Consider the following 57,671-nt stretch of genomic DNA (forward strand, 5'->3'; position numbering starts at 1 on the left):
GCACGTTACCGTTCATTGGTTCGTCGAGCCCGCGACGTCGATCTTGACGCGCATCGGCACGGTTACGGCGCCAGTGCAGCTTTCAGTAAATGGCATCGAGACCAAATCGTCGGATGAGCAGTTCGAGGCCCTCATGAGCGGCACGACAGATGCAGCCGTGACAGCCATGGACAATGTCATGGACTGGAACCTGCGGCCCGGCGCAGGGGATTTGCGCATCGTCGCACAGATCGAGCGGACAACTCCCCTTTCTCTTGTCGGCACCGCGGCTACAACCGATGTCCGAAGTTTGAAAGATGGGACAGTCCTCGTCGACGCGTCGGCGAACGGTTCGTTGTGGCCGCCAGGGCTTTGCTCGATGAATGCGGGTTAGATAGCGGATCCTATACGCTCAAGCCTGCCGGCGGCGTGCGCGAGCGCTGCGAGACGCTGCTGGCAGGAGGCGGGGACGCCACCCTGCTCGGCCCGCCATTCGACGGCATGGCCGTTGCGCGGGGTGCGCGGGTGCTGGCGCGCGTGAACGACCATTATCCCGCGTTTCCTGGCCTGGGACTTGTCGTGCGCCAGAGCTCATACGATCGCGTTCGCGCACATGTGGTGGCGTGGCTTGCCGCAATGGAACATGCGCGCGCATGGGCACAGACGAATAAAAACGCTGCGGTTGTGCGTCTTGCAGCAACCGGCATTCCCGCCCTCTAGCCGAAACCTTGATCAGCTTTATCCCGAGTTCGCTCGTACCCGACCGGGACGGCATTGTACTCCTCATTGCCCAGCGCCAGCGCGCGGGTCTACGCGGAGGCAACGTCAACTATTCAGATCTTGTCGATTCCGATCTACTCGAAAGCGTTGCCTCTTCGCTGGAGCCTAACCGATGATCCTCCAAGAATACGGCCTCGCAACTTTCCGCACCGATACCGAAATCCCGCGGGCGGGCTTTGCGATCGGCGAGCGCATTGCGGCACTCGACGATCTCGTCCGTGCCTACCCCTCCCCCAGTTACGAGCGGCTCGCGGGCAAGAGCGTTCTCGATCTTCTCCAGGACTGGGATAGCGCTTTGGAGGCCGTCAACAACTTGCGCGCGGCCATTACGGAAACGGTCATTCAAGATCACTTCCGCGCGTTTTCGGATGTTGCGATTTGTCCTCCGGTCGATCTGCCCCGCCAGGTCTTCTGCACGGGCGCCAACTACCGCAAGCACGTGATCGACCTGACGCTGGATATGGGCGTCGGCCCCGAGGGGCTTGACGCTGCGGGTCTCAGGCGCTGGGCGGAGAACATGATGGACGAGAGGGCGGCGACGGGCGAGCCCTATGCATTCACCAAACCGGTCTCCACGATTGGCGGAGCCTACGACGCGCTGGTTGTGCCTACCATAGAGGAAAAGCCCGATTGGGAGCTTGAGCTCGGCGTCATCATCGGCCGCGGCGGCCGGAACATCTCTCGGGCCGATGCGATGTCTCATGTTGCGGGCTATGCCATCGTCGACGACGTGACCTCGCGCAGTCTGATCGCCCGCACCGACTATAAGCTGTGTTTCGGCATGGAATAAGGCCCCCGTTTTCGGGGTGATCGGCATCCAATCGGGACCCCGGGATAAGGGTCCACAGTGGCTTCCATCGAGTCATGGAAGCCGAGGTTGGGATGCTGGTGGTGGAGACGATTGGTAAGATCCGTCGCGCCTACTTTGTTGATGGTCGTCCGATCAAGGCGATCTGCCGAGAACTTGGCGTATCGCGGAAGGTGGTTCGCAAGGTCATTCGTTCTCAAGCGACGGAGTTCCGGTACGAGCGCGAGACGCAGCCGCTCCCGAAGATGGGTGCCTGGAGTGCCGAGCTTGATCGGTTGCTGGCAGGGAATGAGAGCAAGGCGGCGCGGGAACGGCTGACGCTGATCCGGCTATTCGAGGAGCTTCGCGGCCTGGGTTATGCCGGCGGCTATGATGCGGTTCGTCGATACGCACGACGGTGGAGCAAGGAACGCGGCCCCTCGACAGCGTCGGCTTATGTGCCGCTGAGCTTTGCACCAGGCGAAGCCTACCAGTTCGACTGGAGCCACGAGGTCGTCCTGCTGAGCGGCACCACGGTGATGGTGAAGGCTGCCCATGTCCGGCTCTGTCACAGCCGCATGCTGTTCGTGCGGGCCTATCCGCGGGAGACGCAGGAGATGGTGTTCGACGCCCACGACCGGGCATTCGCCCTGTTCAAAGGCACCTGCACCCGCGGCATCTACGACAACATGAAGACCGCGGTGGAGGCGATCTTTGTCGGTAAAGGCCGTCTCTACAATCGCCGCTTCCTGCAGATGTGCAGCCACTATCTGGTCGATCCGGTCGCCTGTACGCCAGCGTCGGGCTGGGAGAAGGGGCAAGTCGAGAACCAGGTCGGGCTGGTCCGGGAACGCTTCTTCACGCCGCGGCTGCGGTTCAAAAACCTCGACGAGTTAAACGCCTGGCTGCTCGACAAATGCATCGCCTACGCCAAGGCTCATCGCCATCCGGAGCTGACCGATCAGACGATCTGGGACGTGCTCGAAGCCGAACGCCCCAAACTCGTTCCCTATGCCGGCCGCTTCGACGGCTTCCATGCGGTGACGGCATCGGTCTCGAAGACCTGCCTGGTGCGCTTCGACAACAACAAGTACTCGGTCGCAGCCAGCGCAGTCGGACGACCGGTCGAGGTTCAAGCCTATGCCGATCGCATCGTGATCCGTCAGGATGGACGTATCGTTGCCGAGCACCCGCGATCCTTTGGCCGCGGCGATACCGTCTACGACCCCTGGCATTATGTGCCGGTGCTCGCCCGCAAACCCGGCGCCTTGCGCAACGGTGCTCCCTTCAAAGACTGGGTGCTGCCGGCCGCGATCGAGCGGATCCGGCGCAAGCTGGCCAGCACCGACGATGTCGTTCTCAATATCCTGGCCCGTCAACGTGAACCCGCCCCACCGGCCAACATCATGACGCCGGCCGCACTGACGCTCCGTCATGCACCGATCGCCGATTGTGCCCGCTACGACAACCTCCGGAGGACCATCTGATGGAACGAACCCAAATCTTCGACCTCATGGGCGAACTCAAGCTCTACGGCATGAAGGCTGCCTTCGACGAGATCATGGCAACTGCCGTTAAGCGCCAGCACGAACCTCAGCGCATTGTCGGCGATCTGCTCAACGCCGAGATCAACGAGAAGCAAGCCAGGTCGATCAAATACCAGCTCACCATTGCCAAGCTGCCGCTCGCCAAGGACATCGCCGACTTCCAGTTCGACGGCACGCCGATCAATCAGACTCTCGTCAATGATCTCGCTGACGGCGGCTTCATCGCCCAACAACGCAACGTCGTGCTGGTTGGCGGCACCGGTACAGGCAAAACACACCTGGCCATTGCCATCGCCAGAAGTTGCATCCGCGATGGCGCTAGAGGACGCTTCTACAACGTCGTCGACCTCGTCAACCGGCTCGAGACCGAAACCCGCAACGGTCGGCAGGGACGGCTCGCCGAGCATCTGACCCGGATGGACTTCATCGTTCTCGACGAGCTGGGCTATCTGCCGTTCGCGCAATCCGGCGGTCAGCTCCTGTTCCATCTCATCAGTCGGCTCTACGAGCGTACCTCCGTCATTGTCACCACAAATCTTGCGTTCGGCGAATGGCCGAGCGTGTTCGGCGATGCCAAAATGACCACCGCGCTACTCGACCGATTGACCCATCACTGCGACATCGTCGAGACCGGCAACGACAGCTGGCGATTCAAAAGCCGCGACGATGTTCAAACAACCCGCGCTCGCGCCGTCTCCGGTCGAGTCGCCCGGGGGAATTTCACCCCCAGGCGCTCACGAATCCGGACGTGAAGCTCGCGCTTCATCCGGCTTCTATCATCCAGCCGTTGGTCTGATGCCGACTTTCCACAGATACAGCAGGCTTGGCGCTCGTTTTGCGAGACGTCCTAGCCAGGATATGGCCGCAGTTTTCCGGCGCTTGAACCTTTTATATTTCCCCATCACCCACCGGGTGAGCACCATGTTGACGTGACGAAGGACGTTGACGCACTCCGAGCGGTAAAACCGCCCGTAGTAGTTCAGCCATCCTCTCGCGACAGGGTCGATCAGTTTGGCTAGGTCTTCCAGCGTTTGGTTGCTCCTGCTTGTCACCCGCCATTCGCGGATAGCCTGCCGGATTCCCTTGGCTGCCTTGCGGCTGATGGCCGGTGCGAAGCTGACAAACTTCTCACCCTTGCTGTCCCGAGCTTTGCGCGGCCGGAACGTGTAGCCGAGGAAGTCGAACGTGATTTGCTCGTACCCTCCGCTCCGATTGTTGTCCTTGCAGTAGACGATCCGGGTTTTCTCCGGGTGGAGTTCCAGACCGCACTCGGCAAGGCGATTACGGATCGCTCCCAGTACGGCTTTGGCCTCCTCCTCACTCCAGCAATGGACGATCGCATCATCAGCGAATCTTTCGAAGCGCAGGTGTGAGAAGGTCCGTTGCATCCATGCATCGAAACAATAATGCATGAAGAGATTGGAGAGTACGGGCGAGACGACAGAACCCTGAGGGGTTCCTCGTGTTCGCTCGTCGCGGGTCCCGTCTTTCCGCTCCACGGTGGCTTGCAGCCACCGTCTGACGTAGAGACGAACCCAGCCCAATTCCACATGGTGGGCTACAGCTTTTTCCATCAGGTCCCATGGAATCGTATCGAAGAACGACTTGATGTCCAAGTCTATGACCCAATCGAATTTCCAGCAGCGCTCGCGCGCCTTCCCCACCGCATCGAGCGCAGAGCGTCCGGGCCGATAGCCGTAAGAGTCGGGGTGGAAGACTGGCTCCACTTCCTTTTCTATGACCATCTTTGCGACCGTCTGGGCCACTCGGTCTCCGACGGCGGGAATGCCGAGTTTCCTGACACTCTTGCCATCGGATTTGGGGATTTCCACGAGACGAACAGGCGGTGGAAAATACGTCCCCGACGACATGCGATTCCAGACCTTGTAGAGATTCCTCTTCAGGTCCTTTTCGAACGCCGCGACGGAGACGCCATCCACGCCCGCGGCCCCTTGGTTTGCTTTGACCTGTTTCCAAGCCTGCCAAACAAGGTGCTTGGAGATATCATACGGCTTTGCCTCGGACATCAGTTCATCCCCATTGCGGGTTGGCTGTTGTCGTTGGCCAGATGATCGGGTCCCTTCGCTCCACCTGCATTACCAGGCTTCATCACTACTGCGAACCCGTCCGCCCCTGCGCCGTGCATCGGTACTCTCCCCTCAGCGGTGCTGCCGCTTTCAGGTTCTCCCTTGGCATCACGACACAGGTTCCCACGTTCCGTGTAAGAGCCTGCCATCAGGATCGCGCCGCCTCTACACCGGTCGTCACCCATCCAGTAACCAGGCTCCCGATAGGCTTGCTCCCAAGGAAGGGTTGAACCCTTGGTTTCGACAACGTCTGTACTGGTTTTCGATGCTTCATCGGCGGTTCGCTTCCGCTCGCCTTCCTGAGGCTTACCTGACGGGCTTGCGCCCGCCTTTTCCAACAACGCTCACCACCTCGACCGTTGTGTCGAAGCAGCTTGTGGTGGTTTGGACTCTGATCCTGCAATCCGAGCCCGAGGGGCCTACCCTCATCTCTTGCACAGCAAGGCTGCTTGAAGGCTTTAGGTCAATTGATCTACCTCCTTCTTCGCGCCGTCGTGGCGCACCAACCCCGACCAGCTCCGACGACCCGAGCGCTACCAGCAGAGCACAGCCGATCAAAGGGGTCCCTTTTGGAGGCCGATAGGGGGTCCCAGTCAAACGCCGATTGACACTTGTCGGCGTGAAATGAAATTGCACGTTGGGGTGGGCCTTGAGCCAGTGCTCGTTTTTCTTGTGGGTGTTGAGGTTGTCGAGGATGACGTGAAGCTTTCGGCCCGGAAAGGCCGCGATAACGCCGTTCATGAAGTCGAGGAACTTGACGCGGCGACGGCGTTTTGAATGAGCCGCGATGATCTTTCCGGTGGCGACTTCGAGCGCCGCAAACAATGTCGTAGTGCCATGCCGCTTGTAATCGTGGCTCTGGCCGGTCAAGGCGCGGCCATTGGGCAACTTCAGATAACCCTGCGCTCGCTCTAAAGCTTGGATCGAGGGCTTCTCGTCCACGCATAGCACAATGGCCTTCGCGGGCGGGACGACGTAGAGGCCAACAACATCGGCGGCTTTGGCCGTAAAGTTCGGGTCGTTGCTCTTGCACCAGGACTTGCGAGCCGCAAGGTCAATCTTGTGGCTACGCAGGAACCGCCAGACATATTGGACATCAACATCGCCCAGCGCCTCGGCCAGCAGCGGGCCAGTCCAGCGCGCAAACCCCTGCGGTGGCGGCTTATCCAGCAGCTTCAGAATCCGCTTGTCGGTGGCCTTCGTATAGATCGGCTGCTTGCCGGGCCGCGGCTTGTCGTGCAGTCCTTCAAGGCCATGATCGGCATAGCGGTGTCGCCAATCCGCGGCTGGACTCCGACTTCTTTGGCGATCGAGCGGGTGCTGCGCCCGTCCGCCGCCAACAGAACTATCCGCGCCCGCTTCAAATCGCGCTGCAGCGTCACCGGCGAGCGACAGCACGCCTCAAGAACCTTGCGGTCTCTCCGCGAAAGGTGGACTTCTCTTGCTTCGGGGATCATCCATATCTTGAATCACGACTCACGTTCCAAGAAAAGTGGGTACTAGCGTCAGGACCGTCTCGATGGCAAGATCGGAATAGCGGGTCGGCCGCCACGCGTCGTGCGTCGAAGCGACTGCCTGCCGGCCAAGGCTTCTTCCGTCAGCCACAGCGTCAGACTGCCGCGCCGTCGAAGGAAGGCTCGTCAGCTTGTTGTCAGATCGCTCGCTTACCCTGCTAGCAAGTCTTAAGTAGACCGACATTGACTACAGCGCAGATCAGTCGATAGGAGCGAATCGCGTGGTTAGCGGAGTCACTGGTTCATCCAGCCAACCCACAAGCGCAGGCCATGCCGATGAATCGGAGCAGGCAGCAGATAATCAGAGGTTTACGGAATCGCTTGACCGGCACTAGTTCGTCGTCAGCGACACGGCCGTATTCCCTTACCGCTGAACCTTCTATCTACGAGATGGACAGTGAATGAGTTCAGGCAAGAGTTGAGGGACTTCTATGGTGTCGACGTCAGGCACATAGCCAATAATCCTCAGGAGTACTCGGATTTCGTGTCCTCAAAAGCTGAGCGCACCGCAATTGTCGCTAGAGTCGGTGCGACCGTAGATGACGAGGCGGGTTCGAAGTACTTCAGCTATCAGTTGGGCGATAAGAGCGTCGGGCTCCTAAGGATGGACCCAGGATTTCGCATCAAAGGGGAAGAGTGGCAGAAGGAATACTTTCCGGACCGAAAAAACATTTCATCGGTCGTGGCTCTTCGAGTTGCGCATCCGCTCGTTGAGAACGCGGGCGACGTTCTGCTCGAACATCAACTTCGGCTCGACGGCAAGAAGCCTTTGATCATGTCACGTCCTGCTAACGATGCGGCGAAGCCCCGTCTGGAGCAGATGGGCTTTGTTGACGTGGGGGAGAACCAGTTCGTGCTTGACCCTAAACGGTCCGATAAGTGGACGATGAACAACGAGGGTGAATGGCAGCGGGCAGACAAGCCCCGGCTGTATCTTCAAGCCGAGAGCGAGGATCCCGTTGAACGAAGTAGCGACGAAGACGAAGGATGTGTCGAGTCAGAGTCGTCCGACGATGATCTTTCTTGGTACGTGGCGCGGGCGCTCAATTTCCGCGGAGGACCGGCGGAATGAGAGTCTAGATAGACTAAAGGGAATGTGCATGAAGGCTATCATGTTCCGTTTTCCGCGTGCCGGGCGCGAAGGGGATATCCCGGCCGCTCCAATCCGTTAGCTTAACGGTGCCGCCTGAGCTCCTCTGTAGGGGCATTGGTGCAGTGAAATTTCATCAGCATAAAGGAGATTGCTTGTGGGAATTTGTTGTTCAAAGCCTTCAGGAGTAGGCTCGCCTTATGATAGTTCGAGCGCCGACGGCGCCTCGCACTCAACGGCCCGCAGCGACAGCGGCGCCAGCGATCGCCAATGGTCCGCGCTAATTTCGACGGCATCGGGACCGGCTGCGACGGCATCGGAACCGGCCGCGATGGCTCCCCGAGTCGCTCTGGGAACGTCGCCGAACACGTTGCAACAACGACGCGGTGTGGCACTACAGCGACATGAGATGCAGCAACTCGCCTACCTCATTGCGGCCATGATGACTGGCGATCCGGTCAGAAGCCCCGCTCGGATCACCGCGGCCGGTCAGACAGTGCACGACGTTCGCCTGCTCCTCAGGCACGGACGCGGCAACGTTCATGCGGATGGCGAGCCGTCCCACGGGCACAACGTCGTAGGCGCACGTCTGGCCTACCGCGGCCTCGATCGCGACAACCAGATGGCATTGGCGGGCGCGCTGGGCGCAGGCTTTTGCGATCAATTCGCGCGCCTCGCTGCAGTCTCGCACGCGCCGCATTTGCGCGATGGTGAATCGGTCGTGAATGCAGGCGGCGAGGTGGAAATTATGGAATTGAACGCCGATCACACCATCTCGGCCACGCGAACTGGACACGCATGGAACGAGCTACGCCGCGGCAACGGACGCGATGGAGAGACGACCATCGTGCAGGACGGCTGGTCGAACGGCCCGGCGGTGCGGCTGAAAGACAGCGCGTGGGCGAACGTCCAGGTGGAGGGAGAGGACCTGAGTCTCGACAAGGACGGCGCCCTGTGGTTGAAAGATCGGCTCGAACAGCTGATACCTCTCGTCCACCCGGACAAAGACGAACACACAGCAAATTGGCTGGAGCATTTGCGCCGAAATCCGACCCAACAGGATCGCTTTTTAGAAACTCAGGTAGTGTCGGCCGAGTTCGCCGCAAAAGCGAGGGAAGCCCTAGAGCAGATTCCGCGGGAACAGCAGGAGCAGTTGGTCTCGATGGCGGCGCAGGAATTCTATGGGCTGTCTCCCCACGAGGCGGGCGCCCCGCATTTTATTCACTCGGTGCTGGAACAGGTTGGGCTCCTAGACCATCAGGATCGTCCGCCGGTGGTGCCGCCGGAATATTGGTGTGGGCCCGCGTGAGATCTGCGTCTAGTACCCGGAATCAGAGCTGAGTGATACGGCGGCCTTTGAAACGGCGTTGACGGACCTTTTTCTTGGTCCAGACGAAGGGCTCAGCTTTGTCGTTGTAGGCGTTGACGTAGGCATTGATGTGTTCCTGCAGCTGCTTGAGGCTTGTGAAGGAGGTGCCGCTAAGTGACTGCCCCTGCAAGATCGAGAACCAGACCTCAACCTGATTGAGCCAGGACGCGCTTGTCGGCGTGAAATGAAATTGCACGTTGGGGTGGGCCTTGAGCCAGTGCTCGTTTTTCTTGTGGGTGTTGAGGTTGTCGAGGATGACGTGAAGCTTTCGGCCCGGAAAGGCCGCGATAACGCCGTTCATGAAGTCGAGGAACTTGACGCGGCGACGGCGTTTTGAATGAGCCGCGATGATCTTTCCGGTGGCGACTTCGAGCGCCGCAAACAATGTCGTAGTGCCATGCCGCTTGTAATCGTGGCTCTGGCCGGTCAAGGCGCGGCCATTGGGCAACTTCAGATAACCCTGCGCTCGCTCTAAAGCTTGGATCGAGGGCTTCTCGTCCACGCATAGCACAATGGCCTTCGCGGGCGGGACGACGTAGAGGCCAACAACATCGGCGGCTTTGGCCGTAAAGTTCGGGTCGTTGCTCTTGCACCAGGACTTGCGAGCCGCAAGGTCAATCTTGTGGCTACGCAGGAACCGCCAGACATATTGGACATCAACATCGCCCAGCGCCTCGGCCAGCAGCGGGCCAGTCCAGCGCGCAAACCCCTGCGGTGGCGGCTTATCCAGCAGCTTCAGAATCCGCTTGTCGGTGGCCTTCGTATAGATCGGCTGCTTGCCGGGCCGCGGCTTGTCGTGCAGTCCTTCAAGGCCATGATCGGCATAGCGGTGTCGCCAATCCGCGGCTGGACTCCGACTTCTTTGGCGATCGAGCGGGTGCTGCGCCCGTCCGCCGCCAACAGAACTATCCGCGCCCGCTTCAAATCGCGCTGCAGCGTCACCGGCGAGCGACAGCACGCCTCAAGAACCTTGCGGTCTCTCCGCGAAAGGTGGACTTCTCTTGCTTCGGGGATCATCCATATCTTGAATCACGACTCACGTTCCAAGAAAAGTGGGTACTAGGAGCCCGTCCAGATATGTTTTCGTGACGGGCATTTGTTGTAGAGTAGCAGGCTCAGGCTGCGTTTGCGAGGTTGAACAGCTTGAGGAGGTTATGGACGGTGCAGATCATTGTCCACTCGGCGCGCACTTCCTCCGTCGCTTGCCGCAGCACGATCGGTTGCAACACACCATACTGACGGACCGATTCCGCAAGCTCCTCGAGCTTCTGTTCGTCGAAGCTGCGACGGGGCTGGTCCGGATCTTCGTCAATACGGTCGATGGCGACGCAAATCGGTTGCCCGATGGCAGCACCATCTTCCGCGGCGTCGATGAGCGGCTTAAAGCTGAGATCAAGCGCCATGTACCGGCTCGTTCATCTGCGCGACGATCTTGGCGAGAACATCGCGGATTTCCCGACCAGCTTCCTGCGCAGAGCGGCGCTTCAGCTTCCCGACCGGCAGGCGTTCCGCAACGGCCTCAGCGTAGCCGTCCCTGGCAACGATCTGGCCCGGGAACACATATTTGCCAGCCTCACGCAAGAGTTGCTCAAGATGCGCCCTTTGACGAGGCGATTTCGTGTTGAAGTTCGAAGGCAGCAGGCCGAGGAATGTCATTCGGCCTGCAATATTGACCCCCTAAGCCGGGGGATCGGCGTCCAAAATTGACCCGCATTGCCTCATCGAAAATGTTACCGAACAATTCCGCTGATGACTGGGGCGGCGTTACCGAATCAGGTCGGTGGCGCCAATGGCGAGCGGGATCAGCATGGGCGCAAGGCGCGAGGTGTTGGCCGTGGTGGCGAGGCGCTACCGTGCGGCTGGACGAGTTGAGAAGGGACGGATCCTTGACGAGTTGACAGCAACGACGGGTTGGCACCGCAAGCACGCGGTGCGAGCACTGTCGGTTGCCGGAAGGGACAGGCCCAGACCACCACTGGACGAAGGGGCAACGAGCCCAACCGAACCAGCGACAAGTCGGCGACGCAAATACGCCAGCGTGCGCGACGCGCTGATCGCGCTGTGGGAAGCCTCCGATCGCGTCTGCGGTAAGCGCCTCGTATCGATGATCCCAGTGCTGTTGCCCGCACTCGAGCGGCATGGCCGGCTGAAGCCAACGAGCGCAGAGCGTGCGCTGCTGACAACTCTGAGCGCGGCGACGATCGATCGGATGTTGATCGACGTTAAAATTGCGGCTGCTGGGGGGCGCCGGCGGCGAGTCGGATTCTACTCGGCGATTCGACGCGAGGTGCCGATCCGCACTTTCAATGACTGGGCAAACCCGCCGCCAGGCTTTTGCGAGATCGACATGGTCGCGCACGGTGGGACCAGCGTCGCCGGCTCGTTTATCCAGACTTTGACCATGGTGGACATCGCAACAGGATGGACGGAATGCCTGCCCCTGGTGACACGCGATGGCAGCCTCGTCGTGGAAGCGATGACGCGAGCACAGGGCCTGTTCCCGTGGGTGATCTGTGGCGCCGACTTCGATAACGACAGCGCGTTCATGAACGACGTCGTCGTTCCATGGTGCCGAGCACAGAAGATCGAGGTAACGCGGTCACGTGCCTACAAAAAGAACGATCAGGCTTTCGTGGAGCAGAAGAACGGTGCGGTGGTCCGGCGGCTCGTCGGATACGGGCGCTTCGACGGGGTCGAGACGGCCCGCGTGATGGCACGTCTCTACGCGGCGGCGCGCCTGCTGGTGAACTTCTTCCAGCCGTCATTCAAGCTCAAAGAGAAGCGCCGCGAGGGTGCCAAGATCATCAAACGCTATCATCCGCCTGCCACACCATACGAACGTGCACTGGGGCACCCGAAACTCCCATCAGCGGTCAAGCGCCGTCTGCGCCAGACGTATCGGACTCTCGATCCCATACAATTGCTTGCCACGATCCGCACGGCGCAGGAAGAGCTCGGCGAACGGATCGGCAAGCGCGGTCTTGCGAAGGTTCCCACCGTATCGCCGGCTGATCCGCTCTCGTTTGCCCGATCGCTCGGCACGGCGGCAAACACCGCCGAAGTGCGGGCCACGCACCGCCGGCCGAAACGGCGATACAAAAAGCGTATTCGCATGCCCTCGAAGCTCGATCCCCATCTCGCGATCATCGAGAACTGGCTCGCCGTCGAGCCACAGCTCACTGCACTGGCCATCGTGGGCAGGCTCGCCACGATCGATCCTTCGATGTTCAGCGACAAGCAGCATTCGATCGTTCAGCGCCTGCTTCGGTCCCTCCGGCGGAAGGTGGCGGAGACAGCCATCGTATCCATGCCCGTGGATGAAATACGGCCCGAGGCTGTGGACGGCGCTGCGTGTGATGAGCACTCCGCCCCGCCCACAGCCTCTCCACCGAGCTGGCCGCGGCTCGAGACCGGTCTGGGGCAGTTCGTAGACCTTCATCCCGGGTAACATTACTTCCTGAGGCAATACGAGGGGTCAAATTTGCAGGCCGATTGACACCGAGGAACTTCGTGTCCTGGCGGCCATAGCGCCTCTGCACGCCGATCACGGTCTGCATCAGATCTTTGACGCCCTTGATCGAATAGTCCTCAAGATAGATGGGGGCGAGCACATCCGTTGCTCCGCAGCCCCTTCATCACGAGGCTGGAAAAACGGCGTGAGGGCCATTGGAGGGTGTTTTGCCATGACGGTCTCTCTGAACGGCCTTGCGTCGACCCAGCGCAGCAGCTGGGTCAGTGCGGGCATTTTCGATCACACGAAAAAGGCAACGTCTGGGACGGCGCCTCTCCGCCTCACGCCCGCTGCTTGTCTCGCCGGCGAGAATTGATCTGCGCCATCAGAATCGGGCCAAGCGAAAATTCGCCGACCTCGGCTTTTCGCGTCAGACCGCGCAGATAGCCGCCGGCGGAATTGATCGCCGTCCCGCGCTGCAGGATACACGCCACGACGATGGCTGCGGGGACCTCTCCCATAACCTTTTGCGCATCCTCCCAGGCGCTCGGACTGATCCCGAGCATCGATCGTACAACGGCCGCTGTGGCCAGGAAATCGCGCCAGTTCGAAACCCCACCCTTCGCATAATCAACGATGTCTGGACACGCACTCAGGACCATTCCTAACGGATACGCCCCCTCCCCGACTCGCGAGGATTGAGGTTTGGGCTCAGCTCCCGCCGCCCTGCCTTTTCGAAGTACAGGTTCAAGATCAATAGGGGCGTCTGGTTTTGAATTCTGTATGTGGCGCTCAGAATGGGACTCATTGGCGCTCGGATTCTTGGATTTGACGTGTGCTTCCAGAAGATTGAGTACGTCGTCGGCAAGCTGAGACAACTCGTCGGCAATCGGCTCGAGCTGCTGACGCGTGGCCGTGCGCGGAATCTGATCGACTATCGCGCGGAAGGCGGCGTGCACGACCTGCCAATCGGCAGGCCCCTGCCCTCCCCTCCGCGTCGGGACGGCTTCCTCGATGCCAGTTGCAATCATCTTCGCGATGTCGCGCCGGCACAGCGTGATGCGCTCTCGTACGAGCTTGAGTGCGCGGGCCTCGGCTTCGATATCGGCCGCCAGGCTCTCGAACTCCTCTGACCGCACGACCAGCGGCGACAGATCGAAGCCGAAGGCGAGCTCGATTTCGCCGGCGTCGTCCTTCCGCGCATACCGCTTGCCATTGGGACTGTCGCGCCGAACGATCAGCCCGGCGTCGACCAGCACGGCGAGATGACGCCGCAGCGTCGATGCCGGCATGCCGTGCGCTCGCCGAGTGAGTTGATGGTTCGAGGGGAAGACGATCAGATCATCCTCCCCTGTCAGGGCGGTTTCGGGATGGAAGGTCAGCAGCGCGTTTAGGACCGAGAGCGAGCGCTCCGACACGCCTAGGCGCGGCCGTGCCGTGCAGATGGCGTGGAAGATCTTCCACTTGTGCACGATCTTTTCGGGAGGACGTTCGGTTGCGACCATCTGGCTTGCCACATGGGCAAGCGTCAGCGATCGCCGCCCAAAGGGCGTCGTTGGAGAGTGTGACTGCATGTCTTTGCCTCAGTTGGGCAAAGAAAATCCGCTCGCCGAAACGGCGCCAGAACGCTTGACAGTGATTCGCGGAAGTGCGATTCTTTGAATGCCAATACAAAGAAGGGGCTTCCGGAACGGCGACGTGACGGGGGCCTTTTTCTTTTGCCTACGGTTCTCCGATGTAGTTGCGGTGGTCTTGATCCGGTCGGCTCATTCCGACCAGGCAAGTTCGGTTATGCCGGTGGGTCGGCGGCTTTGAACTCGTCGTAAAGGGCTTGCAACCGCTCTCGGACGAAGTCGCCAAACCTCGGAGCGACGCGATCGTCGAATATCAGAGTAAGCTTCTTTCCGGCGCGAGAGACCTTCGCGGCGTGCGTTCCATCCTTGGCGGCCCACGTTTCGGCGCGGGCGCGCGACGTCTTCTCGCGCAGGCCATCTGCGAGCGTCTCGAAGCGCTTGTCGGAGTCCAGTGCTCTGAATGTCGGAATTTTGACTATCTCAAGTGCGCGCACACGATTGTTATCTCGCTCCAAGAGGTCGGTTAGCTCTTGCCAGCGCACGCGGCCGAAGGCTGGCGCGGGCCCGATGGCGTCGATGACCGGGGCCGGGATCCTGGTCGCAATCGCGATGAGGCGCGAGAGCGCAGCCTTGTCCACGTTGAGCGACGCCATGATGATTTCGCGGGAGAATTTCCGATCCTCCAGCCGCGCTGCGAAGCGTGCGCGCTCGATGAAGGTCAGATCGGTGCGGCCGCTGTTCTCTTGGCCCTGCGCGATGACGAGTTGCTCATCAGTGAGGGAGCGAACCACTGCCCTCACCTTTATGCCCAGTTCGCGGGCCGCCCGCAGACGGCGATGGCCGAATGCGACCTCGTAGCGCTCAGCGCCATTCGGCTTCGGGCGAACCAGGATTGGGACGTTCTGCCCGTGCTCACGGATGAGCTCGCGGAAGGCGACATTCTGCTCCTCGGTAGCCTCCATGCGATCGGGTACGAAGGAGTTATCAATCAGCGCGGGGTCGAGTTCGACGATGACCTGACCTTCGATGAGCTTTTGCTCGATTTCTTCCGCGCGCTTGACCTTCTCGGAGATACCGCCCAACGACTGCGATATTGCCCCGAGGGCGCTCGATTGTTTGATCGGGCGTTCAAGTCCGAGAAGAGGTCGCGAGCGCTGCGGGGCTGCTTCGTGCACTTCTGCTCGCTGCGCCGAGGCGTCCGCCGTGGGTGGATCGAAGTTGATCTTGCGCGCCATGATCAGCTCCTAGCCCAGACCTGTTTGATCAGGCCTTCGATTTCCCCGTTCACGAGATCGAGCGCTTCGATGGCGCGATCATAGGTGCCCCGGGTGAACTGTTGCCGCTCAACCTCGTAGAGGGTCTGCTTGGTGAGGCCGGCATCGGCGATCGCGGTGCTCTTTACCATGGGGTGTGTGAACACGCGCGAGCCGAAGATAGAGCGCATCAGGCCGACCATCGTCGTCTGTGGTCCATCGCTAGGCTCGTAGCGAGTGACCAGATAGCGCATCCAATCATATTGAGTGGCGCCGCCGGCGTTCGCGACGACGTCGAGAAGGCTCCCCGTCATGTTGAGGAACTGAGACATCGACATCACATCGAGCATCTGGGGATGCACTGTGATCAGGACTGCCGTCGCTGCGCATAGCGCGGAGAGCGTGAGGAAACCGAGTTGCGGGGGACAATCGATCACCACAACATCGTAGGCATCACTAACTTGGGCCAGAGCTTCGCCGATCCTAGCGAAAAACAGTGAATCGTTGCTCTCTCGTGCTATCAACGCCTTGGGCGTCTCATGTTCGAACTCCATGAGTTCGAGCTGCCCAGGAACGATGTGCAGGTTCGGAATGTAGGTGCCGCGAACGATCTCTGGCATCTCCCGGCGGTCGGCGTCGTAGCGAATGGCGCCATAGATCGTTTCATTCTCGCCTACATCAAGTTCGGGTTGATGCCCGAAGAGAGTCGAGAGGCTAGCTTGCGGATCGAGGTCAATTGCAAGGACCCTGTAGCCGCGGAATGCAAGATACTGGGCGAGATGTGCTGCAGTGGTGGTTTTGCCGCTACCGCCCTTGAAGTTCATTACCGAGATGACCTGCAGCGCCTCGGCGTCGCGTCGGTGCGGGACGTATCGGCGGGCACCTTTACCGGTACTATCGAGGTCTCCGCGCAGCGCGTCGATGTCTTCGATCGAGTAGCTCCGACGGCTGTTGGGTGGCGCGGGGGGTCCCTTCCCTTCCGATACGAGCTGCCGAAGATAGCCCTCGGCGATGCCGATAAAGCGCGCGGCTTCCGCGGGGGAAAAGCGGCGTATGGTCTTCTGAGCGGCGGGCGGAAAGTCGCGAAGCTGTTGCGCACGCAACCGCGTCGATAGCTCCGCCGCATCCGCATTGATCAGCGACCGCAGATCGCGGACATTCTGTTCCAGGGTCATAGGCGAGGTCGGCATTCCTGATCTCTGCATCTGCGAATTTTTGAGCAGTTGGCCTCAAAAAGCGCTGATGGCGAGTAATGCCCGATTCTTTCGACGCCGCAAGGATTATTGAGTTAACGAGAAGTTAACAGCCACGGGTGTTGCGACACTACTCGGCGTCGTCGCATATTAATCAGCCCGAGGAGCATGTAGTTGTACGCTGACAACTTAACGACCGCGGGGCCGTTTCCCGAATCAGCTCGCCGCATACTGAACCGAGTTTGCGTCGGCGGGCAAGCAACCGACTGATTCCGACTCGCCGGATTTCGCAAATGGTCTTCGCCAATGGCATTGGACTGCTGCGTCCAACGGACGCCGAGGCTTCAGAATCGAATTATAAGCGTCCGATTTAAGAACAACCGGCAGGTAGATTTCTCTCCAAGCGACACATTCGATTCGGCCTTCTGCGGATTGCAAGTGCAAACTTCGGACTAGAAACGAAGAGGCATCACGCTGGGAGTTGTATGCTGACAACTCAGCCGCATCGGCTGCTAAACTCCTAAGCGGGCGGCGCGCCTTGACTGCGCTCAGCCTCATTGTAGTAGCTGGCTGCCTGTTGCACCGAGCGATGCTGGGATTGCTGCATCGCCTCGGGAAGAGTCACACCGCGCAGGCGCCGCCTCCGTCAGATACCCGGACCTTAGGCCGTGCGCGGAAAACTCCCTCGCCTCGAGCCCCGCCATCGCGCAGCGGCGCTTCACGATCAGGTTGATGGATTGCGGCGTCAGCGCCCTCTCTTCGATGGCCTCCCACCGGTCGATGGCACGAAACACCGGCCCCTTCTTGATATCGGCCCGTTCCAGCCATTCGCGCAGTGCCTCGACTGGACGCCCGACTAGGAGCACCCTTCCCTCATCGTCCGCATCGTCGGTCTTGGTCCGACCGAGCTGGATCGCAAGACACGGCAGAGCCGGCGACTTCGGATCTCGTGGATGGAGGGGCACGGACGGCTCGTCCGTGAGCTGCTCGACGCGGAGCCGGTCGACCTCACTACGCCGACGTCCGCCGGAGGCAAAGGCGAGTAGAAGTATTGCCAGATCGCGGGTGTCAGCGAGCCGGTCTGAGGAGCAGGTCGCGGTCAGTCGGTCCAGGATGTCCCGCGTCACCGCGCGCTTGCTCTTGCGCCGGCGGGGCCGCGGAGAGGCCCGCACCGCCAGCCGGCGTTTGACGGTGCTCGGCGCATGCGGCCCGTCGCTCCGCAGCAAGCCCTCGGCGCGCATCCATTCCGCGACATCAGCCGGCATGCCGTGCTGCGGGCCGGTCTCGCGCCTGGCCGGGTCCCACAGATGATGCGCCACGAATTTCAACGCCAAACTCTCCGACGCTGGCCACGGCAACGCCGCGCCGGTCGCCACCATCGCCCAGGCTTCGAGATAGGCGAGGTCCGAGGCTAGCGCCCGCAGACTATTCTCGCCCATGCCCTCGCGCGCGAGGTGCTTCAGCGTTTCGACGTCGTCGTCGGTCAGGAGCTCGGCGAGCCGGTCGCGCCGTTCCATCGGCAGGATCGCCGAGAGCGTATCGAGCTGCACCGCCCGCCGGGTTTCGGGGTCGGAGATCAGCGCGCGGGAGGTGATGTCGTCCATCGGCGTCGCTCGGTCAGAAGCCGTAAGTTCGATCCGCCCAGCGCAGCAACACGCGGGCGTCGGGGTCGGGCAGGCGCACGCGCTGCGCCTTCAGGCCTTGCGCAATCGCCAGGCCGACGTCGGGATCGACCCAGTGGCCGTGGGTCATCAGGAAGAACCAGCCGAAGGGCAGGCCGATCTCGCGGTCCACGGCCTCGATCCGGTCCATCAGGATATGAATGGACGCATCCTTTGGCGGCGCTAGGCGCTCGGCCAGCGGCTGCAGCGGCCGGGGGACAAAGCCGACTTCGCGCTCTCCCTTGTGCGTATAATCGCGGACATCGAGCGCCCAATGTTCGAAGACGCGATGCGGCCTGGCGCTCGAGTCCTCCCAGTCCCGAAAGAACCGTAGCTCCCGAGGCACGTAGTCGAACCAGTCCGGGACCGCCTCGAGAAACGGGGTTTCGCGCGTCCCCCAAGGTCCGAGTTCGCGAATGACACGCCCCTCCATCTCGGGCCGCTTGGCTTCGCGTTTCTCGCGTTCGATGCGGCCGCAACGATCGAGAAAACTGCGGACGTGGATCACCGCGCCGCCGGCTCGGCCGAGGAGGCGATAGACCGGACCGGCCAGGCGATCCGACTGAGGTGGCTGATCGGTGCGGGGCCAGCTCGGATCGAGCAGTTCCTCTTGGCCAAACGGGCGGTAGTTCGGATTGACGATCGGGCCGGCTCGCCATTCGATTTCTCGTCCGAGCGCGATCTGAACATAGTCGGCTGCGCCTGGCCCGGTCGGCGCGAAGACAAGCGCGCTGGTGCCGCGCCACTCGGTGATCTGCAGGTCCGTCTCTTTCAGGCGGCGCCAAAGCGCATCGATGGCGCCGCCGTCCTTTGGCGAGCTCCGCCGTCATCCAGGGCCGCAGTTCGCCAATCCGCGTGCCATCCGGTCGAATTACCGAACGGGTGTCGCGCCAGTAGTCATCGTCGATCCGCGCGACGCTGAACTGAAAACCTTCGAAGGCGTGGGCGAGGGCTGGGATGAGGTCGTCGTCAGCCGAGGCCGGGTCGAGGTCTGCGAGGACGGCCTCGATGGAACCAGCGTCAGGGAGACGGAGAGGGGAGGCGTTCATTGACTATTGACCATAAAAGCCACCTCACACGCCGCGACGGCCGCGCGCTTTGGCGGGATTGCCGGCATTTCCGTAGCGTCGATCGATAGGCCGCACCGCGTGGCCCTGAGCAGGGGTCGAATCAGCGGAGCCCAAGACCTTGTTGGCCCTGCCAACTGGTCCTTCCTTCTGTGTATCCGTGGTGATATATACGGATACACGGTACGATCTAGAGGAATACGCATGGCTTTCCACATCAAGAACCCGGAGACCGATGCGCTGGCACGCAAGGTGGCGGCGCTGAAAAAAATCGGCCTCACCGAAGCCGTGCACGCCGCACTCGCCCATGAGCTCGAGCGCGAGCAGGGCAAGCCGTCTTTGGTCGACCTCGGCGTCCAGTTCTGCCGGGATCTGCGCGCCAAGGGCAATCCGGAGCAGGGCCAGCCCGCCGACAAGGCGTTCCGCGACAGCCTGTATGAGGACACCTGATGTTCATCGACGCCTCGGCGCTGACTGCGTTGTTGACCGACGAGGACGAGGCGCGTGAGCTTTTGGCCCGCCTGCAGCAGACCGGAACGCGTCTGACCTCGCCGCTGGCGGTGTGGGAGGCGGCGGTCGCGGTGGCGCGCGTGTTGAAACTTTCGGTCAGCGCCGCCGCGGAGGCGGTCGAAGACTATCTCGCGCTGATGGAGATCGCCGTGGTCGCGGTGCCGCCGGAGACGGCACGGATCGCGCTCGACGCCTTCGACCGGTTCGGCAAGGGCCGGCATCCGGCGAGCCTCAATTTCGGGGACTGCTTTGCCTATGCCTGTGCCCGGCATCTGGGCCAGCCCTTGATGTTCAAGGGCGGCGACTTTCCGCAGACCGACATCGAGGCCGCCTGAGGCAGCCGCCAGGCCGTCCCTGCAACCGGAAGGGCAGGGGACTTTGTCTTCCGGAAGGGCAAAGCGCCTCAGCATGGCGGGCTCGCAGGCCGATCTGGTGCCCAGACGATGCGATGTCCGGGGCTCCCAGAGCTCAGAATCACTGATTTGCACCGTGGTGTCCAACGCTATCGATAAGGGGTGGTTATCGATAGTGACACACGTCGTGTGCCAGACCTCGCTATGACGGAAACCAAAGCTGTGTTAGCTTCCGTTTCGCCGCTTCCTGTTAAGGTTATCAAGACCTTGCCGTCCAGCTACAAAATCCCCGATCCGCTGCCCTGGGCCCAGCTCGCCGGCCCGCTCGCCGGCGCTGAGGATGCTATCGCCCGCCTCGACGAGCGACTGGCCAAAAGCCCAATCCGTGACGGCGCGATCAGTCGGATGCACTTCGCCGACGCTTGCGCCAGTCTGTGGCTCGACGGCGAACTTGTCCACCTCGACGACCTCGTACTCCACGACGCCGGCATGGACGTCCGCGCCCCGACCCATGAGCTGACCCGAGCTCATGCCGTGCTGCGCGCCCGTCGGCGCATCGCCGAGGCGAAGCCCGATTGGGCGCTGTCAGTTGCCGGGCTCGCTGGCCTCCGCGGCCGGAGCGAGCGAGAGGAGGGGACGGGCAACCGGAAGGAAGTTGAGGAAAGTCTTGGGGTCGACGAGGACGCGGAGCGGGAGGAGGTGGGTTTCGAAGGGCCGCTTGGCGCCATCAACACCGATCCCCATCTGGCCGCCGCCTTCGCCGCGGTCGACACCGCGAACGCCAGGGCGGAGCGCAGGCTTGCCGACGAGGCGCGGTCGCGGCCGGAGCGGGATTCCCTCGTCTACGATCCCGACTGGGACGAGGACGGCCGCCTCGACGACTGGCGCGCCGTCGTCGACGAGACCCGCACGCTGCCGCCCACCCTGGCGGCGGCGATCGCCGCGGATGCCTGGGACGCGATCGAACCGCTCGAGCACACGCCTTGGCTCGGCCGCCTGCTCGCAGCTGGCGTGTTGCGCGCGCGCGGCAAGACACGCTGGCATCTGCCGTGCCTACATGCCGGCCTGAAAACTATCTCGCGTGAGCGCCGGCGGCCGCGCGACGCCGCAGCGCGGCTCGCCGTGCAGCTCGAGGCGATGACGGCCGCGGCCGAGGCCGGCCGCAAGGACCACGACCGCTGGCTGATGACCAGAAACCTGCTCGCCCGCAAGCTCGCCGGCCGTCGCGCCACTTCAAAACTGCCGGCGCTCCTCGACTACGTGCTGACCCGGCCGATCGTCTCGGCCGGCATGATCGCGGCGGAGCTCGGGATCACGCCCCGCGCGGCCCAAAACCTCGTCGCCGAGCTCGGCCTGCGCGAGGCGACCGGGCGGGGACGCTATCGGGCGTGGGCCATCCTGTAGACGCCGAGTTAGTGCGGTGCCCCGCCACGAAGCAGATGCCGATAGCCGTGCTCGGTCTCCAGTGGGCGCAGGCGAGATGGGATCTCCAGGCGCGGCGGGCCCGATCAAGCTCTTGGGCCGGATCAAGGTGCAGCACGATCCGCGCAACCTCTTTCCAGTCGGCGCCGTCGGCTTCGGCGTCGAGCAGGCGCAGGTAGGTGACCAGGTGCTCTTCGTCGTAGCCGGTCAGAACGGAGGCGGTCGGTGCTTCGTCGGCGACATCCGGGTCAAGCGGGGGCTTCTGCATGGGGCGACTTTCACGGACGAGACTCCGGCGACCGAGCGTAGGCTAGATGCTGCACCGGCGAATAGATCCCAAATGCGCACCACGTGGTGCATCACCGGCATCCTCGGGCGCCCTGGCTGCTGCTGTGTATCGATAGCGCCGGTGGCGGCTTGACATACAATGCAAATGCATTACATCGAGAGTGTGCAACCCCCGGAGCCGGCCATGGCGAAAACGGCTGAAATTCTCGAAATCCCCGCCACCGTCACTGAGCGTGGCCAGACGACCGTGCCCGCGGCAATCCGGAAAATGCTCGCGCTCGGCAAGCGCGATCAAGTGGTGTTTCGCGGGCTTGCGGATGGCACCGTCGTGATCGCGAAGAAGGTGGCCCAGGTCGAGGATGGCGATCCCGTGATCGGCAAGTTTCTTTCATTTCTCGCGCGCGACATGGCGAAAGAACCGTCGCGGATACGGCCGGTGCCGCGCTCACTCGTGTCCCGCGGCAAGGATCTGGTCAAGGGCGTTAAGGTCGATCTCGACGCGCCGCTTGCGGACGACGAGGCGTGAGCCACGAGACGCTCGAAATCAACGGCTGGACGATCTACGCGCACCCGTTGTTTCTCGACCAGCTTGAGGCGATGGTCGGCGCCGTCGAAAAAGCGCGGAAGAAAGACCCGCAAGGATACAAGAAGAAGCGCGCTACAAAACTGCTCGCGGCCGTTCTCAAGGTCGCGTTCGAAGACATTCCGAGCGACCCGACGCACGACACCTACCGCCAGGGCGGCACGCTCGGTGACGCGTACAAGCATTGGTTCCGGGCAAAATTCCTGCAACAGTTCCGGCTGTTCTTTCGCTACCAGCAGTCCGCGGACGCGAATGTGATAGTGTTGGCCTGGGTCAATGACGACACGACGTTGCGTGCTTATGAGAGCGCAGACGACGCCTACGCGGTGTTTCGCAGGATGCTCAATCGCGGCAATCCGCCCGACAGCTGGCCGGACCTGCTCGCGGAGGTGAGCGCAGATTCGGCGAAGCAACGGCTGGCTCGCGCCGCTCCTAAGACATAGCTCTCGCTCGGCCAGCAACCAAGCGTTCGGTGGGATTCGGGCATCGCGGCGGGTGGTAGCGGAGCAACTCGCCCCGGCGCGGCGCAGGATCTCGTCGCGAAGCTCGGCCTGCGCAGGGCGTTCAGACAGCGACTTATTGCGCGTGGGGACGTTTTGAAATCGTGCCCCCGGCGCGGGATCGATAAAGCTCACTCTCCTCGCTTAGATTAATGTTCGTTATCGTAGTCCAACTACGACTTCGGCCTCGAGTTCAGACTGGTCGGTTGATATCCTCGTAGCAAGGTGACCATTCACGGGAATAAGCTAAATGGGCTCCATAGCCACGGCTGGCGCCCGCAGCGTGGGCGGTTGCTGCACCGGCGAATAGATTCCAATTGCGCACCACATGGTGCCTGACTCGGTATCGCGACCACCTTGCGGGCCTCCCGCCGAAGAAGCCGTCAAAACCAAGCGACGGGCTGATCCCTATGAGGGCCATTGGCTCGGCGGCGACGCGTCGCGTCCTTCGACAAAAAGCTGTGGCGATGCTCGCAAAGCAAGACCAGCGGGCCGACATCTCTCGTCGTGATCGGCTCAGTGGCCGCCGGCCGCTCAGTCCTCGTGCGCGCCTGGTGCGACCGCGAACCGGCAAGCTCGCCGGCCGTCGCGCCACTTCAAAACTGCCGGCTCACCTCGACTACGTGCTGACTCGGCCGATCGTCTCGGCCGGCATGATCGCCGCGGAGCTCGCGATCACGCCCCGTGCGGCCCAAAACCTCGTCGCCGAGCTCGGCTTGCGCGAGGCGACCGGCCGGGGACGCTATCGGGCGTGGGACGTCTTGTAGCGCGCGGAAGTCAGTGCCCGAAGGCAGGGCTGGACTGGGTCAAATAGGGAAGCCCTGAGCACGGCCCTCTGTTAGGACGCCGGCAGACCGGCGAACCGTGGACCGCGACAAATGATGATTTTGAGACCTTGAATGTCAGAAAACTATGTATTATTTTCTGACGTATGAAAGCGCCCTCAGTTCCGGACCGGATCTTGAAGCGCGCCCGCACCGGCGGGCGCGGTAGCGTCTTCACGCCGGCCGACTTTCTGGACATGGCGGGCCGCGCGGCGGTGGATCAGGCGCTCTCTCGGCTGGTTAAGGGCGGCAGACTGCGCCGCCTGGCGCGCGGCCTCTACGATTTCCCGAAGGTGCATCCGAAGCTTGGCCCGCTCTCGCCCGGCCCCGATGATGTCGCGCAGGCGCTTGCCCGGGAGACAGGCTCGCGGGTTCAGATCGCCGGCGCGCGCGCGGCCAACGTCCTTGGCTTGTCCACGCAGGTCCCGGCCAAAAGCACTTATTTGACCGATGGCCCGCCCCGCCGCGTCGTGCTCGGCAAGCGAACCATCGATCTGCGGCACGCTTCGCCCAAGCACTTGATCGCTCCCGGCAGCCCAGCTGGCACCGTCGTTCAAGCTCTGCGTCATCTGGGGCCGATCCGGGCAACCGACGTCGTTCAGGTCGCGATCCGTCAGTTGTCGGCGCGCGACAAGAAGATGCTCGCCGCGAGCGCTGTCCAGGCTCCTGCATGGATGCGGCCAACTCTCGTCTCCATCGCCAACACCATGTCGGGTGCGCGCGATGGATAGAGTCGCTCTCCTCGACGCCTCCGATCGCGCGGCGCTCTTCGGCGAGACCGGAGCGGCACGTGGCGTCGCCAATACCGTCATCGAGAAAGACTTCTGGGTCTGCTGGACCCTGAAGCGCCTTTTCGAGATGCCGAACAAAGACGCGCCCACTCTTATCTTCAAGGGTGGGACGTCCTTGTCAAAGGCGTTCGGCGCGATCCGCCGTTTCTCCGAGGACATTGACCTGTCATTCGATCGCGCCGATCTCGGTTACACCGGGAATCGCGATCCGGAACAGGAAGGGATCAGCAGGAAGCAGGCCGGCAAGCTCATCGAAGATCTCGTCGGTGACGTTGCGAAGCACATTGCCGAGAAGCTGCTGCCCGCCCTTCGTGCAGCGATCGCCAAACATCTCGGTGAGCCGACAAGGGGCGAATGGTCGCTGCAGATCGACGCGAGCGATCCGCAGACCGTGAACTTCCATTATCCAACCGCGCTGAGCAAGGAGGCGTATGAAGGCATGGCCTACATTACTCCGCGGGTGAAGCTGGAGTTTGGCGCACGCGGCGATCCCTGGCCAACAGAAGAGAAGACCATCCGGCCCTATGCGGCGGACGACTTTCCAGGGTTCTTCGAGGAGCCGGATTGTACCGTGACTGTGCTGTCGGCGCGGCGCACGTTCTGGGAAAAAGCCACGGCGCTGCACGCCGAGGCGCACCGGCCGAAGGACTCGCCAACGCCGCAATATTTTTCGCGGCACTACTACGACATCGCGATACTGCTCGACACCGAGGATGGAAAGGCCGCTGCCTCCGACTTCGAGCTGCTCGGGCAGGTCGCGAAGCACAAGGCGATCTTTTTTCGCTCAGCTTGGGCCAGCTACGACACAGCGCGGCCAGGGAAGTTGCAGCTGATGCCGTCGAAGGCGCGTCAGAACGATCTGCGCGCCGACTATCGCGACATGGCCCCGATGATGTTCGACGACAAGCCGCTGGACTTTGACGATATCCTCGCGCGCATCCAGAAACTGCAAGACACGATAAACGCGTCGACTTCAACTTCCCAATAGCCTGCCACGCCCATAGCCGGTGGACCGCCACGCCGCAGGATTTAAGGCGCCGCACATGGTCAGGCGGTCGTCGTTCGGTTACGGATCTTCTCGCGAAGGCGGCCCTCAATCCCGGCTGGGGCGGGACCAGATGAGCTGGAGACCTTCCTGGCCTTCCACCTCGATCAGGGTGGCGTAGATCGGAGCCGGGAAGCTCGGGTCGTCCAGCTTGACCGAGAGGTAATCGCGCTCGGTGTCCCTGGCGGTCTTCTGCCAAGCCGCTCCTAGAGCATTTTCCGATCACGTTGCGTCGTAACCAGCCGCGACGAGATAATTTTGGCATTCCTCGGGTGAGAAGCGCTTGAGAGCGTTGGCGATTGCTTGCCAGAGATCGGGCATGGTGCGCGCTGCGGCGGCCCGCAACAGGGCTTTCAGTTTAGAGAAGGCCATTTCGATCGGGTTGAAGTCTGGACTGTAGGGCGGAAGATAGAGCAGGCTTGCTCCGACCGCCCGGATGGCCTCTCGAACGCCATGGACCTTGTGAGCGGGCAAGTTGTCCATGATAACGGTATCGCCCGGCCGCAGCGATGGGGCGAGCAATTGCTCGACGTAGGCCAGGAAAGCGTCGCCATCCATTGGACCGTCCAGAACAAGCGGCGCGATCAGACCGTCGGAGCGCAATCCAGCGGTGAATGTCGTCGTCTTCCAATGTCCGTGTGGGATAGCTGCACGACATCGCTCGCCGCGTGGCGAGCGGCCGTAAAGCCGCGCCATTTTGGTGTTGGCGCTGGTTTCGTCGATGAAGACGAGACGCTCAGGGTCAAGATCGATTTGCCCTTCGAACCACTCCTCACGCGCGGCATTTATATCGCCGCGCCGTTGCTCGGCGGCGTGCGCTGTCTTTTTTTAAGTGTGATCTTTCTGCGCTGGAAAAAACGCCAGAGCGACGCGATGCCAGTCGATATTCCACGACGTTTCAACAGTTCTCGCAACTCGGCGAGCGTGATATCCGGCTTCGCTGTCACTGCCTCCAGAATCAATTGCGAATGCGCTTCGATGCGCTGCGATTTGCGGTCACCGCCCTGGCGTTTAGGAACGATGTCGCCAACTTCCTTGAGGCGACCGCGCCAGCGGATCGCACTGGCCGCGCTGACACCAAAGCGCTCAGCAGCCTGTCGACAGGACATGCCACCGTCAATCGCGGCTATCACCCTTTGACGAAGATCAACCGAAAGCGCCCTGGCCATACATGCTGGCCTCCCTCGCCAGCATGCAGCTTGAATCTGACTCGCGCCGTTTTGGGAATCCCCACCCGATTCATTCCGGTCGGAAATTGCTCTAGCTCGACATTACCGGCGAAGATGCGGAAGTGTGGTCCCTTGTCGGAGGGGTTCTCGACCCGCACCAGCTTGGCTTTGGCATTGAGGGCGAGGGTGCGAACCGTGCCGGTGAAGCCGTTGCCGGTCGAGGTGAAGGTGCCGATGGTCGCCATTGTCGTGTCCTTTTTCAGTTTCCGGGCCACGCCCATCGCGGCCTCGATGGCTGGCGACAGACCGGAGGCGGTCGACCCGCACCCCGCAGGGGCCGGCACGCAGTAGAGGGCAGCCAGGGCACGACTTTCTTGTTTTGCGCGAGGAATGGACGCGCAGCGGTCCAGGGGAAGAAAGTCGTAACCGGCTGTTGCGGGGATAAGAGCGAGGCGGCGCTTAAGCGACGCCGCCCTTCGGTCAGACATGCCAATCAAGGACGACGTGGGTGTGCCAGAAGAAACGGCCAAGAACACGAACTGCGATCATCGAAACCTTGACCGAGGAAAGAACCCGATCACCGCTCACCGCACATCTGACAATTCCTCAAGCTTGCTGGTCGAGGCCCGAAACCGCTTAACGTGACAAGCATGGTGGAGCAGATGGTGAAACTCGCCGCGAAATTCGACGTTCCTTTCGATCTTCCGCTGGCAACCCTTTGAGTCCCCCGGCAATCTGGTCGAGGAAGCATTCGCGCGCCATCGTGCTGACGTGATGAACTCATCTGGAGGCAAAACACCGCCATTCTGTCGATGTTGATCATTTTCGCGATGCAGGCCTTCTCGGTCCTACCCGAGACGTCGATTCGAGCCCGTCCGCGAAACACAGCCTTACCATTCTTTTGGCCTGGGCACTCCCGATGCTGGCCCAGCAGCGAAATTGAGCTGGGTCCGACATAAGGTCGACTGCTATCGCGTAGCCGCTGAGGTCACCCAGCCCCCTGCGCGATCGCCATCGGCGTCCGCTCGTCCTTCTCCAGGTGTCCATCCACAATGTGCAGCCGTCTATGCATTTGCGTGGCAAGGTTGACGTCATGCGTCACTGCTACGACCGTCTTGCCGTGCTCCGTAACGAGATCGCGCAGCATTTCGAATACTTGCATGGTCGAGATGGAATCGAGGCTGCCGGTCGGCTCGTCCGCAAGGATGACCGGCGAGTCATTCGCGAGCGCGCGAGCCACGGCTACCCTCTGACGCTGGCCGCCGGAGAGCTGATCTGGACGTTTGCGAAGATGATCGCCTAGGAGCTTGTCTGGATAGTCGCTGTTCAAATCTGGTCGGGTCTGATTCAACATTGGGCGATGAGCAAGTATTTTCGGCCTTGGAACATCGATCAGACGCTGCTTCTGCCGCCGAATGTGCAGGACTTCGTGCCGAAAGGCCATGTCTCGCGGTTTATGGTTGATCTGGTGCGGGAGAGCCTCGATCTCAGGGAGATCATGGGCAGCTATGTGAGCGGGCTTGGGCAGCCGCCGTTTGATCCGCGGATGATGGTGGCGCTGCTGCTGCATAGCTATGCGAGTGGGCTGTATTCGTCGCGTCGGATTGCCAAGGCCTGCCGGGAGCGGAACGATTTTGTGATGATCGTGGCGCTGGATGCGCCGGATTTTCGGACGATCAGCGACTTTCGCAAGCGACATTTGAAGGCGCTCGGCGCGCTATTCGTGCAGGTTCTGAAGTTGTGCGAGACGGCCGGGCTGGTCAAGCTCGGTCATGTCGCGCTGGATGGTACGAAGATCAAGGCGAACGCGTCGAAACACAAGGCGATGAGTTATGAGCGCATGAAGAAGCGCGAGGCGGAATTGAAGGCCGAGGTCGCTCGCATGCTGGCGGCCGCCGAGGCGGCGGATGCCTCGGAGGATGAGACTTTCGGCAACAGCGACGAACTGCCGGACTGGACCGTCGACAAGCAGAAACGGCTGGCGAAGATCCAGCAAGCGATGGCGGCGCTGGAAGCGGACGCCAAACTGGCGGCGGAGGAAGAGCGCCGCATCGAGGCCGAAAAGGAACAGCAGCGCCAGGCCGAAGGCCGCAAGAAGCCGGGCAAACCGGCGGCGCTGCCATCGGAGGAACCCAATCCCAAGGCGCAACGCAACTTCACCGATCCGGAAAGCCGCATCATGAAGTCGAAGGATGGCTTCGTTCAGGCCTATAATGCCCAGGCGGCCGTCGATGCACATGCCCAGATCATTGTCGCGCAAGAACTGACCCAGCACGGCAGCGATCAGGGCCAGTTGGTGCCCCTGATCGAGGCCATCGAGAGCAATCTTGGCCGCAAGCCGCGGCAGGCCTCAGCGGATTCCGGCTACTGCAGCGAAGCCAATCTCGAAGCGCTCGACACACGCAGCATCGATGGCTATGTCGCGCCCGGACGCGCCAAGCACCCGACAGTAGCGAACGGAAAAGTCGGCGGCCCGCTGACACAGGCCATGCGAAAGAAGATCGACGATGGCGGCTTCGAAACACCCTACCGATTGCGAAAGCAAGTGGTGGAGCCGGTGTTCGGGCAGATCAAACAGGCAAGAGGCTTCCGCCAGTTCCTGTTGCGGGGCATCGAGAAAGTGCGCGCCGAGTGGACAATGATCTGCACCGTCCATAACCTCCTCAAGCTGTTCAACCTCGCAAACGCAGCCTGAGCCTGCTACTCTACAACAAATGCCCGTCACGAAAACATATCTGGACGGGCTCCTAGGTCCAAGGAGTTGAGCAGTTCCATGGCTCTAGCCGAGATCGCCGCTTGGGAAAGCTTGCCGAGTGCACGCATCGGCAGTGCGACATTTTCCGTAATCGAGAACTCCGGCAGCAGGAAATGAAACTGAAATACGAAGCCGAACTGGGTCAGCCGCATATGGGCGCGTTCCTCCGCGCTCATTGCCGTAGTCGAGCGATTGTTGACCAGGATATCGCCGCTGCTAGGAAGATCCAGCAGACCGAGCATATAGAGCAACGATGACTTGCCCGATCCGGACGGACCTGTGATCGCGATCAGCTCGCGCGCGCCAATCGACAAGTTCAAGTCGCGAACCAGCGTCACCGGGGCGATGCCTGGCAGCACCTTTGTCGCATTCCGTGCTACGATAAGCGCTGCCGTCACGTCGCGCCCCTGATGATGTCGACGGGGTTGACCTCTGCGGCCGCGCGCGCGGGAAAGTATCCGGCGACAAGGCTGGTTGTCAGCGCGACCGAGGTGGCGATCGTGTAATGGGTAACCGAATAGAGCACTGGAAGATGATTGTGGTCCGAAAAAGAATCGTTGAACTCCAGTGAAGCCATTCCCCGCGTCAGGAGATAGCCAAATCCGCAGCCGAGTACCGCGCCGAAAAGCCCAATCGTCATGGCCGCAATCATGAAGATCGCCTTCACGGTGCGTTCCGTGAACCCCAGCGATTTCATGATTGCGATGTCGCGCGTCTTTTCACGTGTGATGGTGGATAAGATGCTGTAGGTGCCCAAGCTTGCGACCAGAAGAATGGCGCCGACGATCGTGTACATCAGGACGTTACGAATGGTGATGGCCGACAGCAGATCCTCCTGGGCTTCCTGCCAGGAGATCGATTTGTAGCCGGTCTGCTCGCCGATACGCTCGCTGATCAGGCGCGCCTCCATTGGCTCGCGCGCACGAACCCGAATCTCGTTCACGATCCCGATCTGATTCTCAAGGGTCTGCGCAGTGCGAAGCAGGACGTAGCCTGTCGTTGCGTCCGTGGCGCGGAAGCCGGAATGGAAGGTGCCCACTACGGTTGCGGTCACGGTGATACCCCTGGCAGAAACCAGCGTGACTTTCGAGTTGACGCGGGTGCCGATTTTGCGCGCAAGGCCATCGCCGAGCAGAATCGCGTTGGAGGCACGGTAGAGCGAGGTGAGGCTGCCCTCGCGTACGTGGGTCGCGAGATTGGACACGCTGCTTTCGGTGTGTGGATCAATTCCGATCACGGAGATCGTAAGATTGCGGCCCGCATAACGCATCATGGCCTTGGATTGCACCGAGGGGGTAAGGGCGGCCGCAACCCAGGTCTGTAGCGAGGCGATGGTCGCCATCGGGTTCTTGATGCCGGGCCGTCGAACCGCGGGCGTGAGACCGTGGATTTCTGCAGCGGTGTAGAGGAGGTCGGCGGGCTGGGGCGTCGGCTCACGCCGTTCGTCTGTGAGGGAGATGTGGGGGAGCGCGTCGAGCAGTGTTGAGATGAAGTCGTTCTGCGATCCTTCCATCAGCGCGGCCATCATAATCGAGAAGCCGACGCCAATTGCGACGCCCGCCACCCCGACCAGCGTCTGGTGGATGCGGTATGTGATGTGCGTCCAAACGATGGCAAGGATCAGCTTCATAGTGAGGACGCATCCGTCGCCCGTACCTTGACATGACCACGTGTTTGGATGTTCGCGGTCGCGGGCGACGCCACCATCTCATTCTCTTCAAGGCCGTCGACGATTTCGACGTGGCCGGCGCCACGAACGCCGATCTCGACTTTGCGCGGTGTCGGGCGGCCGTCCTTGACGACCAGTACCTCGTTGCCAATCACGGCATTGGCAGGAACGACGATCGCATCCTGCTTCTCGCGTGCAACAATGTTAGCTTCCACGCTCATGCCGACGCGAAGTGGGCTGTCGTCGGGCAATCCGATCCGAACCCGGAAGGTTTTCGCGATGGGATCGCCGGCCGGCGTGATTTCCTTGATGAACCCTGAGAGCACCTTTCCTGCAAACGCGTCGGTCCGCAACAACGCTCTTTGTCCGGGTTCGATCGGGGGACGTCTTCCTCGTTGACCTCGGCGACGACCCAGAGCGACTTTGCAAGTGCGAGGCGATAAAGGATCGTGCCAGGATCCACCATGTCGCCGATCTCCCCGTCTTCCCGCAGTACCGTGCCATCCATCGGAGCGACTATTTCGTAGAATCTCAACCGCTGCGTCTGTGCGGCGATCTGGGCTTGGACGCGTGCGAGGTCGCTTGCGGCCCTCTGTTCCATTTGCGCGGTCGTCGCGCCAAGCGCAAACAAGTGGGATTGCCGTTCGAACTCATGGCGCCGGAAATTCTCCAGCGCTCGCAGGTCGTTGAGCGTGGCCTGTGCCTCAGTGTCGTCAAGCCGAGCCAGGCGGTCTCCTTTGTGAACCGCTTTGCCCTCGCATCTGCAGCGCTCTATGATACGACCGCGCACCAGGGGCGTGAGGCGCGACCAAGTTTCGGGCTCGACTGATCCGGTGGCATAAACGATCTCGGCCACCGGACCGCGAACGGCACGCGCGATCGCGATTTCGGGCTCGTGCAGATACCAGACGAGGATGGCGGCTAGGACAAAGACAAGGCCGCCGATCAGCTTCCGGCCACGTCCCGGCGGCCTTGCTTTCGCATCTTTCGCTTCCGTCTCCGCCGCCGGAAGCGTTCGCAGCTGCACGTTCATTTGGGATTCGGCCTCAGAGACAGTCATCGCAGCGCTTCCCGATCGAGGCCCGAAGATCTCGCCCAAGACGGTAGCGAGGATTGGTGTTTCCCACGTCAACGGCGCCGTCTTGAACGGCTGCATTCAGTTGAAGGGGGACCCACTCTTTAAAATCGCCGAGCAGCGTGTTCCCGATGCAGGAATGGGGAAGTGAAATCTCGAGCTGCGGCCGGGCGCTGGCGTTCGCCTGCCGAAGGTTGGTCTCCGCTGACGATCCCGACGCGCCGCCCGACCTTTGTTGACGATCGGAGCACACTCGAATCGGGTGCTCTTCGAGCAGCATTGGGAGTTCGTGCAGCGGCATCTCCCGGGCGGCGGTCGCTACTTCCAAGGGCATGATGTCGCTGCTATCGACAGCTTGCGATTTCACCCGATCGGATGCCCGTGCGCGGCAACGCAGCCACCAGAGATAGAGGCGCTCGATTCCCGTTCGGCCCGATGCGGCAGGTCGGCTTTCGTGACGATGCGGACAACTCTGCTGCGGCCATCGACAACAGGGGTGACGGTGATCCCGTGCTCTCGGTAGGACCTTGGCGGCCTGCCAGACGGTTGCAGTCGTGCCGACGGTGGTCACCGAAGAAATCATGATGTCGCGGCTTGCATGATCAGCCTCCAAAAACATGGTGACTATCTTGGCAGGATACAGCCTCGCGGGGATTGACTAGGATCAAAGGGAGCGCAACATACGAAGATAAAGTCTGCGCCACCGCGATTGCCAAGTGCCTACCAGTCATCTTCGTCCGTCTGGCGGAGTGCCTGCCTAGAGTATTGATGGATACGCTGAGGCGAACAGTTTGTGCGGATCGATCGTCTCAACGAGGAGATCCTGGAGATCGAGCGGGTGCCGTCCGGGATGTGGTTGGAATCTGGAGTGGGCAATCTCCGACATTGTGAAGCCATCTGATTACGCGGCGAGGTCAATTGGCTGATCGATGGGTTTGGTGGCCAGCGTTTTCCAGCCGTCGACCTTGCGCATGTTGATCTGGCCGGAAGCGAGCAAAGCCCAGAACAACATTGCCGCGGTGTCCGCTGATGGCAACACGGCCTGCGTCTTGATCCGTCGCTTGAACTCTTCGTGCAGCCGCTCGATTGCATTGGTGGTGCGTGCGCTCTTCCATTGACTCGGCGGCAGTCGCGTGAAGGTGAAGAGCCGGTCGCCGGCTTCCTGCCGGCTGTCGGCCACCGCACGATGCTTGAGCCGCCACTTGCGGATGAAGGCCTTGCGCCGCGCCTCGATCTCCTCGCGAGTCGCCCCGCAGATCATGTCGTTGTAGTCAGCGGTGATCTCCTCATGCAGGCGCTCGGGCGCATGCGCCAACAGGTTGCGGTGCTTGTGGACCGTGCAGCGCTGCACTGGCACGCCGTCCCATACCGCGGCGATCGCAGCCTCAAGCCCTGGCGCGCCGTCGACGATGAGGAACTCGGGCCGCCGCAGCTCACGCCGGATAAGATCGTCGAGCACGGGGCACGCCAGGCTTCGGTGCTCTCGCCACCCATACTCTTGATCGCGAGCAACACTTTCTGACCGTCCGCACGCACACCGATGATGACCAGCAGCGAGATAGCGGTCGCCTTGCGGTCGAGCCGCACCCGCACCACGGTGCCGTCGAGGATCAATCGCACGATCGGCTCCGCGGCCAGCGAGCGGGCATTCCAGGCGTCCCAGTCGCTCTTCACCTTGCGCCACACCCGGCTCACCGTGTCCTTGCCGACTGCGCCAGCGAACAGAGCGCTGAGCGCCCGGCGCACACGGCGCGTGTTGGTGCCGGCCAGGTAGCAGCTGGCGATCAGCGCGTCGGCGGCCAGCGTGCGGCGCTGGTAGGCCCGCAGCGATTGGCTCTTCCACTCGGTGGTCTTGCCGTCGGCCGTGTTGAGCCGCGCGCGCGGGACCGCGATCTCAATCGGCCCGAAGCTGCCGGTCAGCGACCGCGGTCGGCTGCCATGCCGATGCCCCGTAATGCCGGCCGTCCCCTCGCGGCTGGCCATCTTGATGCGTTCGTACCGCGGGCGCGCAAGGGCCACATCGAGCTCGCTGCGGATCAATTCTTCAATGAATTCCCGCGCTCGTTCCCGCACCGCAGTTTCGATCGGATCGAACCAATCGTCGAAAAGCTGGGGAGCCGCCTCGTCTCCACACTGCGGCGAATGCGTCTTCGTGATATTGCTGCTCATGGCGTGGTCTCCGGTCCGGCGCTCCAACGCTGGATGATTCGAGGTTGATCACCTCGGAGACTACGCCACCTTCAATTCCAACCAACCCCGCGACGGGACCATCGAGCGCCGGCGGCGTGACTGACACAAACTGAATGATGCATGCCGGGCGGCTCGCGGCGATTCCTGGTTCGGTCTGCTCACGGCCACAGCGACTGTCGTGATGATTGCCGATGCCAAAGCGGTTACGTGACGCGAGTTTGCCGACTGGTTTGGATGGGTTCCTCGACAAACAGCTACGGGCGGGCACCTGAAGTTGCTTGGCATCAGCAAACGCCGAACTCCTAGTTGCGCACGCTGTTAATCCAATGGCGCTCGATCTGCGTTGACGGCGAATCGCAGCTGGGATGGATCATGAGTTTGGTCAAGTGTCGGCCGATGAAGGTGGCGATAGTGAATAAGACAGCACGCACGCTATGGGCGCTTTGGCTCATGGGGGCAGCTATAGGCCGATCCAAGCATCATAATCTCAGCCGCGCCGGCGCCGTCTCTGCAACCCTGAGCCGCTCCGACGGCACGGGCGCTACCGTCGTGTCGTCGGCGAGCCAAAAAGTGGAAGCTTGACTATATGCAGCAATCAAAGGGCCCGATTGACAGGCCGCGTCTCGGCCGCCCAATAACATTAGATCATACCGCAAGATCGCGTGACACTTGGTGTTTCAACGTCAAGCGTTCGATCATGAGTCGCCATCGGAAGATCCCCCTCAGGCAGATGTCCGAGTTCGGCACGAGAAGCAACCCTCTGAGTTTGAAGTCGTCATGTTTCGCCATGTCCAGCTGAAGACGTTATGTCCGAAATTGGACACTGAGGCTTAAGTATTTCGGCGCCGCGGCGAAAAGCACGTGCTCTTTCGCTCTTCAACCCGGATTTGTAAAGCTTCTTTGTGGCACGCGGATTGCTATGAGACGGTGAAGGATCTGTGGGGCCATGGCGGTCCCGCGGTGACCCGCCCGCACAGTCAGATGAAGCTTGTTCGACTGAGTCAACTCACCGCCATAGACGCTGCACTGTTAAGTGGTCCGGCCGAATGACGCTTGGTCGCGGAGGCGCCGCTGTCGTTATTCGAGCTGGTAGCTCTCTAAGTTGGTCGGATTCGATGAGCGTTCACGCGGCAGCTCTCGATCAAATCCTGACCAGTGCGGCAGGTCCAAGTCTCTATGGTACGGGCGCCTTGGGTGGAGCTGCTCAACCTACGCGACGGATTGGCTGAGCGATGAAGATAGTACATCAGTCTCCTCCGATGCGCACAGATGCTTACGGGCCAAGCGACAGTAGCAGGCAGCAGGCTGCAACTCCGTCAATTTATTCTAGCGTCTTTGTTGGTAGTGGTACGCTAGCCATAAGGTGCTTGCAGCTAGCAAAGGAGATGGGTCACGACATCCGCGCGGCGCTGTGTGCCGACGCTACATTCGCCGATTGGGCCGCTCGCGCCAATATCCTATGTGTGGTGAGCGTTGAAGAGCTCTCCATGTTGCTGAAGGCCGAGCCGGTGGAATGGATTTTTTCCGTTGCTAATCCGTTCGTGCTGCCGCCGGAGGTGTTTGGGCGAGCCCGTCAAGGCGCTTTCAACTACCATGACGGTCCATTGCCGCGATATGCAGGAACCCATGCGACGTCCTGGGCGCTTCTTGCCGGGGAGACCGAACATGGCATCACGTGGCATCGTATCGCTCATGGGGTTGATACTGGTGAGCTGGTAGTACAGCGCCAAGTGTTGATTGCGCCGAGTGATACGGCATTGACGCTGAATCTCAGATGTTATGAGGCTGCTATCGAGGGCTTCCGCGAGCTTCTAACTGGCTTAACAAATGGAGAGCTCGGTGCTCGTCCGCAGGCGCTAGCGGACCGAAGTTTTTTCCCGAAACGTCGCCGCCCAGATGCTGCGGGTTGTCTGCGATGGGATCGACCAGCGCAGGGTCTGGCAGCGATGACACGTGCCTTGGACTTTGGCCCCTATCATGCCAATCTGTTGGGTCTGTCCAAGGTTTTTGTAGGCGATGACTTCGTCCCCGTCAGGCGCTTGGAGGTGACGGCCGGGAGCTCGGGCTTTGCGGCGGGGTCTCTAGTTGAAATCCACCCTAGCCATTGGCGTGTCGCGACAGGCACAGAGGATGTTGATGTTTGGTTTGGCAGCTCAGATGGTCAGGCTCTGGACGCGCGGACAGTCGCGAGGCGTTCTGGTTTCGATGTAGGCGGCCGCCTCCCGATTCTGAGCGATGACGAGGCCCGGAGCATAACGGTTGCGCATGAATTGTTGGCGCCTCGGGAGAGTTTTTGGCGAGGGCGGCTTGAGAAGTTCAAAACATACCAGCTTGCTTTTTTGCCGTCTGCAAAAGCTGCGGCTGGGCTCAGATGGCAGTCTAGTGCGTGGCGAATTCCAGAAGAGTTGCTTGGGCTGTCCCCCAGTGATCGCGCGGAATTCTTGCTAACTGCTTGGCTGGTCTATCTCGCCCGCATCACGGGGGAATCAGAGCTTCAATTGGGATGGACTCCCGCGCCGAATGGATCGCGAGCCGGCGTGAAAGCGCTCGAGGTGCTTGTTGCGTCTGTCGTGCCGATGGGAATTACCATCGACCTTGATAATGATTTCGTAGAGGCGCGCACGGCGGTCGCGGCAGAATTCGCTCAGCTGAATGAGCAGGATACCTTTGCGCGGGATCTTATTGCGCGATGCCCGACGTTGCGCGGTGTGGAGGCGCTACGATTGCGCCGTCCCTGGCCGGTTGGCGTTACGGTTACGGTAAATGGCGGATCTGCCACTGGTGATCTAGCTTCGAGCCCGATTTCTGAGGCGGCCCTGGCTGGTGAGGCGCTAACGTTTGAGGTTTGCGCTCTGGATGGGAGCTTCCGATGGCACTTTGATGCAAGTCGCCTGGAGCCCAATCAGATCGAGCGTATGACACAGCATTTGCAGAATTTGTTGTGTGCTGTGAAGGCTGATGCGCAGCAGCCGGTGGGGCGGGTTGAACTCTTGTCATCCTCTGAGCGGGCGTATGTGTTGGAGGCGCTGAACCGGACGGCGGTGACGTATCCTGAGCAGCAGTGCATCCATGAGCTGTTCGAGGCCCAGGTGCGCCGTGCGCCGGATGCGGTGGCGGTGGTGTGCGCGGAGGAGCGCGTCAGCTATGGCGAGCTCAATGCGCGGGCCAACCAGCTGGCGCATCATCTGATCGCAATTGGGGTGACGCCGGACCAGCCGGTGGCGATCTGCCTGCAGCGCAGTCCGATGATGGTGGTGGGGCTGTTGGCGATCCTGAAGGCGGGTGGGGCCTATCTGCCGCTGGACCCGGCCTATCCGAGCGCGCGGCTGCGCCAGGTGCTTGCGGATGCGGCGCCGTCGCTGCTGCTGGCCGATGCGGCGGGACGATCGGCGCTGGGCGCCGATGCGCTACGCGATCTGACGGTAGTGGATCTGGCGGCGGCGAGCCCGGCCTGGGCGGCGCTGCCGGCCACCGATCCCGACCCGTGCGCGCTCGGCCTGACCTCGCGCCATCTGGCCTATGTGATCTACACCTCGGGCTCGTCAGGCACCCCCAAGGGCGTCATGGTCGAGCATCGGAGCCTGGTCAATCTTGTCGCATGGCATGTGCAAACGTTTTGTCCGCAACCAGAAGCCTGCTGCGCACTCGTGGCTGGAGTGGCATTCGATGCCAGCACCTGGGAGCTATGGTCTGCGTTATGCAACCGCAGCACATTGCAGCTGCCGCCCAAAGCGACAGCTGCAGATTCCTTGCGTCTGCTGCAATGGTGGCGAGATCAATCGCTGGACGTTGCCTTTTTGATCACGCCACTGGCTACACTCGCGCTGGAAGATAAGCTCATCAACTCCAGATTGGAGTACTTGCTTGTTGGCGGGGAACGTCTCCAGCGTGTGCCTGGGCCTCTGTCGCCTCTGAAGCTAATCAACAACTATGGGCCTACTGAAGCTACGGTCGTGGCGACCTCAGGACGGCTCTTCAGCGACAACGCTGTGCCGCATATCGGCCGTCCGATCGCGAACACGCGGGTGTACCTGCTGGACGGTCATGGTGCGCCGGTTCCGTTTGGCGCGGTCGGGGAGCTTTACATTGGCGGGGCGGGGGTGGCGCGCGGCTATCTGAACCGGCCGGAGCTGACGGCGGAGCGGTTCATCGCCAGCCCGTTTGTGGACGGCGACCGGCTGTACCGCACTGGCGATCTGGCGCGCTACCTGCCGGACGGCAATCTTGAGTTTTTGGGCCGCAACGACGACCAGGTGAAGATCCGCGGCTTCCGGATCGAGCCGGGGGAGATTGCGGCGCGGCTCATCGAGCATGCCTGGGTGCGCGATGCGGTGGTGGTGGCGCAGCAGGATGGCGCCGGCGAGAAGCGGCTGGTGGCCTATGTGGTGTGCGCGCCTGAAGCTCGATCGGATGAGCCGGATGGCGCTGGCGCTGAGCTGGCCGCGACGTTGCGGGCGCATGTGGGCGCGCACCTGCCGGACTACATGGTGCCGGCGGCGTTCGTGCGGCTGGCGGCGCTGCCGCTGACGGTGAACGGCAAGCTCGACCGCCAGGCGCTGCCGGCACCTGCGGATGAGGCGTATGCGCATCGCGCTTACGCGCCGCCGCAGGGCGAGATCGAGACGGCGCTGGCGCAGATCTGGGCCGAGCTTCTCGGTGTGGAGCGGGTCGGACGCCACGACCACTTCTTCGAACTGGGCGGCCACTCGCTCTTGGCGGTGCAGCTGATGGAGCGGCTGCGGCGGCGGTCGCTGGGGGTCGAGGTGCGGACCTTGTTTGCAAAGCCCGTGCTGGCGGATCTGGCCGCGAGCCTCGGCAGTCATCACGAGGTGGCGGTCCCGGCCAACCTGATCAGCGAACAGAGTGCGGCGATCAGGCCAGAGATGCTGCCGCTGATCGAGCTGACGCAGGACGAGATCGCGCGGATCGTCGTCACGGTGCCGGGCGGCGTCGGCAACATCCAGGACATTTATGGCTTGTCGCCGCTGCAGGACGGCATCCTGTTCCATCATCTGTTGGCGACAAAGGGCGATCCGTACCTGCTGGTCTCGCAGATGGCGTTTGCCGATCGTGACCTGCTCGAGCGCTATCTTGCCGCGGTTCAGCGGGTGGTGGGTCGGCACGATATCCTGAGGACGTCGTTTGTCTGGGAAGGGCTGTCGCGCCCGGCCCAGGTGGTGTGGCGGAACGCGCCGCTGGAGGTGAGCGAGGTCGAGCTGGACGGGTCTGGTGGTCCTGGCGCCGCGCAGCTTAAGGATCGGTTTGATCCGCGCCGGCAGCGCATCGAGCTTGGCCGGGCGCCCTTGTTGCGGTTTGTGATTGCGCGCGAGCCCGGCAGTGCGCGCTGGCTGCTGCTGGAGCTGCAGCATCATCTGATCGGGGATCACACCACGCTGGAGGTGATGCATGCCGAGGTCCGGGCCGTGCTGGAGGGACGCGAGCATGAGCTGGCAGCCCCGCAGCCGTTCCGCAACCTGGTGGCGGCGGCACGGCTTGGCGTGGGTGCAGAGGCGCATGAAGAGTTCTTCCGGACGATGCTGGGGGACATCGCTGAGCCGACCACGCCGTTTGGGCTGAGCGAGGTCCACGGCGAGGGCCGCGGGGCTCATGAGGCGCGGCGCATGCTGCCGCAGGCGCTCAACGCGCGATTGCGCAGCCAGGCGCGGCGGCTGGGGGTGAGCCTGGCGAGCCTGTGCCATCTGGCCTGGGGGCAGGTGGTGGCGCGCAGCAGCGACCGCGAGCAGGTGGTGTTCGGCACGGTGCTGTTCGGCCGCATGCATGGCGGGGCGGGTGGCGACCGCGCGATGGGTCTGTTCATCAACACGCTGCCGCTGCGGCTTGACCTGGACGGGACCGGGGTCGAGGCGAGCGTGCGGACCACCCACGCGCGGCTGGCCGAGCTGCTCGCACATGAGCATGCCTCGCTGGCGCTGGCGCAACGCTGCAGCGGCGTTGCGGCGCCGGCGCCGCTGTTCAGCGCGCTGTTGAACTACCGCCACAACACGCCGGCGGCGATCTCCGCCTCCGCAGCCGATGATGCGCTGTCCGGCGTGGAATGGCTGGGCGGGGAGGAGCGCACCAACTATCCGCTGATCTTGTCGGTGGAGGATTTTGGCGAGGCACTCGGGCTGACGGCGCAGGTGGCGGAGGGCGTCTCAGCGGATCGGGTCTGCGGCTACATGCAGCACACGCTCGCGCAACTGGCGGAGGCGCTGGAGCGGGCGCCGACCACGCCGGTGCGGGAGCTGGACATCCTGCCCCCTGACGAGCGGGCGTACCTGTTGGAGGCGCTGAACCGGACGGCGGTGACGTATCCTGAGCAGCAGTGCATCCATGAGCTGTTCGAGGCCCAGGTGCGCCGTGCGCCGGATGCGGTGGCGGTGGTGTGCGCGGAGGAGCGCGTCAGCTATGGCGAGCTCAATGCGCGGGCCAACCAGCTGGCGCATCATCTGATCGCAATTGGGGTGACGCCGGACCAGCCGGTGGCGATCTGCCTACAGCGCAGTCCGATGATGGTGGTGGGGCTGTTGGCGATCCTGAAGGCGGGTGGGGCCTATCTGCCGCTGGACCCGGCCTATCCGAGCGCGCGGCTGCGCCAGGTGCTTGCGGATGCGGCGCCGTCGCTGCTGCTGGCCGATGCGGCGGGACGATCGGCGCTGGGCGCCGATGCGCTACGCGATCTGACGGTAGTGGATCTGGCGGCGGCGAGCCCGGCCTGGGCGGCGCTGCCGGCCACCGATCCCGACCCGTGCGCGCTCGGCCTGACCTCGCGCCATCTGGCCTATGTGATCTACACCTCGGGCTCGTCAGGCACCCCCAAGGGCGTCATGGCCGAGCATCGGAGCCTGGTGCGTCTAGTGGCGGGGAACGACTTCGTCGAGATCTCGCCGCAGGACGTCTTTCTCAACGCATCCTCGCCGACATTCGACGCGACCACGTTCGAGCTCTGGGGAGCCTTAGCAAACGGTGCGAGTGTTGTGCTCTATCCTGAACGCTACCTCTCGACAGCAACGCTGGCCCAGATCATCCAAGATCAAGGCATCACCATCGCCTGGATGACTGCCCGGTTGTTCGATACCTATACCGCAGAGGGGCGCGGCACTGATCGGCTGCAGCAACTGCTGGTCGGAGGCGAAGAGGTCTCCGTCACTTCCGTTAGAGCATGCCAGAAGCGACATCCGACGCTGCGGATCTCAAATGCCTACGGCCCGACAGAGAACACCACCTTCAGTCTCTGCTATCCGGTGCCTGCTGGCTTTGATGGAGCCATTGTCCCGATTGGCCGTCCGATTGCGAACACGCGGGTGTACCTGCTGGACGGTCATGGTGCGCCGGTTCCGTTTGGCGCGGCGGGTGAGCTTTACATTGGCGGGGCGGGGGTGGCGCGCGGCTATCTGAACCGGCCGGAGCTGACGGCGGAGCGGTTCATCGCCAGCCCGTTTGTGGACGGCGACCGGCTGTACCGCACTGGCGATCTGGCGCGCTACCTGCCGGACGGCAATCTTGAGTTTTTGGGCCGCAACGACGACCAGGTGAAGATCCGCGGCTTCCGGATCGAGCCGGGGGAGATTGCGGCGCGGCTCATCGAGCATGCCTGGGTGCGCGATGCGGTGGTGGTGGCGCAGCAGGATGGCGCCGGCGAGAAGCGGCTGGTGGCCTATGTGGTGTGCGCGCCTGAAGCTCGATCGGATGAGCCGGATGGCGCTGGCGCTGAGCTGGCCGCGACGTTGCGGGCGCATGTGGGCGCGCACCTGCCGGACTACATGGTGCCGGCGGCGTTCGTGCGGCTGGCGGCGCTGCCGCTGACGGTGAACGGCAAGCTCGACCGCCAGGCGCTGCCGGCACCTGCGGATGAGGCGTATGCGCATCGCACTTACGCGCCGCCGCAGGGCGAGATCGAGACGGCGCTGGCGCAGATCTGGGCCGAGCTTCTCGGTGTGGAGCGGGTCGGACGCCACGACCACTTCTTCGAACTGGGCGGCCACTCGCTCTTGGCGGTGCAGTTCTTGAGCCGGCTGTCGCAGGCGCTGGGTGTAGCGCTGCCGCTGGCGGCGCTGTTTGCCAAACCGGTGCTGGCCGATCTGGCGACGAACATTGTCGAGATGTTGAGCCGCTGCGGTCCGCAAGACCTGCCGGCGATTGTCGGCGTGTCGCGTGATGAACCGCTTGTGCTGTCGTTTGCGCAGCAGCGGCTGTGGTTTTTGGCGCAGCTGGATCAGGATAGCACGAGCTATCACGTGCCGCTGGCCTTGCGGCTGCGCGGCGTGCTCGACCGCCGCGCCTGGCGGCGCAGCCTTGACCGTGTGTTGGCGCGTCATGAGGCGCTGCGTAGCGTCTTTGTCGCGCCGGAGGGCAAGCCCTGGGTTGAGGTGCTGCCGCCGGATGCGGGGCTGCCGGTGCTCGAGCACGATCTGCGGGACAGGCCGGATGCGGACGCGGCGCTTTTGGATCTGTGCCGGGAAGAGGCGCGCACGCCGTTTGATCTGGCGCGCGGGCCGCTGATCCGGGGCCGCCTGATCCGCACCTCGGATGGGGAGCACGTGTTCCTGCTGACCCAGCATCACATTGTCTCCGATGGCTGGTCGCTGGGCGTCTTGGTGCGCGAACTCAGTCAGCTGTACCGGGCGTTCGTAGCTGGGCAGGACGATCCGCTGCCGCCGCTTGCGATCCAGTATCCGGACTATGCCGCCTGGCAGCGGCAGTGGCTGTCGGGGGAACGGCTGCAGCGCCAGGCGCAGTATTGGCGCAACAATCTATCTGGCGCGCCGGCCCGTCTGGCGCTGCCGACAGATCGGCCTCGGCCGGCAGAGCAGTCGTTTGCCGGGGCCAACCTGCCTGTCGTGATCGATGCGGATCTGACGCGGGATCTGAAGCGGCTGAGCCGGCAGCATGGCACGACCTTGTTCATGACGGTGTTGGCGGCGTGGGCGGCGGTGCTGTTGCGTCTGTCGGGGCAGGACGACATTGTGATCGGGGTGCCGAGCGCCAATCGAGGTCGGTGCGAGCTCGAAGGGTTGATCGGGTTCTTCGTCAACGCCCTGGCGCTTCGCCTCGACCTGTCGGGCGCGCCGAGCGTGGCGGAGCTGTTGGAGCGGACGCGGCGCACGGCCTTGGGAGCACAGGAGCATCAGGACCTGCCGTTTGAGCAGGTGGTGGAGATCGTGCAGCCGCCACGGCATCTTGATCACACCCCGCTGTTCCAGGTGATGCTGGCCTGGCAGAACAACGCCATCCCGTCCTTCGACCTTCCCGGGCTGCTGGTGGAGGCTGCGGGGCAGGGGTTCGATCAGGTCAAGTTCGATCTGGAGCTGAACCTTTGCGAACATGGCGAGGTGATCGCCGGGACGCTGGGTTATGCCACGGCGCTGTTTGATCAGGCGACGATCGAGCGACAGCGGGGGTATCTGCTGGCGCTGCTGCGGGCGATGGTTGCCGATGCGCAGCAAGAGGTCGGGCGGATTGAGCTGCTGCCCCCTGACGAGCGGGCGTACCTGTTGGAGGCGCTGAACCGGACGGCGGTGACGTATCCTGAGCAGCAGTGCATCCATGAGCTGTTCGAGGCCCAGGTGCGCCGTGCGCCGGATGCGGTGGCGGTGGTGTGCGCGGAGGAGCGCGTCAGCTATGGCGAGCTCAATGCGCGGGCCAACCAGCTGGCGCATCATCTGATCGCAATTGGGGTGACGCCGGACCAGCCGGTGGCGATCTGCCTACAGCGCAGTCCGATGATGGTGGTGGGGCTGTTGGCGATCCTGAAGGCGGGTGGGGCCTATCTGCCGCTGGACCCGGCCTATCCGAGCGCGCGGCTGCGCCAGGTGCTTGCGGATGCGGCGCCGTCGCTGCTGCTGGCCGATGCGGCGGGACGATCGGCGCTGGGCGCCGATGCGCTACGCGATCTGACGGTAGTGGATCTGGCGGCGGCGAGCCCGGCCTGGGCGGCGCTGCCGGCCACCGATCCCGACCCGTGCGCGCTCGGCCTGACCTCGCGCCATCTGGCCTATGTGATCTACACCTCGGGCTCGTCAGGCACCCCCAAGGGCGTCATGGTCGAGCATCGGAGCCTGGTCAATCTTGTCGCATGGCATGTGCAAACGTTTTGTCCGCAACCAGAAGCCTGCTGCGCACTCGTGGCTGGAGTGGCATTCGATGCCAGCACCTGGGAGCTATGGTCTGCGTTATGCAACCGCAGCACATTGCAGCTGCCGCCCAAAGCGACAGCTGCAGATTCCTTGCGTCTGCTGCAATGGTGGCGAGATCAATCGCTGGACGTTGCCTTTTTGATCACGCCACTGGCTACACTCGCGCTGGAAGATAAGCTCATCAACTCCAGATTGGAGTACTTGCTTGTTGGCGGGGAACGTCTCCAGCGTGTGCCTGGGCCTCTGTCGCCTCTGAAGCTAATCAACAACTATGGGCCTACTGAAGCTACGGTCGTGGCGACCTCAGGACGGCTCTTCAGCGACAACGCTGTGCCGCATATCGGCCGTCCGATCGCGAACACGCGGGTGTACCTGCTGGACGGTCATGGTGCGCCGGTTCCGTTTGGCGCGGTCGGGGAGCTTTACATTGGCGGGGCGGGGGTGGCGCGCGGCTATCTGAACCGGCCGGAGCTGACGGCGGAGCGGTTCATCGCCAGCCCGTTTGTGGACGGCGACCGGCTGTACCGCACTGGCGATCTGGCGCGCTACCTGCCGGACGGCAATCTTGAGTTTTTGGGCCGCAACGACGACCAGGTGAAGATCCGCGGCTTCCGGATCGAGCCGGGGGAGATTGCGGCGCGGCTCATCGAGCATGCCTGGGTGCGCGATGCGGTGGTGGTGGCGCAGCAGGATGGCGCCGGCGAGAAGCGGCTGGTGGCCTATGTGGTGTGCGCGCCTGAAGCTCGATCGGATGAGCCGGATGGCGCTGGCGCTGAGCTGGCCGCGACGTTGCGGGCGCATGTGGGCGCGCACCTGCCGGACTACATGGTGCCGGCGGCGTTCGTGCGGCTGGCGGCGCTGCCGCTGACGGTGAACGGCAAGCTCGACCGCCAGGCGCTGCCGGCACCTGCGGATGAGGCGTATGCGCATCGCGCTTACGCGCCGCCGCAGGGCGAGATCGAGACGGCGCTGGCGCAGATCTGGGCCGAGCTTCTCGGTGTGGAGCGGGTCGGACGCCACGACCACTTCTTCGAACTGGGCGGCCACTCGCTCTTGGCGGTGCAGCTGATGGAGCGGCTGCGGCGGCGGTCGCTGGGGGTCGAGGTGCGGACCTTGTTTGCAAAGCCCGTGCTGGCGGATTTGGCCGCGAGCCTCGGCAGTCATCACGAGGTGGCGGTCCCGGCCAACCTGATCAGCGAACAGAGTGCGGCGATCAGGCCAGAGATGCTGCCGCTGATCGAGCTGACGCAGGACGAGATCGCGCGGATCGTCGTCACGGTGCCGGGCGGCGTCGGCAACATCCAGGACATTTATGGCTTGTCGCCGCTGCAGGACGGCATCCTGTTCCATCATCTGTTGGCGACAAAGGGCGATCCGTACCTGCTGGTCTCGCAGATGGCGTTTGCCGATCGTGACCTGCTCGAGCGCTATCTTGCCGCGGTTCAGCGGGTGGTGGGTCGGCACGATATCCTGAGGACGTCGTTTGTCTGGGAAGGGCTGTCGCGCCCGGCCCAGGTGGTGTGGCGGAACGCGCCGCTGGAGGTGAGCGAGGTCGAGCTGGACGGGTCTGGTGGTCCTGGCGCCGCGCAGCTTAAGGATCGGTTTGATCCGCGCCGGCAGCGCATCGAGCTTGGCCGGGCGCCCTTGTTGCGGTTTGTGATTGCGCGCGAGCCCGGCAGTGCGCGCTGGCTGCTGCTGGAGCTGCAGCATCATCTGATCGGGGATCACACCACGCTGGAGGTGATGCATGCCGAGGTCCGGGCCGTGCTGGAGGGACGCGAGCATGAGCTGGCAGCCCCGCAGCCGTTCCGCAACCTGGTGGCGGCGGCACGGCTTGGCGTGGGTGCAGAGGCGCATGAAGAGTTCTTCCGGACGATGCTGGGGGACATCGCTGAGCCGACCACGCCGTTTGGGCTGAGCGAGGTCCACGGCGAGGGCCGCGGGGCTCATGAGGCGCGGCGCATGCTGCCGCAGGCGCTCAACGCGCGATTGCGCAGCCAGGCGCGGCGGCTGGGGGTGAGCCTGGCGAGCCTGTGCCATCTGGCCTGGGGGCAGGTGGTGGCGCGCAGCAGCGACCGCGAGCAGGTGGTGTTCGGCACGGTGCTGTTCGGCCGCATGCATGGCGGGGCGGGTGGCGACCGCGCGATGGGTCTGTTCATCAACACGCTGCCGCTGCGGCTTGACCTGGACGGGACCGGGGTCGAGGCGAGCGTGCGGACCACCCACGCGCGGCTGGCCGAGCTGCTCGCACATGAGCATGCCTCGCTGGCGCTGGCGCAACGCTGCAGCGGCGTTGCGGCGCCGGCGCCGCTGTTCAGCGCGCTGTTGAACTACCGCCACAACACGCCGGCGGCGATCTCCGCCTCCGCAGCCGATGATGCGCTGTCCGGCGTGGAATGGCTGGGCGGGGAGGAGCGCACCAACTATCCGCTGATCTTGTCGGTGGAGGATTTTGGCGAGGCACTCGGGCTGACGGCGCAGGTGGCGGAGGGCGTCTCAGCGGATCGGGTCTGCGGCTACATGCAGCACACGCTCGCGCAACTGGCGGAGGCGCTGGAGCGGGCGCCGACCACGCCGGTGCGGGAGCTGGACATCCTGCCCCCTGACGAGCGGGCGTACCTGTTGGAGGCGCTGAACCGGACGGCGGTGACGTATCCTGAGCAGCAGTGCATCCATGAGCTGTTCGAGGCCCAGGTGCGCCGTGCGCCGGATGCGGTGGCGGTGGTGTGCGCGGAGGAGCGCGTCAGCTATGGCGAGCTCAATGCGCGGGCCAACCAGCTGGCGCATCATCTGATCGCAATTGGGGTGACGCCGGACCAGCCGGTGGCGATCTGCCTACAGCGCAGTCCGATGATGGTGGTGGGGCTGTTGGCGATCCTGAAGGCGGGTGGGGCCTATCTGCCGCTGGACCCGGCCTATCCGAGCGCGCGGCTGCGCCAGGTGCTTGCGGATGCGGCGCCGTCGCTGCTGCTGGCCGATGCGGCGGGACGATCGGCGCTGGGCGCCGATGCGCTACGCGATCTGACGGTAGTGGATCTGGCGGCGGCGAGCCCGGCCTGGGCGGCGCTGCCGGCCACCGATCCCGACCCGTGCGCGCTCGGCCTGACCTCGCGCCATCTGGCCTATGTGATCTACACCTCGGGCTCGTCAGGCACCCCCAAGGGCGTCATGGCCGAGCATCGGAGCCTGGTGCGTCTAGTGGCGGGGAACGACTTCGTCGAGATCTCGCCGCAGGACGTCTTTCTCAACGCATCCTCGCCGACATTCGACGCGACCACGTTCGAGCTCTGGGGAGCCTTAGCAAACGGTGCGAGTGTTGTGCTCTATCCTGAACGCTACCTCTCGACAGCAACGCTGGCCCAGATCATCCAAGATCAAGGCATCACCATCGCCTGGATGACTGCCCGGTTGTTCGATACCTATACCGCAGAGGGGCGCGGCACTGATCGGCTGCAGCAACTGCTGGTCGGAGGCGAAGAGGTCTCCGTCACTTCCGTTAGAGCATGCCAGAAGCGACATCCGACGCTGCGGATCTCAAATGCCTACGGCCCGACAGAGAACACCACCTTCAGTCTCTGCTATCCGGTGCCTGCTGGCTTTGATGGAGCCATTGTCCCGATTGGCCGTCCGATTGCGAACACGCGGGTGTACCTGCTGGACGGTCATGGTGCGCCGGTTCCGTTTGGCGCGGTCGGGGAGCTTTACATTGGCGGGGCGGGGGTGGCGCGCGGCTATCTGAACCGGCCGGAGCTGACGGCGGAGCGGTTCATCGCCAGCCCGTTTGTGGACGGCGACCGGCTGTACCGCACTGGCGATCTGGCGCGCTACCTGCCGGACGGCAATCTTGAGTTTTTGGGCCGCAACGACGACCAGGTGAAGATCCGCGGCTTCCGGATCGAGCCGGGGGAGATTGCGGCGCGGCTCATCGAGCATGCCTGGGTGCGCGATGCGGTGGTGGTGGCGCAGCAGGATGGCGCCGGCGAGAAGCGGCTGGTGGCCTATGTGGTGTGCGCGCCTGAAGCTCGATCGGATGAGCCGGATGGCGCTGGCGCTGAGCTGGCCGCGACGTTGCGGGCGCATGTGGGCGCGCACCTGCCGGACTACATGGTGCCGGCGGCGTTCGTGCGGCTGGCGGCGCTGCCGCTGACGGTGAACGGCAAGCTCGACCGCCAGGCGCTGCCGGCACCTGCGGATGAGGCGTATGCGCATCGCGCTTACGCGCCGCCGCAGGGCGAGATCGAGACGGCGCTGGCGCAGATCTGGGCCGAGCTTCTCGGTGTGGAGCGGGTCGGACGCCACGACCACTTCTTCGAACTGGGCGGCCACTCGCTCTTGGCGGTGCAGTTCTTGAGCCGGCTGTCGCAGGCGCTGGGTGTAGCGCTGCCGCTGGCGGCGCTGTTTGCCAAACCGGTGCTGGCCGATCTGGCGACGAACATTGTCGAGATGTTGAGCCGCTGCGGTCCGCAAGACCTGCCGGCGATTGTCGGCGTGTCGCGTGATGAACCGCTTGTGCTGTCGTTTGCGCAGCAGCGGCTGTGGTTTTTGGCGCAGCTGGATCAGGATAGCACGAGCTATCACGTGCCGCTGGCCTTGCGGCTGCGCGGCGTGCTCGACCGCCGCGCCTGGCGGCGCAGCCTTGACCGTGTGTTGGCGCGTCATGAGGCGCTGCGTAGCGTCTTTGTCGCGCCGGAGGGCAAGCCCTGGGTTGAGGTGCTGCCGCCGGATGCGGGGCTGCCGGTGCTCGAGCACGATCTGCGGGACAGGCCGGATGCGGACGCGGCGCTTTTGGATCTGTGCCGGGAAGAGGCGCGCACGCCGTTTGATCTGGCGCGCGGGCCGCTGATCCGGGGCCGCCTGATCCGCACCTCGGATGGGGAGCACGTGTTCCTGCTGACCCAGCATCACATTGTCTCCGATGGCTGGTCGCTGGGCGTCTTGGTGCGCGAACTCAGTCAGCTGTACCGGGCGTTCGTAGCTGGGCAGGACGATCCGCTGCCGCCGCTTGCGATCCAGTATCCGGACTATGCCGCCTGGCAGCGGCAGTGGCTGTCGGGGGAACGGCTGCAGCGCCAGGCGCAGTATTGGCGCAACAATCTATCTGGCGCGCCGGCCCGTCTGGCGCTGCCGACAGATCGGCCTCGGCCGGCAGAGCAGTCGTTTGCCGGGGCCAACCTGCCTGTCGTGATCGATGCGGATCTGACGCGGGATCTGAAGCGGCTGAGCCGGCAGCATGGCACGACCTTGTTCATGACGGTGTTGGCGGCGTGGGCGGCGGTGCTGTTGCGTCTGTCGGGGCAGGACGACATTGTGATCGGGGTGCCGAGCGCCAATCGAGGTCGGTGCGAGCTCGAAGGGTTGATCGGGTTCTTCGTCAACGCCCTGGCGCTTCGCCTCGACCTGTCGGGCGCGCCGAGCGTGGCGGAGCTGTTGGAGCGGACGCGGCGCACGGCCTTGGGAGCACAGGAGCATCAGGACCTGCCGTTTGAGCAGGTGGTGGAGATCGTGCAGCCGCCACGGCATCTTGATCACACCCCGCTGTTCCAGGTGATGCTGGCCTGGCAGAACAACGCCATCCCGTCCTTCGACCTTCCCGGGCTGCTGGTGGAGGCTGCGGGGCAGGGGTTCGATCAGGTCAAGTTCGATCTGGAGCTGAACCTTTGCGAACATGGCGAGGTGATCGCCGGGACGCTGGGTTATGCCACGGCGCTGTTTGATCAGGCGACGATCGAGCGACAGCGGGGGTATCTGCTGGCGCTGCTGCGGGCGATGGTTGCCGATGCGCAGCAAGAGGTCGGGCGGATTGAGCTGCTGCCCCCTGACGAGCGGGCGTACCTGTTGGAGGCGCTGAACCGGACGGCGGTGACGTATCCTGAGCAGCAGTGCATCCATGAGCTGTTCGAGGCCCAGGTGCGCCGTGCGCCGGATGCGGTGGCGGTGGTGTGCGCGGAGGAGCGCGTCAGCTATGGCGAGCTCAATGCGCGGGCCAACCAGCTGGCGCATCATCTGATCGCAATTGGGGTGACGCCGGACCAGCCGGTGGCGATCTGCCTACAGCGCAGTCCGATGATGGTGGTGGGGCTGTTGGCGATCCTGAAGGCGGGTGGGGCCTATCTGCCGCTGGACCCGGCCTATCCGAGCGCGCGGCTGCGCCAGGTGCTTGCGGATGCGGCGCCGTCGCTGCTGCTGGCCGATGCGGCGGGACGATCGGCGCTGGGCGCCGATGCGCTACGCGATCTGACGGTAGTGGATCTGGCGGCGGCGAGCCCGGCCTGGGCGGCGCTGCCGGCCACCGATCCCGACCCGTGCGCGCTCGGCCTGACCTCGCGCCATCTGGCCTATGTGATCTACACCTCGGGCTCGTCAGGCACCCCCAAGGGCGTCATGGTCGAGCATCGGAGCCTGGTCAATCTTGTCGCATGGCATGTGCAAACGTTTTGTCCGCAACCAGAAGCCTGCTGCGCACTCGTGGCTGGAGTGGCATTCGATGCCAGCACCTGGGAGCTATGGTCTGCGTTATGCAACCGCAGCACATTGCAGCTGCCGCCCAAAGCGACAGCTGCAGATTCCTTGCGTCTGCTGCAATGGTGGCGAGATCAATCGCTGGACGTTGCCTTTTTGATCACGCCACTGGCTACACTCGCGCTGGAAGATAAGCTCATCAACTCCAGATTGGAGTACTTGCTTGTTGGCGGGGAACGTCTCCAGCGTGTGCCTGGGCCTCTGTCGCCTCTGAAGCTAATCAACAACTATGGGCCTACTGAAGCTACGGTCGTGGCGACCTCAGGACGGCTCTTCAGCGACAACGCTGTGCCGCATATCGGCCGTCCGATCGCGAACACGCGGGTGTACCTGCTGGACGGTCATGGTGCGCCGGTTCCGTTTGGCGCGGTCGGGGAGCTTTACATTGGCGGGGCGGGGGTGGCGCGCGGCTATCTGAACCGGCCGGAGCTGACGGCGGAGCGGTTCATCGCCAGCCCGTTTGTGGACGGCGACCGGCTGTACCGCACTGGCGATCTGGCGCGCTACCTGCCGGACGGCAATCTTGAGTTTTTGGGCCGCAACGACGACCAGGTGAAGATCCGCGGCTTCCGGATCGAGCCGGGGGAGATTGCGGCGCGGCTCATCGAGCATGCCTGGGTGCGCGATGCGGTGGTGGTGGCGCAGCAGGATGGCGCCGGCGAGAAGCGGCTGGTGGCCTATGTGGTGTGCGCGCCTGAAGCTCGATCGGATGAGCCGGATGGCGCTGGCGCTGAGCTGGCCGCGACGTTGCGGGCGCATGTGGGCGCGCACCTGCCGGACTACATGGTGCCGGCGGCGTTCGTGCGGCTGGCGGCGCTGCCGCTGACGGTGAACGGCAAGCTCGACCGCCAGGCGCTGCCGGCACCTGCGGATGAGGCGTATGCGCATCGCGCTTACGCGCCGCCGCAGGGCGAGATCGAGACGGCGCTGGCGCAGATCTGGGCCGAGCTTCTCGGTGTGGAGCGGGTCGGACGCCACGACCACTTCTTCGAACTGGGCGGCCACTCGCTCTTGGCGGTGCAGCTGATGGAGCGGCTGCGGCGGCGGTCGCTGGGGGTCGAGGTGCGGACCTTGTTTGCAAAGCCCGTGCTGGCGGATCTGGCCGCGAGCCTCGGCAGTCATCACGAGGTGGCGGTCCCGGCCAACCTGATCAGCGAACAGAGTGCGGCGATCAGGCCAGAGATGCTGCCGCTGATCGAGCTGACGCAGGACGAGATCGCGCGGATCGTCGTCACGGTGCCGGGCGGCGTCGGCAACATCCAGGACATTTATGGCTTGTCGCCGCTGCAGGACGGCATCCTGTTCCATCATCTGTTGGCGACAAAGGGCGATCCGTACCTGCTGGTCTCGCAGATGGCGTTTGCCGATCGTGACCTGCTCGAGCGCTATCTTGCCGCGGTTCAGCGGGTGGTGGGTCGGCACGATATCCTGAGGACGTCGTTTGTCTGGGAAGGGCTGTCGCGCCCGGCCCAGGTGGTGTGGCGGAACGCGCCGCTGGAGGTGAGCGAGGTCGAGCTGGACGGGTCTGGTGGTCCTGGCGCCGCGCAGCTTAAGGATCGGTTTGATCCGCGCCGGCAGCGCATCGAGCTTGGCCGGGCGCCCTTGTTGCGGTTTGTGATTGCGCGCGAGCCCGGCAGTGCGCGCTGGCTGCTGCTGGAGCTGCAGCATCATCTGATCGGGGATCACACCACGCTGGAGGTGATGCACGCCGAGGTCCGGGCCGTGCTGGAGGGACGCGAGCATGAGCTGGCAGCCCCGCAGCCGTTCCGCAACCTGGTGGCGGCGGCACGGCTTGGCGTGGGTGCAGAGGCGCATGAAGAGTTCTTCCGGACGATGCTGGGGGACATCGCTGAGCCGACCACGCCGTTTGGGCTGAGCGAGGTCCACGGCGAGGGCCGCGGGGCTCATGAGGCGCGGCGCATGCTGCCGCAGGCGCTCAACGCGCGATTGCGCAGCCAGGCGCGGCGGCTGGGGGTGAGCCTGGCGAGCCTGTGCCATCTGGCCTGGGGGCAGGTGGTGGCGCGCAGCAGCGACCGCGAGCAGGTGGTGTTCGGCACGGTGCTGTTCGGCCGCATGCATGGCGGGGCGGGTGGCGACCGCGCGATGGGTCTGTTCATCAACACGCTGCCGCTGCGGCTTGACCTGGACGGGACCGGGGTCGAGGCGAGCGTGCGGACCACCCACGCGCGGCTGGCCGAGCTGCTCGCACATGAGCATGCCTCGCTGGCGCTGGCGCAACGCTGCAGCGGCGTTGCGGCGCCGGCGCCGCTGTTCAGCGCGCTGTTGAACTACCGCCACAACACGCCGGCGGCGATCTCCGCCTCCGCAGCCGATGATGCGCTGTCCGGCGTGGAATGGCTGGGCGGGGAGGAGCGCACCAACTATCCGCTGATCTTGTCGGTGGAGGATTTTGGCGAGGCACTCGGGCTGACGGCGCAGGTGGCGGAGGGCGTCTCAGCGGATCGGGTCTGCGGCTACATGCAGCACACGCTCGCGCAACTGGCGGAGGCGCTGGAGCGGGCGCCGACCACGCCGGTGCGGGAGCTGGACATCCTGCCCCCTGACGAGCGGGCGTACCTGTTGGAGGCGCTGAACCGGACGGCGGTGACGTATCCTGAGCAGCAGTGCATCCATGAGCTGTTCGAGGCCCAGGTGCGCCGTGCGCCGGATGCGGTGGCGGTGGTGTGCGCGGAGGAGCGCGTCAGCTATGGCGAGCTCAATGCGCGGGCCAACCAGCTGGCGCATCATCTGATCGCAATTGGGGTGACGCCGGACCAGCCGGTGGCGATCTGCCTGCAGCGCAGTCCGATGATGGTGGTGGGGCTGTTGGCGATCCTGAAGGCGGGTGGGGCCTATCTGCCGCTGGACCCGGCCTATCCGAGCGCGCGGCTGCGCCAGGTGCTTGCGGATGCGGCGCCGTCGCTGCTGCTGGCCGATGCGGCGGGACGATCGGCGCTGGGCGCCGATGCGCTACGCGATCTGACGGTAGTGGATCTGGCGGCGGCGAGCCCGGCCTGGGCGGCGCTGCCGGCCACCGATCCCGACCCGTGCGCGCTCGGCCTGACCTCGCGCCATCTGGCCTATGTGATCTACACCTCCGGATCCACCGGAACGCCCAAGGGCGTCATGATTGAGCATGCGAGCACCGTGAACCTGCTGCATTGGAGCAGCGGCGTGTTTGCGGAGGAGACCAGCCGCATGCTGTTCTCCACCTCGATCAGTTTTGATCTGTCGATCTATGAGTGCTTCGTTCCGCTGTCACAAGGAAGCACGCTTTATCTTGTCGAAAGTGCGTTGACGCTGGGGCAGACGTCCTTGGATGTCTCCTTGATCAACACAGTCCCCTCGGCGATCGCCGCTCTGGTCGATAACAAAGCCGTGCCGCCCTCGACAAGGGTCATCAATTTGGCGGGCGAGCGGCTGCAGGCAGGCCTCATAGAGAAGGCTTTCGAGAGCAGTCGGGTCGAGAAGATCTGCAATCTGTACGCGCCTTCGGAAACCACGACGTACTCGACCTGGATTTGCATGCGACGGGGAGAGACTGTCGTCGAGACGATTGGCCGTCCGATTGCGAACACGCGGGTGTACCTGCTGGACGGTCATGGTGCGCCGGTTCCGTTTGGCGCGGTCGGGGAGCTTTACATTGGCGGGGCGGGGGTGGCGCGCGGCTATCTGAACCGGCCGGAGCTGACGGCGGAGCGGTTCATCGCCAGCCCGTTTGTGGACGGCGACCGGCTGTACCGCACTGGCGATCTGGCGCGCTACCTGCCGGACGGCAATCTTGAGTTTTTGGGCCGCAACGACGACCAGGTGAAGATCCGCGGCTTCCGGATCGAGCCGGGGGAGATTGCGGCGCGGCTCATCGAGCATGCCTGGGTGCGCGATGCGGTGGTGGTGGCGCAGCAGGATGGCGCCGGCGAGAAGCGGCTGGTGGCCTATGTGGTGTGCGCGCCTGAAGCTCGATCGGATGAGCCGGATGGCGCTGGCGCTGAGCTGGCCGCGACGTTGCGGGCGCATGTGGGCGCGCACCTGCCGGACTACATGGTGCCGGCGGCGTTCGTGCGGCTGGCGGCGCTGCCGCTGACGGTGAACGGCAAGCTCGACCGCCAGGCGCTGCCGGCACCTGCGGATGAGGCGTATGCGCATCGCGCTTACGCGCCGCCGCAGGGCGAGATCGAGACGGCGCTGGCGCAGATCTGGGCCGAGCTTCTCGGTGTGGAGCGGGTCGGACGCCACGACCACTTCTTCGAACTGGGCGGCCACTCGCTCTTGGCGGTGCAGCTGATGGAGCGGCTGCGGCGGCGGTCGCTGGGGGTCGAGGTGCGGACCTTGTTTGCAAAGCCCGTGCTGGCGGATCTGGCCGCGAGCCTCGGCAGTCATCACGAGGTGGCGGTCCCGGCCAACCTGATCAGCGAACAGAGTGCGGCGATCAGGCCAGAGATGCTGCCGCTGATCGAGCTGACGCAGGACGAGATCGCGCGGATCGTCGTCACGGTGCCGGGCGGCGTCGGCAACATCCAGGACATTTATGGCTTGTCGCCGCTGCAGGACGGCATCCTGTTCCATCATCTGTTGGCGACAAAGGGCGATCCGTACCTGCTGGTCTCGCAGATGGCGTTTGCCGATCGTGACCTGCTCGAGCGCTATCTTGCCGCGGTTCAGCGGGTGGTGGGTCGGCACGATATCCTGAGGACGTCGTTTGTCTGGGAAGGGCTGTCGCGCCCGGCCCAGGTGGTGTGGCGGAACGCGCCGCTGGAGGTGAGCGAGGTCGAGCTGGACGGGTCTGGTGGTCCTGGCGCCGCGCAGCTTAAGGATCGGTTTGATCCGCGCCGGCAGCGCATCGAGCTTGGCCGGGCGCCCTTGTTGCGGTTTGTGATTGCGCGCGAGCCCGGCAGTGCGCGCTGGCTGCTGCTGGAGCTGCAGCATCATCTGATCGGGGATCACACCACGCTGGAGGTGATGCATGCCGAGGTCCGGGCCGTGCTGGAGGGACGCGAGCATGAGCTGGCAGCCCCGCAGCCGTTCCGCAACCTGGTGGCGGCGGCACGGCTTGGCGTGGGTGCAGAGGCGCATGAAGAGTTCTTCCGGACGATGCTGGGGGACATCGCTGAGCCGACCACGCCGTTTGGGCTGAGCGAGGTCCACGGCGAGGGCCGCGGGGCTCATGAGGCGCGGCGCATGCTGCCGCAGGCGCTCAACGCGCGATTGCGCAGCCAGGCGCGGCGGCTGGGGGTGAGCCTGGCGAGCCTGTGCCATCTGGCCTGGGGGCAGGTGGTGGCGCGCAGCAGCGACCGCGAGCAGGTGGTGTTCGGCACGGTGCTGTTCGGCCGCATGCATGGCGGGGCGGGTGGCGACCGCGCGATGGGTCTGTTCATCAACACGCTGCCGCTGCGGCTTGACCTGGACGGGACCGGGGTCGAGGCGAGCGTGCGGACCACCCACGCGCGGCTGGCCGAGCTGCTCGCACATGAGCATGCCTCGCTGGCGCTGGCGCAACGCTGCAGCGGCGTTGCGGCGCCGGCGCCGCTGTTCAGCGCGCTGTTGAACTACCGCCACAACACGCCGGCGGCGATCTCCGCCTCCGCAGCCGATGATGCGCTGTCCGGCGTGGAATGGCTGGGCGGGGAGGAGCGCACCAACTATCCGCTGATCTTGTCGGTGGAGGATTTTGGCGAGGCACTCGGGCTGACGGCGCAGGTGGCGGAGGGCGTCTCAGCGGATCGGGTCTGCGGCTACATGCAGCACACGCTCGCGCAACTGGCGGAGGCGCTGGAGCGGGCGCCGACCACGCCGGTGCGGGAGCTGGACATCCTGCCCCCTGACGAGCGGGCGTACCTGTTGGAGGCGCTGAACCGGACGGCGGTGACGTATCCTGAGCAGCAGTGCATCCATGAGCTGTTCGAGGCCCAGGTGCGCCGTGCGCCGGATGCGGTGGCGGTGGTGTGCGCGGAGGAGCGCGTCAGCTATGGCGAGCTCAATGCGCGGGCCAACCAGCTGGCGCATCATCTGATCGCAATTGGGGTGACGCCGGACCAGCCGGTGGCGATCTGCCTACAGCGCAGTCCGATGATGGTGGTGGGGCTGTTGGCGATCCTGAAGGCGGGTGGGGCCTATCTGCCGCTGGACCCGGCCTATCCGAGCGCGCGGCTGCGCCAGGTGCTTGCGGATGCGGCGCCGTCGCTGCTGCTGGCCGATGCGGCGGGACGATCGGCGCTGGGCGCCGATGCGCTACGCGATCTGACGGTAGTGGATCTGGCGGCGGCGAGCCCGGCCTGGGCGGCGCTGCCGGCCACCGATCCCGACCCGTGCGCGCTCGGCCTGACCTCGCGCCATCTGGCCTATGTGATCTACACCTCGGGCTCGTCAGGCACCCCCAAGGGCGTCATGGCCGAGCATCGGAGCCTGGTGCGTCTAGTGGCGGGGAACGACTTCGTCGAGATCTCGCCGCAGGACGTCTTTCTCAACGCATCCTCGCCGACATTCGACGCGA

Annotated in this window: 29 protein-coding genes and 12 pseudogenes (2 of these 41 cut by a window edge); 20 read left to right on the top strand and 21 right to left on the bottom strand. The window is 63.6% G+C overall.

Features of this window, described 5'->3' with window-relative positions; genetic code table 11:
* The 5 genes and pseudogenes from HAP54_RS50940 to istB all read left to right on the top strand — a co-directional run.
* Positions 1 to 373, top strand: partial view of a hypothetical protein gene (locus HAP54_RS50940; RefSeq protein WP_166293507.1) — the 3' portion only. The gene continues 2 nt to the left of window position 1, outside the view; 373 of the gene's 375 nt are visible here — the last part of the coding sequence; only part of the start codon is in view: it crosses the left edge, with 1 base visible at position 1; the stop codon is at positions 371 to 373.
* Positions 352 to 699, top strand: coding sequence for a hypothetical protein (locus tag HAP54_RS50945; protein ID WP_166293508.1), 348 nt, complete (start codon positions 352 to 354; stop codon positions 697 to 699). Before HAP54_RS50940 ends, HAP54_RS50945 begins: the two co-directional genes overlap by 22 nt.
* Positions 700 to 871: 172 nt before the next feature.
* Positions 872 to 1,549, top strand: a complete 678-nt coding sequence (locus HAP54_RS50950) for a fumarylacetoacetate hydrolase family protein (RefSeq protein WP_176422285.1) — start codon at positions 872 to 874, stop codon at positions 1,547 to 1,549.
* Between the two features lie 92 nt (positions 1,550 to 1,641).
* Positions 1,642 to 3,124 (top strand): annotated as a pseudogene (gene istA, locus HAP54_RS50955) (IS21 family transposase).
* Positions 3,033 to 3,845, top strand: a complete 813-nt coding sequence (gene istB, locus HAP54_RS50960) for an IS21-like element helper ATPase IstB (protein ID WP_166217968.1) — start codon at positions 3,033 to 3,035, stop codon at positions 3,843 to 3,845. Before istA ends, istB begins: the two are co-directional and overlap by 92 nt.
* A gap of 24 nt (positions 3,846 to 3,869) precedes the next feature.
* Here the strand turns inward: istB and ltrA are convergent, their stop codons facing one another.
* From ltrA to HAP54_RS50975, 3 genes and pseudogenes are all read right to left on the bottom strand, one after another.
* A complete protein-coding gene (gene ltrA, locus HAP54_RS50965) occupies positions 3,870 to 5,120 on the bottom strand; it encodes a group II intron reverse transcriptase/maturase (protein ID WP_166208664.1) in 1,251 nt (416 codons plus the stop codon).
* A 669-nt stretch (positions 5,121 to 5,789) separates the two neighbouring features.
* Positions 5,790 to 6,637 (bottom strand): annotated as a pseudogene (locus HAP54_RS50970) (IS630 family transposase); the annotation flags it as partial.
* A gap of 43 nt (positions 6,638 to 6,680) precedes the next feature.
* Positions 6,681 to 6,793 (bottom strand): annotated as a pseudogene (locus tag HAP54_RS50975) (IS5/IS1182 family transposase); the annotation flags it as partial.
* A gap of 298 nt (positions 6,794 to 7,091) precedes the next feature.
* On the opposite strand from HAP54_RS50975, the gene HAP54_RS50980 reads away from it, so the two are divergent.
* Entirely contained in the window at positions 7,092 to 7,766 is a 675-nt protein-coding gene (locus tag HAP54_RS50980) for a host specificity protein (RefSeq protein WP_224742111.1), read from the top strand.
* 427 nt (positions 7,767 to 8,193) lie between these two features.
* On the top strand, positions 8,194 to 9,093 hold the full coding sequence (locus tag HAP54_RS50985) for a type III secretion protein (protein WP_166293513.1): 900 nt from the start codon (positions 8,194 to 8,196) through the stop codon (positions 9,091 to 9,093).
* A 22-nt stretch (positions 9,094 to 9,115) separates the two neighbouring features.
* Here the strand turns inward: HAP54_RS50985 and HAP54_RS50990 are convergent.
* Both HAP54_RS50990 and HAP54_RS50995 read right to left on the bottom strand, forming a co-directional pair.
* Positions 9,116 to 10,170: pseudogene (locus HAP54_RS50990) on the bottom strand (IS630 family transposase).
* A gap of 98 nt (positions 10,171 to 10,268) precedes the next feature.
* Positions 10,269 to 10,556: a ParB N-terminal domain-containing protein gene (locus HAP54_RS50995; RefSeq protein ID WP_224742112.1), complete on the bottom strand. Its 288-nt coding sequence runs from the start codon at positions 10,554 to 10,556 to the stop codon at positions 10,269 to 10,271.
* Between HAP54_RS50995 and HAP54_RS51000 the strand changes: the two genes are divergently transcribed.
* Both HAP54_RS51000 and HAP54_RS51005 read left to right on the top strand, forming a co-directional pair.
* Positions 10,555 to 10,860, top strand: a complete 306-nt coding sequence (locus HAP54_RS51000; protein WP_175619232.1) for a hypothetical protein — start codon at positions 10,555 to 10,557, stop codon at positions 10,858 to 10,860. The two genes, HAP54_RS50995 and HAP54_RS51000, sit on opposite strands and share 2 nt — an antisense overlap.
* A 331-nt stretch (positions 10,861 to 11,191) precedes the next feature.
* Complete coding sequence (locus HAP54_RS51005; protein ID WP_166293515.1) at positions 11,192 to 12,601, top strand: integrase catalytic domain-containing protein; 1,410 nt, start codon at positions 11,192 to 11,194, stop codon at positions 12,599 to 12,601.
* A 344-nt stretch (positions 12,602 to 12,945) separates the two neighbouring features.
* On the opposite strand, the gene repC is transcribed toward HAP54_RS51005, so the two are convergent.
* The 5 genes and pseudogenes from repC to HAP54_RS51030 form a co-directional block, all read right to left on the bottom strand.
* Positions 12,946 to 14,178 (bottom strand): plasmid replication protein RepC, encoded by a 1,233-nt coding sequence (gene repC / locus HAP54_RS51010; RefSeq protein WP_166293517.1) that lies wholly within the window; start codon positions 14,176 to 14,178, stop codon positions 12,946 to 12,948.
* A gap of 215 nt (positions 14,179 to 14,393) precedes the next feature.
* Positions 14,394 to 15,413, bottom strand: coding sequence for a plasmid partitioning protein RepB (gene repB / locus HAP54_RS51015; RefSeq protein ID WP_166293519.1), 1,020 nt, complete (start codon positions 15,411 to 15,413; stop codon positions 14,394 to 14,396).
* A gap of 2 nt (positions 15,414 to 15,415) precedes the next feature.
* Positions 15,416 to 16,621, bottom strand: a complete 1,206-nt coding sequence (gene repA / locus HAP54_RS51020; RefSeq protein WP_166293520.1) for a plasmid partitioning protein RepA — start codon at positions 16,619 to 16,621, stop codon at positions 15,416 to 15,418.
* 523 nt (positions 16,622 to 17,144) lie between these two features.
* Positions 17,145 to 18,228, bottom strand: a pseudogene (locus HAP54_RS51025) (site-specific integrase).
* 13 nt (positions 18,229 to 18,241) lie between these two features.
* A pseudogene (locus HAP54_RS51030) lies at positions 18,242 to 19,334 on the bottom strand (hypothetical protein).
* A 222-nt stretch (positions 19,335 to 19,556) separates the two neighbouring features.
* On the opposite strand from HAP54_RS51030, the gene HAP54_RS51035 reads away from it, so the two are divergent.
* From HAP54_RS51035 to HAP54_RS51045, 3 genes are all read left to right on the top strand, one after another.
* Positions 19,557 to 19,802 (top strand): type II toxin-antitoxin system VapB family antitoxin, encoded by a 246-nt coding sequence (locus tag HAP54_RS51035; RefSeq protein WP_166293522.1) that lies wholly within the window; start codon positions 19,557 to 19,559, stop codon positions 19,800 to 19,802.
* The gene (locus HAP54_RS51040) at positions 19,802 to 20,197 is read left to right on the top strand and encodes a type II toxin-antitoxin system VapC family toxin (protein WP_166217571.1); all 396 of its coding nucleotides are present in this window, start codon (positions 19,802 to 19,804) and stop codon (positions 20,195 to 20,197) included. Before HAP54_RS51035 ends, HAP54_RS51040 begins: the two co-directional genes overlap by 1 nt.
* 222 nt (positions 20,198 to 20,419) lie before the next feature.
* Positions 20,420 to 21,619, top strand: coding sequence for an RHE_PE00001 family protein (locus HAP54_RS51045; RefSeq protein WP_175619233.1), 1,200 nt, complete (start codon positions 20,420 to 20,422; stop codon positions 21,617 to 21,619).
* An 8-nt stretch (positions 21,620 to 21,627) separates the two neighbouring features.
* Here the strand turns inward: HAP54_RS51045 and HAP54_RS51050 are convergent.
* A pseudogene (locus HAP54_RS51050) lies at positions 21,628 to 21,905 on the bottom strand (DNA -binding domain-containing protein).
* Positions 21,906 to 22,109: 204 nt separating this feature from the next.
* On the opposite strand from HAP54_RS51050, the gene HAP54_RS51055 reads away from it, so the two are divergent.
* The 5 genes and pseudogenes from HAP54_RS51055 (at position 22,110) to HAP54_RS51075 (ending at position 25,611) form a co-directional block, all read left to right on the top strand.
* Positions 22,110 to 22,451: a type II toxin-antitoxin system PrlF family antitoxin gene (locus tag HAP54_RS51055; RefSeq protein ID WP_166293524.1), complete on the top strand. Its 342-nt coding sequence runs from the start codon at positions 22,110 to 22,112 to the stop codon at positions 22,449 to 22,451.
* Positions 22,448 to 22,951, top strand: coding sequence for a type II toxin-antitoxin system YhaV family toxin (locus tag HAP54_RS51060; RefSeq protein WP_166293526.1), 504 nt, complete (start codon positions 22,448 to 22,450; stop codon positions 22,949 to 22,951). The genes HAP54_RS51055 and HAP54_RS51060 overlap by 4 nt, the downstream gene beginning before the upstream one ends.
* A gap of 629 nt (positions 22,952 to 23,580) precedes the next feature.
* Positions 23,581 to 23,775 (top strand): annotated as a pseudogene (locus HAP54_RS51065) (helix-turn-helix domain-containing protein); the annotation flags it as partial.
* 194 nt (positions 23,776 to 23,969) lie between these two features.
* Complete coding sequence (locus HAP54_RS51070) at positions 23,970 to 24,563, top strand: DUF6088 family protein (RefSeq protein ID WP_166293527.1); 594 nt, start codon at positions 23,970 to 23,972, stop codon at positions 24,561 to 24,563.
* Entirely contained in the window at positions 24,556 to 25,611 is a 1,056-nt protein-coding gene (locus tag HAP54_RS51075; protein WP_166293529.1) for a nucleotidyl transferase AbiEii/AbiGii toxin family protein, read from the top strand. Before HAP54_RS51070 ends, HAP54_RS51075 begins: the two co-directional genes overlap by 8 nt.
* A gap of 105 nt (positions 25,612 to 25,716) precedes the next feature.
* Here the strand turns inward: HAP54_RS51075 and HAP54_RS51080 are convergent.
* The 4 genes and pseudogenes from HAP54_RS51080 to HAP54_RS51095 all read right to left on the bottom strand — a co-directional run.
* A pseudogene (locus HAP54_RS51080) lies at positions 25,717 to 25,878 on the bottom strand (DUF736 domain-containing protein); the annotation flags it as partial.
* A gap of 12 nt (positions 25,879 to 25,890) precedes the next feature.
* Positions 25,891 to 26,837 (bottom strand): IS630 family transposase gene (locus HAP54_RS51085; RefSeq protein ID WP_166293531.1). Its coding sequence is split into 2 segments (ribosomal slippage): positions 25,891 to 26,498 and positions 26,498 to 26,837, totalling 948 coding nucleotides; the frame shifts between segments, so codons are not numbered across the junction.
* On the bottom strand, positions 26,798 to 27,082 hold the full coding sequence (locus HAP54_RS51090) for a DUF736 family protein (protein WP_224742114.1): 285 nt from the start codon (positions 27,080 to 27,082) through the stop codon (positions 26,798 to 26,800). Before HAP54_RS51090 ends, HAP54_RS51085 begins: the two co-directional genes overlap by 40 nt.
* A 743-nt stretch (positions 27,083 to 27,825) precedes the next feature.
* A pseudogene (locus HAP54_RS51095) lies at positions 27,826 to 28,140 on the bottom strand (ATP-binding cassette domain-containing protein); the annotation flags it as partial.
* 57 nt (positions 28,141 to 28,197) lie between these two features.
* On the opposite strand from HAP54_RS51095, the gene HAP54_RS51100 reads away from it, so the two are divergent.
* Entirely contained in the window at positions 28,198 to 29,532 is a 1,335-nt protein-coding gene (locus tag HAP54_RS51100) for an IS1182 family transposase (RefSeq protein ID WP_166202952.1), read from the top strand.
* 26 nt (positions 29,533 to 29,558) lie between these two features.
* Here HAP54_RS51100 and HAP54_RS51105 read toward each other — a convergent pair whose 3' ends face one another.
* The 6 genes and pseudogenes from HAP54_RS51105 to HAP54_RS51130 all read right to left on the bottom strand — a co-directional run bounded on the left by HAP54_RS51105 (position 29,559) and on the right by HAP54_RS51130 (position 34,505).
* Complete coding sequence (locus HAP54_RS51105; RefSeq protein WP_166293533.1) at positions 29,559 to 29,990, bottom strand: ATP-binding cassette domain-containing protein; 432 nt, start codon at positions 29,988 to 29,990, stop codon at positions 29,559 to 29,561.
* On the bottom strand, positions 29,987 to 31,222 hold the full coding sequence (locus HAP54_RS51110) for an ABC transporter permease (RefSeq protein WP_166293535.1): 1,236 nt from the start codon (positions 31,220 to 31,222) through the stop codon (positions 29,987 to 29,989). Before HAP54_RS51110 ends, HAP54_RS51105 begins: the two co-directional genes overlap by 4 nt.
* The gene (locus HAP54_RS51115) at positions 31,219 to 31,482 is read right to left on the bottom strand and encodes a hypothetical protein (protein WP_224742115.1); all 264 of its coding nucleotides are present in this window, start codon (positions 31,480 to 31,482) and stop codon (positions 31,219 to 31,221) included. The genes HAP54_RS51110 and HAP54_RS51115 overlap by 4 nt, the downstream gene beginning before the upstream one ends.
* Positions 31,479 to 32,321, bottom strand: a complete 843-nt coding sequence (locus HAP54_RS51120; protein WP_224742116.1) for an efflux RND transporter periplasmic adaptor subunit — start codon at positions 32,319 to 32,321, stop codon at positions 31,479 to 31,481. The genes HAP54_RS51115 and HAP54_RS51120 overlap by 4 nt, the downstream gene beginning before the upstream one ends.
* Positions 32,308 to 32,955 carry a hypothetical protein gene (locus tag HAP54_RS51125; protein ID WP_166217781.1) on the bottom strand — a complete coding sequence of 216 codons (648 nt, stop codon included), beginning with the start codon at positions 32,953 to 32,955 and terminating at the stop codon, positions 32,308 to 32,310. Before HAP54_RS51125 ends, HAP54_RS51120 begins: the two co-directional genes overlap by 14 nt.
* 282 nt (positions 32,956 to 33,237) lie before the next feature.
* Positions 33,238 to 34,505: pseudogene (locus tag HAP54_RS51130) on the bottom strand (IS256 family transposase).
* 1,508 nt (positions 34,506 to 36,013) lie between these two features.
* Here HAP54_RS51130 and HAP54_RS52745 point away from each other — a divergent pair.
* Together HAP54_RS52745 and HAP54_RS51135 are read left to right on the top strand one after the other, a co-directional pair.
* A pseudogene (locus HAP54_RS52745) lies at positions 36,014 to 36,316 on the top strand (formyltransferase family protein); the annotation flags it as partial.
* Positions 36,317 to 37,102: 786 nt separating this feature from the next.
* Positions 37,103 to 57,671: the 5' portion of a non-ribosomal peptide synthase/polyketide synthase gene (locus HAP54_RS51135; protein ID WP_414646243.1), read on the top strand. It continues 11,525 nt past the right edge of the window; the window shows 20,569 of its 32,094 coding nt (coding positions 1-20,569); the start codon lies at positions 37,103 to 37,105; its stop codon lies off the right edge, out of view.

Origin of the sequence: Bradyrhizobium sp. 2S1, from assembly GCF_011516625.5 — a bacterium.
In the GTDB taxonomy this organism is placed as follows: domain Bacteria; phylum Pseudomonadota; class Alphaproteobacteria; order Rhizobiales; family Xanthobacteraceae; genus Bradyrhizobium; species Bradyrhizobium septentrionale.

Excerpts from the sequence above, each read along its gene's own strand:
- HAP54_RS51040 (WP_166217571.1), top strand. The coding sequence starts at position 19,802 with ATGTTCATCGACGCCTCGGCGCTGACTGCGTTGTTGACCGACGAGGAC.
- HAP54_RS51000 (WP_175619232.1), top strand. The coding sequence starts at position 10,555 with ATGTACCGGCTCGTTCATCTGCGCGACGATCTTGGCGAGAACATCGCG.
- HAP54_RS51045 (WP_175619233.1), top strand. The coding sequence starts at position 20,420 with ATGACGGAAACCAAAGCTGTGTTAGCTTCCGTTTCGCCGCTTCCTGTT.
- HAP54_RS51075 (WP_166293529.1), top strand. The coding sequence starts at position 24,556 with ATGGATAGAGTCGCTCTCCTCGACGCCTCCGATCGCGCGGCGCTCTTC.
- HAP54_RS51035 (WP_166293522.1), top strand. The coding sequence starts at position 19,557 with ATGGCTTTCCACATCAAGAACCCGGAGACCGATGCGCTGGCACGCAAG.
- HAP54_RS50950 (WP_176422285.1), top strand. The coding sequence starts at position 872 with ATGATCCTCCAAGAATACGGCCTCGCAACTTTCCGCACCGATACCGAA.
- HAP54_RS51125 (WP_166217781.1), bottom strand. The coding sequence starts at position 32,955 with ATGTTTTTGGAGGCTGATCATGCAAGCCGCGACATCATGATTTCTTCG.
- HAP54_RS51055 (WP_166293524.1), top strand. The coding sequence starts at position 22,110 with ATGGCGAAAACGGCTGAAATTCTCGAAATCCCCGCCACCGTCACTGAG.
- ltrA (WP_166208664.1), bottom strand. The coding sequence starts at position 5,120 with ATGTCCGAGGCAAAGCCGTATGATATCTCCAAGCACCTTGTTTGGCAG.
- istB (WP_166217968.1), top strand. The coding sequence starts at position 3,033 with ATGGAACGAACCCAAATCTTCGACCTCATGGGCGAACTCAAGCTCTAC.
- HAP54_RS50985 (WP_166293513.1), top strand. The coding sequence starts at position 8,194 with ATGCAGCAACTCGCCTACCTCATTGCGGCCATGATGACTGGCGATCCG.
- HAP54_RS50995 (WP_224742112.1), bottom strand. The coding sequence starts at position 10,556 with ATGGCGCTTGATCTCAGCTTTAAGCCGCTCATCGACGCCGCGGAAGAT.
- HAP54_RS51090 (WP_224742114.1), bottom strand. The coding sequence starts at position 27,082 with ATGGCGACCATCGGCACCTTCACCTCGACCGGCAACGGCTTCACCGGC.
- HAP54_RS51110 (WP_166293535.1), bottom strand. The coding sequence starts at position 31,222 with ATGAAGCTGATCCTTGCCATCGTTTGGACGCACATCACATACCGCATC.
- HAP54_RS51120 (WP_224742116.1), bottom strand. The coding sequence starts at position 32,321 with ATGACTGTCTCTGAGGCCGAATCCCAAATGAACGTGCAGCTGCGAACG.
- repB (WP_166293519.1), bottom strand. The coding sequence starts at position 15,413 with ATGGCGCGCAAGATCAACTTCGATCCACCCACGGCGGACGCCTCGGCG.
- repC (WP_166293517.1), bottom strand. The coding sequence starts at position 14,178 with ATGCAGTCACACTCTCCAACGACGCCCTTTGGGCGGCGATCGCTGACG.
- HAP54_RS51100 (WP_166202952.1), top strand. The coding sequence starts at position 28,198 with ATGAGCAAGTATTTTCGGCCTTGGAACATCGATCAGACGCTGCTTCTG.
- HAP54_RS51115 (WP_224742115.1), bottom strand. The coding sequence starts at position 31,482 with ATGAGCGTGGAAGCTAACATTGTTGCACGCGAGAAGCAGGATGCGATC.
- repA (WP_166293520.1), bottom strand. The coding sequence starts at position 16,621 with ATGCCGACCTCGCCTATGACCCTGGAACAGAATGTCCGCGATCTGCGG.